This is a genomic window from Luteibacter sp., assembly GCF_009912395.1.
Lineage (GTDB): Bacteria > Pseudomonadota > Gammaproteobacteria > Xanthomonadales > Rhodanobacteraceae > Luteibacter.
Map to the genome: position 1 here is coordinate 1 of NZ_WNDO01000008.1, position 57,671 is coordinate 57,671.

General features: G+C 64.8%; 47 protein-coding genes (1 of these 47 running past the window's edge). 23 read left to right on the plus strand and 24 right to left on the minus strand.

Annotated features, from left to right (window positions below; all coding sequences use genetic code 11):
* Positions 1-137: IS3 family transposase (locus GAK28_RS09270; protein WP_291777916.1), on the plus strand; the 137-nt coding region annotated here is incomplete at its 5' end.
* Positions 138-164: 27 nt separating this feature from the next.
* Here the strand turns inward: GAK28_RS09270 and GAK28_RS09275 are convergent.
* A complete protein-coding gene (locus GAK28_RS09275; protein ID WP_291777553.1) occupies positions 165-1,067 on the minus strand; it encodes a hypothetical protein in 903 nt (300 codons plus the stop codon).
* A 204-nt stretch (positions 1,068-1,271) separates the two neighbouring features.
* On the opposite strand from GAK28_RS09275, the gene GAK28_RS09280 reads away from it, so the two are divergent.
* On the plus strand, positions 1,272-2,276 hold the full coding sequence (locus tag GAK28_RS09280) for a tetratricopeptide repeat protein (protein WP_291777556.1): 1,005 nt from the start codon (positions 1,272-1,274) through the stop codon (positions 2,274-2,276).
* Positions 2,277-2,429: 153 nt separating this feature from the next.
* Complete coding sequence (locus GAK28_RS09285) at positions 2,430-3,077, plus strand: hypothetical protein (RefSeq protein WP_291777559.1); 648 nt, start codon at positions 2,430-2,432, stop codon at positions 3,075-3,077.
* Positions 3,078-3,101: 24 nt separating this feature from the next.
* Here the strand turns inward: GAK28_RS09285 and GAK28_RS09290 are convergent, their stop codons facing one another.
* Together GAK28_RS09290 and GAK28_RS09295 are read right to left on the minus strand one after the other, a co-directional pair.
* Positions 3,102-3,944: a hypothetical protein gene (locus GAK28_RS09290; protein WP_291777562.1), complete on the minus strand. Its 843-nt coding sequence runs from the start codon at positions 3,942-3,944 to the stop codon at positions 3,102-3,104.
* Positions 3,945-4,014: 70 nt separating this feature from the next.
* On the minus strand, positions 4,015-4,896 hold the full coding sequence (locus GAK28_RS09295; protein ID WP_291777564.1) for a hypothetical protein: 882 nt from the start codon (positions 4,894-4,896) through the stop codon (positions 4,015-4,017).
* Between the two features lie 211 nt (positions 4,897-5,107).
* On the opposite strand from GAK28_RS09295, the gene GAK28_RS09300 reads away from it, so the two are divergent.
* From GAK28_RS09300 to GAK28_RS09315, 4 genes are all read left to right on the plus strand, one after another.
* Entirely contained in the window at positions 5,108-6,355 is a 1,248-nt protein-coding gene (locus GAK28_RS09300) for an MFS transporter (RefSeq protein WP_291777566.1), read from the plus strand.
* The gene (locus tag GAK28_RS09305; RefSeq protein ID WP_291777568.1) at positions 6,348-7,307 is read left to right on the plus strand and encodes a GlxA family transcriptional regulator; all 960 of its coding nucleotides are present in this window, start codon (positions 6,348-6,350) and stop codon (positions 7,305-7,307) included. The genes GAK28_RS09300 and GAK28_RS09305 overlap by 8 nt, the downstream gene beginning before the upstream one ends.
* A 23-nt stretch (positions 7,308-7,330) precedes the next feature.
* Positions 7,331-8,287, plus strand: coding sequence for a GlxA family transcriptional regulator (locus GAK28_RS09310; protein WP_291777571.1), 957 nt, complete (start codon positions 7,331-7,333; stop codon positions 8,285-8,287).
* Positions 8,288-8,394: 107 nt separating this feature from the next.
* The gene (locus GAK28_RS09315) at positions 8,395-9,147 is read left to right on the plus strand and encodes an SDR family oxidoreductase (RefSeq protein ID WP_291777573.1); all 753 of its coding nucleotides are present in this window, start codon (positions 8,395-8,397) and stop codon (positions 9,145-9,147) included.
* A 404-nt stretch (positions 9,148-9,551) separates the two neighbouring features.
* On the opposite strand, the gene GAK28_RS09320 is transcribed toward GAK28_RS09315, so the two are convergent.
* Positions 9,552-10,403, minus strand: a complete 852-nt coding sequence (locus tag GAK28_RS09320) for a DJ-1/PfpI family protein (protein WP_291777575.1) — start codon at positions 10,401-10,403, stop codon at positions 9,552-9,554.
* Positions 10,404-10,681: 278 nt separating this feature from the next.
* On the opposite strand from GAK28_RS09320, the gene GAK28_RS09325 reads away from it, so the two are divergent.
* The 3 genes from GAK28_RS09325 to GAK28_RS09335 are packed head-to-tail and all read left to right on the plus strand — an operon-like array spanning position 10,682 to position 16,604.
* On the plus strand, positions 10,682-11,926 hold the full coding sequence (locus GAK28_RS09325; RefSeq protein WP_291777578.1) for an efflux RND transporter periplasmic adaptor subunit: 1,245 nt from the start codon (positions 10,682-10,684) through the stop codon (positions 11,924-11,926).
* A gap of 34 nt (positions 11,927-11,960) precedes the next feature.
* Positions 11,961-15,128, plus strand: a complete 3,168-nt coding sequence (locus GAK28_RS09330; RefSeq protein ID WP_291777581.1) for a multidrug efflux RND transporter permease subunit — start codon at positions 11,961-11,963, stop codon at positions 15,126-15,128.
* 6 nt (positions 15,129-15,134) lie between these two features.
* The gene (locus GAK28_RS09335; protein ID WP_291777584.1) at positions 15,135-16,604 is read left to right on the plus strand and encodes a TolC family protein; all 1,470 of its coding nucleotides are present in this window, start codon (positions 15,135-15,137) and stop codon (positions 16,602-16,604) included.
* 42 nt (positions 16,605-16,646) lie between these two features.
* Here the strand turns inward: GAK28_RS09335 and GAK28_RS09340 are convergent, their stop codons facing one another.
* Entirely contained in the window at positions 16,647-17,060 is a 414-nt protein-coding gene (locus GAK28_RS09340; RefSeq protein ID WP_343161864.1) for a lipid-A-disaccharide synthase N-terminal domain-containing protein, read from the minus strand.
* Between the two features lie 106 nt (positions 17,061-17,166).
* On the opposite strand from GAK28_RS09340, the gene GAK28_RS09345 reads away from it, so the two are divergent.
* A complete protein-coding gene (locus GAK28_RS09345) occupies positions 17,167-17,607 on the plus strand; it encodes a hypothetical protein (RefSeq protein ID WP_291777587.1) in 441 nt (146 codons plus the stop codon).
* 21 nt (positions 17,608-17,628) lie between these two features.
* On the opposite strand, the gene GAK28_RS09350 is transcribed toward GAK28_RS09345, so the two are convergent.
* The 4 genes from GAK28_RS09350 to GAK28_RS09365 all read right to left on the minus strand — a co-directional run bounded on the left by GAK28_RS09350 (position 17,629) and on the right by GAK28_RS09365 (position 22,364).
* On the minus strand, positions 17,629-18,600 hold the full coding sequence (locus GAK28_RS09350) for an MASE1 domain-containing protein (RefSeq protein ID WP_291777589.1): 972 nt from the start codon (positions 18,598-18,600) through the stop codon (positions 17,629-17,631).
* A gap of 233 nt (positions 18,601-18,833) precedes the next feature.
* The gene (locus GAK28_RS09355; RefSeq protein WP_291777591.1) at positions 18,834-19,805 is read right to left on the minus strand and encodes a phytanoyl-CoA dioxygenase family protein; all 972 of its coding nucleotides are present in this window, start codon (positions 19,803-19,805) and stop codon (positions 18,834-18,836) included.
* 85 nt (positions 19,806-19,890) lie between these two features.
* On the minus strand, positions 19,891-21,507 hold the full coding sequence (locus GAK28_RS09360; RefSeq protein WP_291777621.1) for a 7TM diverse intracellular signaling domain-containing protein: 1,617 nt from the start codon (positions 21,505-21,507) through the stop codon (positions 19,891-19,893).
* 203 nt (positions 21,508-21,710) lie between these two features.
* Entirely contained in the window at positions 21,711-22,364 is a 654-nt protein-coding gene (locus GAK28_RS09365; RefSeq protein ID WP_291777625.1) for a response regulator transcription factor, read from the minus strand.
* A 269-nt stretch (positions 22,365-22,633) separates the two neighbouring features.
* Here GAK28_RS09365 and GAK28_RS09370 point away from each other — a divergent pair, with 269 nt between their 5' ends.
* The gene (locus GAK28_RS09370; RefSeq protein ID WP_291777628.1) at positions 22,634-23,077 is read left to right on the plus strand and encodes a nuclear transport factor 2 family protein; all 444 of its coding nucleotides are present in this window, start codon (positions 22,634-22,636) and stop codon (positions 23,075-23,077) included.
* A gap of 20 nt (positions 23,078-23,097) precedes the next feature.
* On the opposite strand, the gene pdeM is transcribed toward GAK28_RS09370, so the two are convergent.
* The 6 genes from pdeM to GAK28_RS09400 form a co-directional block, all read right to left on the minus strand.
* The gene (pdeM, locus tag GAK28_RS09375; protein WP_291777631.1) at positions 23,098-23,742 is read right to left on the minus strand and encodes a ligase-associated DNA damage response endonuclease PdeM; all 645 of its coding nucleotides are present in this window, start codon (positions 23,740-23,742) and stop codon (positions 23,098-23,100) included.
* A complete protein-coding gene (locus GAK28_RS09380) occupies positions 23,739-26,180 on the minus strand; it encodes a ligase-associated DNA damage response DEXH box helicase (protein WP_291777634.1) in 2,442 nt (813 codons plus the stop codon). The genes pdeM and GAK28_RS09380 overlap by 4 nt, the downstream gene beginning before the upstream one ends.
* Positions 26,137-27,729 (minus strand): ATP-dependent DNA ligase, encoded by a 1,593-nt coding sequence (locus tag GAK28_RS09385; RefSeq protein WP_291777637.1) that lies wholly within the window; start codon positions 27,727-27,729, stop codon positions 26,137-26,139. Before GAK28_RS09385 ends, GAK28_RS09380 begins: the two co-directional genes overlap by 44 nt.
* Positions 27,729-28,751, minus strand: coding sequence for a ligase-associated DNA damage response exonuclease (locus GAK28_RS09390; protein ID WP_291777640.1), 1,023 nt, complete (start codon positions 28,749-28,751; stop codon positions 27,729-27,731). Before GAK28_RS09390 ends, GAK28_RS09385 begins: the two co-directional genes overlap by 1 nt.
* Before the next feature lie 71 nt (positions 28,752-28,822).
* Positions 28,823-29,497, minus strand: coding sequence for a response regulator (locus GAK28_RS09395; RefSeq protein ID WP_291777643.1), 675 nt, complete (start codon positions 29,495-29,497; stop codon positions 28,823-28,825).
* On the minus strand, positions 29,494-30,876 hold the full coding sequence (locus GAK28_RS09400; RefSeq protein ID WP_291777646.1) for an ATP-binding protein: 1,383 nt from the start codon (positions 30,874-30,876) through the stop codon (positions 29,494-29,496). The genes GAK28_RS09395 and GAK28_RS09400 overlap by 4 nt, the downstream gene beginning before the upstream one ends.
* A gap of 227 nt (positions 30,877-31,103) precedes the next feature.
* Between GAK28_RS09400 and GAK28_RS09405 the strand changes: the two genes are divergently transcribed.
* From GAK28_RS09405 to GAK28_RS09415, 3 genes are read left to right on the plus strand one after another with little or no spacing between them, the layout of a single operon-like run.
* Positions 31,104-32,165, plus strand: a complete 1,062-nt coding sequence (locus GAK28_RS09405; RefSeq protein ID WP_291777649.1) for an efflux RND transporter periplasmic adaptor subunit — start codon at positions 31,104-31,106, stop codon at positions 32,163-32,165.
* A gap of 3 nt (positions 32,166-32,168) precedes the next feature.
* Positions 32,169-35,291 (plus strand): efflux RND transporter permease subunit, encoded by a 3,123-nt coding sequence (locus tag GAK28_RS09410; RefSeq protein ID WP_343161865.1) that lies wholly within the window; start codon positions 32,169-32,171, stop codon positions 35,289-35,291.
* A complete protein-coding gene (locus GAK28_RS09415; protein ID WP_291777652.1) occupies positions 35,288-36,685 on the plus strand; it encodes an efflux transporter outer membrane subunit in 1,398 nt (465 codons plus the stop codon). Before GAK28_RS09410 ends, GAK28_RS09415 begins: the two co-directional genes overlap by 4 nt.
* A gap of 7 nt (positions 36,686-36,692) precedes the next feature.
* Here the strand turns inward: GAK28_RS09415 and GAK28_RS09420 are convergent, their stop codons facing one another.
* Genes GAK28_RS09420 through GAK28_RS09455 form a run of 8 tightly spaced genes read right to left on the minus strand, consistent with a single transcriptional unit; the run spans position 36,693 to position 45,090 of the window.
* Positions 36,693-37,460 (minus strand): DUF1080 domain-containing protein, encoded by a 768-nt coding sequence (locus GAK28_RS09420; protein ID WP_291777654.1) that lies wholly within the window; start codon positions 37,458-37,460, stop codon positions 36,693-36,695.
* Positions 37,461-37,480: 20 nt separating this feature from the next.
* Positions 37,481-38,377, minus strand: a complete 897-nt coding sequence (locus tag GAK28_RS09425) for a TIM barrel protein (protein WP_291777655.1) — start codon at positions 38,375-38,377, stop codon at positions 37,481-37,483.
* Positions 38,374-39,435 carry a sugar phosphate isomerase/epimerase gene (locus tag GAK28_RS09430; protein ID WP_291777658.1) on the minus strand — a complete coding sequence of 354 codons (1,062 nt, stop codon included), beginning with the start codon at positions 39,433-39,435 and terminating at the stop codon, positions 38,374-38,376. Before GAK28_RS09430 ends, GAK28_RS09425 begins: the two co-directional genes overlap by 4 nt.
* A 16-nt stretch (positions 39,436-39,451) precedes the next feature.
* Positions 39,452-40,042 carry a gluconate 2-dehydrogenase subunit 3 family protein gene (locus GAK28_RS09435; protein ID WP_291777661.1) on the minus strand — a complete coding sequence of 197 codons (591 nt, stop codon included), beginning with the start codon at positions 40,040-40,042 and terminating at the stop codon, positions 39,452-39,454.
* Positions 40,043-40,052: 10 nt separating this feature from the next.
* Entirely contained in the window at positions 40,053-41,744 is a 1,692-nt protein-coding gene (locus tag GAK28_RS09440; RefSeq protein ID WP_291777664.1) for a GMC family oxidoreductase, read from the minus strand.
* Between the two features lie 43 nt (positions 41,745-41,787).
* Positions 41,788-42,663, minus strand: a complete 876-nt coding sequence (locus GAK28_RS09445) for a sugar phosphate isomerase/epimerase (RefSeq protein WP_291777667.1) — start codon at positions 42,661-42,663, stop codon at positions 41,788-41,790.
* 16 nt (positions 42,664-42,679) lie between these two features.
* On the minus strand, positions 42,680-43,897 hold the full coding sequence (locus GAK28_RS09450; protein ID WP_291777670.1) for a nucleoside permease: 1,218 nt from the start codon (positions 43,895-43,897) through the stop codon (positions 42,680-42,682).
* Entirely contained in the window at positions 43,894-45,090 is a 1,197-nt protein-coding gene (locus GAK28_RS09455; RefSeq protein ID WP_291777673.1) for a Gfo/Idh/MocA family oxidoreductase, read from the minus strand. The genes GAK28_RS09450 and GAK28_RS09455 overlap by 4 nt, the downstream gene beginning before the upstream one ends.
* Positions 45,091-45,428: 338 nt before the next feature.
* Here GAK28_RS09455 and GAK28_RS09460 point away from each other — a divergent pair, with 338 nt between their 5' ends.
* The 7 genes from GAK28_RS09460 to GAK28_RS09490 all read left to right on the plus strand — a co-directional run bounded on the left by GAK28_RS09460 (position 45,429) and on the right by GAK28_RS09490 (position 53,891).
* Positions 45,429-46,508: a LacI family DNA-binding transcriptional regulator gene (locus GAK28_RS09460; RefSeq protein WP_291777676.1), complete on the plus strand. Its 1,080-nt coding sequence runs from the start codon at positions 45,429-45,431 to the stop codon at positions 46,506-46,508.
* 169 nt (positions 46,509-46,677) lie between these two features.
* Positions 46,678-47,511, plus strand: coding sequence for a CheR family methyltransferase (locus GAK28_RS09465; RefSeq protein ID WP_291777680.1), 834 nt, complete (start codon positions 46,678-46,680; stop codon positions 47,509-47,511).
* On the plus strand, positions 47,511-48,095 hold the full coding sequence (locus GAK28_RS09470; RefSeq protein ID WP_291777682.1) for a chemotaxis protein CheB: 585 nt from the start codon (positions 47,511-47,513) through the stop codon (positions 48,093-48,095). The genes GAK28_RS09465 and GAK28_RS09470 overlap by 1 nt, the downstream gene beginning before the upstream one ends.
* Positions 48,096-48,133: 38 nt before the next feature.
* Positions 48,134-49,237, plus strand: coding sequence for a hybrid sensor histidine kinase/response regulator (locus GAK28_RS09475; protein ID WP_291777685.1), 1,104 nt, complete (start codon positions 48,134-48,136; stop codon positions 49,235-49,237).
* Positions 49,234-49,665, plus strand: coding sequence for a hypothetical protein (locus GAK28_RS09480; RefSeq protein ID WP_291777688.1), 432 nt, complete (start codon positions 49,234-49,236; stop codon positions 49,663-49,665). The genes GAK28_RS09475 and GAK28_RS09480 overlap by 4 nt, the downstream gene beginning before the upstream one ends.
* Positions 49,662-50,441 carry a response regulator gene (locus tag GAK28_RS09485; protein ID WP_291777691.1) on the plus strand — a complete coding sequence of 260 codons (780 nt, stop codon included), beginning with the start codon at positions 49,662-49,664 and terminating at the stop codon, positions 50,439-50,441. The genes GAK28_RS09480 and GAK28_RS09485 overlap by 4 nt, the downstream gene beginning before the upstream one ends.
* Before the next feature lie 24 nt (positions 50,442-50,465).
* Positions 50,466-53,891, plus strand: a complete 3,426-nt coding sequence (locus tag GAK28_RS09490; protein WP_291777694.1) for a response regulator — start codon at positions 50,466-50,468, stop codon at positions 53,889-53,891.
* Here the strand turns inward: GAK28_RS09490 and GAK28_RS09495 are convergent.
* Positions 53,878-55,008, minus strand: coding sequence for an endo-1,4-beta-xylanase (locus tag GAK28_RS09495; protein WP_291777697.1), 1,131 nt, complete (start codon positions 55,006-55,008; stop codon positions 53,878-53,880). The two genes, GAK28_RS09490 and GAK28_RS09495, sit on opposite strands and share 14 nt — an antisense overlap.
* A 645-nt stretch (positions 55,009-55,653) precedes the next feature.
* Here GAK28_RS09495 and GAK28_RS09500 point away from each other — a divergent pair.
* Positions 55,654-57,671: the 5' portion of a TonB-dependent receptor gene (locus GAK28_RS09500; RefSeq protein ID WP_291777700.1), read on the plus strand. The gene runs 805 nt beyond the window's last position; 2,018 of the gene's 2,823 nt are visible here — the first part of the coding sequence; the start codon lies at positions 55,654-55,656; the stop codon falls past the right edge of the window.

Below are 57,671 nucleotides of genomic sequence, written 5' to 3' on the forward strand. Positions count from 1 at the left end.
GTGAACACCTCGCCACACGGGAGCAGGCCAAGGCTCATGTGTTTGACTACATTGAGGTTGACTACAATCGGATCCGGCTGCACTCGACCCTGGGCTACCTCAGCCCAGAGCAGTACGAGCTGGCCAATGTCGCTTAGATAGGTGTCCGTAAATCAGGGGCAAGATCAGGATTTGAACGCCGCCGCCATGGGTGCGTCGGCAAGCAGCAGCACTGAACAGGTCTTGTGGGGCGTGGCCGAGGACAACAAGGCAAACGATGCGGCGCGTGCGCCGATGGGAGGCACCAGGCTCACCGCCGCCATGATGCCGATGGCTAGATATACCAGGTGTTTGAATAGATCGGGATACCACCCCCGCACTATGCGTTGCGCTACCAGCAGCTGAACGAGAGCAACCATCATCATGGCCGCTATTAGTTTTGCGATGCCATAGGTGATGTCAAAGACGGAAATCGTTGGGACGGTCTGCAACAGTACGTAGACGATAAAAAAGGCGATATAAGCTTGCAGCAAGTGGGCAAGCAGTAGTGCTGAGTAGAATCCGGTGCTGCACGGTTGCGGCTTAATAAGGGCCCTGCGAAGCACCCACGATCCCAAGGCTGTTTGTAGAAGCATCACCGCAAGGACGATCAGGAAGCTCACCGCGATAGGGCTGTCCTTGTAGATCGATGCCCATGCGATGATCGCTGCCCATGCGAATCCCGACACTACGGCCATCCCAATCCAATATCTTTCGATGATGCGCGACGGCCGGAGATTGGTCTGTTTTCCCGTCGCTGGGTCGATAGGCGTACGCATGAGTGCGGCCAAAGTGGGGCCGCCGGACCGAATCGGCATGGTCAGGACGTGGCCGGGCATGGCCAGGGCGACGGCCAGGCAGGCGACGGCACTGATCACGATGGCCACGATCGCAGGTAACGCCGACAGCACGCTGCTGCTGGCAAATCCGATAGGTAGTGAAAACTCGTGGCGAAAATCCGACCAAAGGACGGCGGCGATGGCGATCATCGCCGCCGTAAGTGGTGCCGCCCGCTTTGCCAGCCACGCAAGCGACTTGGACAACGACATGGACGACGTGGGATTTGGATGGAGAGGCTGCTGCGCAGACATGGTGACCCTAAGTCGCAGGTTGATTTACGTCAGCATCGCGGGCCTGCGTCTCAAAGGTCGAGATTCCGCAGGTCCGTTGGGCTCTGTTGACCGGCTGCTGGCGAAGTAGGGGCCATTCCGTGGCAATATCCCGGAACAGGCACCCAACGAAAGGATCTTGGTATGCGGCCCATCCGGAAGATGTTCCCTGGCCTGCTGCTCTCGGCAGCACTCGGCGTCACGACCCTGGCCCATGCGGCCGACACCGATCTGGCAGCTACGCAAAAGCGAGCGGAAGCGGGAGATGCACATGCCCAGGTGGCGTGGGGCAATCACCTGTTTAGCAGTAAAGACCGGAAACTTCGCGACAGCAGCACCGAGTGGTTCCGCAAGGCGGCGATGCAGGGCGATCATGACGCGGAGTGGATGCTTGGTTCCGCCTACATGGCTGGGTACGGGGTTCAGCGCGATGGTAAGGCCGGTCTCGACTGGATGCGCCGTAGCCTCGCCGATGGCACGCCGGATCACATGGCCATCTTTGGTATCACGCTACTCACTATGAACGCCATCGCCGGCGATCAGAACGATGGCGTGGAATGGCTCAACCGTTCGGTGACGGCGGGCTCGGCGCAGGGCATGAATATCATGGGCGTGTTCCACCTGTCGGGGGCGTTTGGCGTATCAAAAGACCCCACCGAAGGTGAGCGATTGATGTTGAAGGCGGCCGGGATGGGCAATGCGGATGCGCAGGCATCCCTTGGTGCGCTCTATCTATCGGACTTGCTGGGTGCGCCAAAACCCGCAGAGGGCGTCCGCTGGCTGGAGACCGCTGCCAACCAGGGCAACGCCGATTCCCAGGGCACGCTCGCCTACCTCCTCATCACGGGCGACAAAGGGGTCACTAAGGACCCCGCACGCGGCGTGACCTGGGCGGAGAAGGCTGCGGCCAAGAACAATGCCAGGGGCTACTACGCCCTGGGCCTTGCCTATCTCTCCGGCAATGGCGAGCAGAGGGATCCGGCGCAAGCCTGGTTCAATCTCGGCGTCGCCGAACGCCTGGACACAAAGCATCAGCTCACCAAGGTGGCCGACCACATGTCCGAAGCCGCGACGCAGTTGAATGCCGGTGACCTTGAACGCTTGCGCGCCCGCATCGAGAAGATCCCCAAGCCAGAGGGCGCGAGCTGACTCACCGTTTCGATGTCTTCTTGACAACGATGTTCCAGACCAGGACAGCCAGCCCTATACCTTAGCGACATCACCCTGCCGGAAGACAGGGTGGACAGTTCCCGATGGCAATCGCTAGCCTGCGGATACATGGCCTTTTCAGGGAAGGAATTCATGCTCGGCAATCGCTTCCTCGTGATCTACTCCGGCGTGCTTACCGCCGTTTTCGCGGTCTCCATGCTTTCTGGCTTCGCAAAGAGCCCGATCACCGCGTTCGACGAAATCAACGTCCAGCGCATCAATGTGCGCGAGCCGGACGGTACGTTGCGGATGGTCATTTCCAATAGCGCCAGGCTTCCCGGTGTCATCGTCAAGGGCAAGGAGCAGCCGAAGGAAGATCGGCCCCAGGCAGGGATGATCTTCTTCAACGACGAGGGCTCGGAAAACGGTGGCCTGATCTTTGGCGGCAAGCGCAACGACAAGGGTGACATCGTGGACGCGGGTGGTGCCCTGTCATTCGACCGCTATAACGCGAACCAGGTGGTGCAGCTGATTGGTGTCGATGACAAGGACAACCACTATGCCGGTCTGTCGGTCACCGACAGCAAGGAAAACGAGCACATCAAGCAGCGCATCTGGGTGGGGCGCAACGATGACGGTACCGCTACGCTGTCCATGAGGGATGGCGCGGGCAAGGAGCGTATTCAGATGAAGGTGCCGGCCGATGGTACGCCGGTGATCAATTTCCTGGACAAGGATGGGAAGGTCCAGAAGGTCATCACCGGCGCCGACACGGCCCCGCAGGGCGCTGCGCGCAGTTGATCTGCTGAAGAAGGGAAGCCTGGTTCAGGCGTCGGCAACGATGAGCCAGGCGGGTGCCCAGCTGTAGTCAAACAGATGGGTCGTCGACTTCACTCGGTAGCCGGCGTCATCGAGTTCCCTGTGCCAGGCAGAGATCGTCTGCTCGAAATTCGACGGTGCCGTGGCCCGAAGTTGTCCGAGCAACATGGGGGCCAGAAAACCGCCCGCGACGAGCGGGGCATCGTCACCGTATGACTGTGCCGCTCGTTCGTAGCGTTGGGCCATGGATAGCATGCGCTCGGCTTCGCTGGTGAACTCCGGGACATCGAATTCAACGATGGCAAGTCGCGACACATGTCCGCGCAACTGTCTGAGCGAATCGAGACGCTCCATAGGCGGGATCGACTGGAGTGCGAAGGTCGACTGGGCGAGATCCCAGGCGTGTCCTGGTGCCGCCTCCGACAGGAACGTTTGTAGCGTCATCGGCCATGCATGGTCGTGAGGCAGCTTTGGCCTCAGGCTGTCCAGCAGGCCTGCATGGGGTTCCACCACGTCGATGCGGGTCGGGCGGCTAGCTGCACGTGCGAGGGCGGGGAGCAGCGCCATGCCGTCGCCGGCCCCGATATCGAGAAGCGAGCGAACCTCATGCTGCCCGTAAAGCGACGCCAATGCCTGGCTGACCGCATCGTAGAGCGCAGGGTTGCCACCCCCACGGATAAACACCTCGAAGGCGTGTGGCGCATCATAGGCGTTGCGTTGGCCGGCCGAGAGGCTCTCGACAATGGCGGTCGCCATGAATGAGCCCTCATCCCGTGCGTCCAGAAGGTTCTGGTTGGCGTCTTCGCGATGGGCCAACTGGAGCAGGGCACGAGCAAGTGCGTTGTTCATGCATCCATGGTAGCCGAGGCATCCGCGTCTCGGGCAAGCATCGCGGCTTGCCGAGGATGGCGATCGCGGGTCAATCCAGTAAGGACAACAAATCCTCGTAACGCTGCTTGGCCGGCTGCGCATGGTTGGCGGCCATCTTGCGTTGCCACTTCAGGGACTTTTCGGTGGCGTCCCGCTTGGCTTTCGCCGAGAGATCGAAGGTCACCGAGTACTCCAGCTCGTGGAGAAACGTCCAGAACTGATGCGGGGCGACGCAACTGTTCAGGTGCTCGAGGATCTGGCTCTGGATATCGCTGATCTGGCTCTTGATCAACGTACTGGAGTCATGGGTTGCCATGTATTGCTTGGCCAGTTCCTTGTATTGCTTCACGCGATCGTTGATTTCGGCGGGGATCAGGCGACGGTCATTCTCGGGCAAGGGTGGGTAGGTGGCGGCGTCATCCCGGAACCCCTTGTCAGTGTGCAGCGCGTCCGCGTACTTGCGGAGATTCATGCGCACCTTCTCGATGGCCTGGTTGATGTCCGCCCGGTCGGGAACGAGATTGCCCGGTGCGCCGTTGATGATCTTGGCGACGAACAGCATGGTGTCATCCGCGTTCTGCGCCCTGTTGTCGAGGCTCCGGGCGCGGAGCGGTGCTTGCAGCTCGTTGTAGAGGTTGGTCTTGTAGGTTTGTTCCATGGCAGTGAAGACGCTGCCAAGGAGGGGCTTTAAGTGCTCATCCCAATGCAGCAGGTGCCGTCGGTCTTCAATGTGCCCCGGTGCGGCCCGGTTGACCTTGATCTTCTTGGCCACCTCAGGCCACGCGGGTCTTCCCGAGAGCGTGATCTGCCTGGTGGCCGGGTCCCGACGGAGACTCAGGGGCGGTTCCTTGTCGGTGCCTAACTGCTGCTTTTTCGCCGCGGGAGGCGCTGCCGATGGGGTGGCGGGAGCCTTTCGCTTCGCAGAGGGCATGGCTTGTCTCCTGGGGCGTCGTCACGGCAATGGCCGACTCTGGAGATTGAATCTTCACCGGGGCGTGAAATGTGACAGCAATCGCATTTTCCAGGCGGCCCCGGGGCGGGGTGCAGGCGTCGTCCGAAAACGAGGGATACGCGTCCTTTCCCCATGGCCTGGTCGATCCGACAATGCGAGCCAATAATCACCATCCAGGCGATGCCATTCGATGACGAGTAGCCAATCGCGCGAGATGTCCCCGGATTTGCCGGCACCTCATGCACCGCAGTCGCCCCGGGTCGTTGTCCTGGCGATCGCGCAGGCGTTCTTCACTGCCGCCTTGGCGGTCGACCTGACATTGACGGGTATCACGGGCTACCAGCTCGCGCCCGACAAGGCTCTCGCGACCCTGCCTTTCGCGATGATCACGGTGGCCGGTGCCGTGGCGACGTGGTTTGCCGCGCAGCTCATGCGACGCGTCGGGCGCCGCTACGCCTTTGTCATCGGCGCCGCGACCTGTGCAGTCGGTGGCTGCGTGAGCGTGTGGTCCGTCATTCACGGTAACTTCTGGGTCTTCTGCCTGGGCACTGCCGCCGTGGGTGTCTTCCAGGCCTTTGCGCAGTACTACCGGTTGGCGGCGGCCGACTCGGTGGACGCGAACGCCAAGGCGCGGGCGATTTCCATGGTGCTTGCCGGTGGTGTGGTGGCGGCCTTCCTGGGGCCGTTGCTCGCCGCGTGGAGCAGGCATTGGCTGTCGACGGTGTTTGCCGGCTCCTATCTGGCGGTCGACTTGCTGGGTGCCGCGTCCGCGTTGCTTTTCCTCTTGGCCTATCGCGACCAGCCGGACCATATCGCGCCCGTGGCAGGGGAGCCGGTCGCTGCGCGTGCCTTACCCGCCATTCTTTCCACACCCATCTCGCTGGCGGCGCTTGCCAATAATGCGGTCGGCGGCTTCGTCATGATGTTCATCATGACGGTGGCGCCGCTTGCGGCCATGGAGGCCCATTACTCCGTCGATGATGGCGCCTCCGTCATCCAGTGGCATCTGGTGGGCATGTATGCGCCGTCGTTGTTCGCGGGGCGCCTGATCGATCGCCTCGGTCTTCCGGTCGTGGTGTTCGCGGGTATCGGACTTAGTGCGCTCTGTCCACTGGTGGCGCTCGGGTCGGGTTCGCTCCTTGCCTATCACGCGGCGCTCCTGTGCCTCGGCGTCGGCTGGAACTTCATGTTCGTCGGCGGCACCACGTTGCTTGCGTCGTCGTACCAGCCGTCCGAGCGAACCAAGGTGCAGGGGGCGGCGGAACTGTTGCGGTATGCGACCACCGCGGTGGCGACCCTGGCCGCCGGGCCGGTGCTCGAACGCTTCGGCTGGGAGGCGTTGAACGTCGCCATGTTCCCCTTGCTTGCCCTGGCGACGGTGATGACGATTCGTTGGGTTCGTCGTGAAGGCGCGGCATGGAGTGGGCGGCGTGCATGACGTCGCCTTCGTCGTGTTTCCTGGTTTCCAGATCCAGGATCTCGGCGGACCGCTCGCCACCTTCGAAAGTGCAGGCCATCTGTCGACCAGCACGCCGTATCGATGCCATGTGGTGTCGCAGTCGGGTGGGCCGGTTGCGAGCAGTTCGGGTCTGGTCGTACTAACCACCCCGTTCGACAGCCAGCGGTTCGATACGGTGATCGTCACGGGCGGCGACGTGTCGGATGAACCGCAAGGGCATCCCCTCCTTGCGGCCCATCTTGCGCGGCTTGGCGCGGCCGGCGAGGCGCGCATCGCCAGCGTCTGCACGGGGGCATTCATCCTTGCCGAGTCGGGCCTGCTCGACGGGCATCGCGCGACCACGCATTGGCGCTACGCGCTCTTGCTTCAACGTCGTTTCCCGGCGTTGCGAGTGCATGGCGACGCGATGTACATCCATGACCGGGGTATCTGGACGTCAGCCGGCGTCGCGGCGGGTATCGACCTGTCGCTGGCGTTGATCGGCGAAGACCTCGGCGCGGACGTCGCCAGGGAGACGGCACGGCAGTTGGTGTTCTGGCATCACCGTCCGGGCGGCCAGTCGCAGTTCGCGTCGTCCAGCGAGGTCGAGCCAGCGACAGACCGGATGCGCGAGGTGATGGCCTATGTGGCGGCGCATCTTCCGGAAGACCTGTCGACCCCTCGCCTTGCACGGTTGGCCGACTTGAGTCCGCGTCAGTTCGCCCGGGCGTTCGTCGCGGAAACCGGATCCACGCCGGCCAAGGCGGTCGAGCGCCTGCGTGTGGAAGCGGCTACGCCGCGGGTTGAGGCCGGGAATGAGCCCATCGAGCGCATCGCCGCTGACGTGGGCTTTGTCGACCCGGAGCGCATGCGTCGCGCCTTTATCCGGGTCACGGGGCATCCACCGCAAAGCATCCGCCGGATGGGCAAAACGACGCATGGCCTAAAATGAGGAATACCATTATAATGGGACGCATGAATCGCATCGCGTTTTTCGTATCGCCCGGCTTCTGGCTGCTCGATCTGGCCGGCCCCATGGGCGCGTTCGAGGCCACCTCCTCGGTGGCTGGCGAGCCGCTATACGAGTTGGTCATCACCTCGGCGGATGGCGGGGCGGTGGTCAGTAGCGCCGGGCTGCCGCTGCCCACGCTGGCCCACGGCGATGTCCACGCCGATACGGTGGTCTTTATTGGTGGCGAGATCGCACCGATGCTGATGCCGGAGATCGTCGGGGCGGCGAAGGCGCACGCGGCCCATGCCGGGCGGGTCGCCAGTGTCTGTACGGGTGCGTTTCTTCTCGCGGAGACCGGCTTGCTGGATGGCCGGCGGGCGACCACGCATTGGCAGCGGGCCCGAGAGTTCCAGCAGCGCTATCCGCGGGTACGAACCGAGCCGGATGCGATCTTCGTGGCGGATGGTCATGTCTGGAGTTCGGCGGGCGTCACGGCAGGCATTGACCTTGCCCTCGCGCTGATCGAGGCGGACCAAGGGGCGGAGATCGCGCGCCTGGTCTCGCAAAGCCTCGTGGTCTATCACCGACGATCGGGCGGGCAGTCGCAGTTTTCCGAGATGTCCCAGATGGAGCCGGCGTCGGACCGGATTCGTCGTGCGCTGGCCTTCGCACGTGAACACCTCAACCAGCCGCTACCCATCGAGCGGCTCGCCGAGGCGGCGAATCTGAGCGTGCGACAGTTTGGTCGCGCGTTTCGTCACGAAACAGGCGAGACACCGGCCAAGGCGGTCGAGCGCTTGCGCGTGGAAGCGGCGCGCTCGCGATTGCGCGATGGAGCGGAGCCGGTGGAGCGAATTGCCGCAGCCGTCGGCTTCCACGACCCGGAGCGGATGCGCCGTGCGTTCGTGAAAATCCATGGGATGTCGCCGCAGGCCATGCGCCGCGTGGCCAAGGGCACCGCGGATGTCCTGCATGCCTGAACGCGGGCTCTGACGGGTGTCCTGAAAGGAGGTAACTGCGTCGTTTACGTCGTGCACACCTGCGACGCATTCTCATTCGTGAGAGCACGCCTTCACAGGATCACACCATGCCAAGCGACGCCAGCGATTCGAAGCGAACCATGTTATTGACCGGCGCAAGCCGGGGAATAGGGCACGCTACGGTCAAACTCTTCTACGAACACGGGTGGCGTGTGTTGACGGTCTCGCGCGCGCCTTTCGCGGAAGACTGTCCGTGGCCGGGCGGCCGGGAAAATCACGTCCAAGCGGATCTAGCCGATCCCGGGGCTTATCGCACGCTCACCGATGAGGTACGCGAAAGACTTGGTGGCTCCGGGCTTTCTGCGATAGTGAACAACGCGGCGGTGTCGCCCAAGCTCGATGGAGGACGCAGGGTCGGCGTCGCGGATACCGCGTATGCCGATTGGCTGAACGTCTTCAACGTGAATCTGTTCGCGGCCGCGATGCTTTCCAGTCACCTGTTGCCGGAGCTCAAGGCGACGCGCGGTGCCATCGTCAACGTCACGTCCATCGCCGGCTCGCGCGTGCATCCATTCGCGGGTACCGCCTATGCGTGTTCGAAGGCGGCGTTGGCCACGTTGACCAGGGAGCAGGCGTTCGACTTCGGTCGGTTCGGCATTCGCGTAAACGCGATTGCGCCCGGTGAAATCGATACGTCGATCCTGTCGCCCGGCACCGATCACATCGTGCGCGAGCAGATTCCGATGCATCGATTGGGCGACCCTGTCGAGGTGGCACAGGTGATCCTGTTCCTTTGCTCGGGAGATGCTCGTTACGTCAATGGTGCCGAGATTCATGTGAATGGCGGACAGCATGTCTGAGCGTGCTTGCAGTAAGCGGGATATCGCATCGGCTTTGACGTAGGAGGCCGCGACGCGATAACCGATCGCCCCGCGCTGGGTTCCAGCGTTCGCTGGAACGACGGATCGCGAGCTCGTCGTTCCTGTGAAAACAGGAACCCAGCGCCCCGGTTCACCAGCACGGCGAGGGCGTCGCATCGGCTTGTGCGTAGGAGGCCGCGAGGCGATAACCGATCGCCTCGCGCTGGGTTCCAGCGTGCGCTGGAACGACGGATCGCGAGCTCGTCGTTCCTGTGAAAACAGGAACCCAGCGTCTCGGTTCACCAGTAAGGCGAGGGCACCGCATCGGCTTTACGCAGGAGGCCGCGAGGCGACAACCGATTGCCCCGCACTGGGTTCCAGCGTTCGCTGGAACGACGGGTTCGTCATATCCGAAGGCGTGTACGTGCTGCTTCGACGCTCTTTGCCGCCATGGCATCCATGTAGACGCGCCTGGCCCGTGCCTCCTTCATCCGCTCGGGGCCGGCAAGTTCAGGGTTCCCCACATTGAACGGCGGTGCCGGTGCGTATTCCAGGATGAGTTCCGCGCGTTCGGCGACCTTACGGCCTTTCAGCTTGTCGGCGAGGACAAGCGCGAAATCGAGTCCCGCCGTCGCGCCACCTCCAGTCATCCGGTTACGGTCGATCACCACCCGCTCGTTGACGACGGTGGCCCCGAGCCGCGGAAGCAGATCCCGCACGCCCCAGTGTCCCGTGGCGCGATAACCGCGAAGCAACCCGGCCGCACCCAATAGCAGGCTACCCGTGCATACGCTGGTCACCCACTTCACCTGCTTGCCCTGATCGGCAAGAAAGTCGAGCGTTTCTTCGTCCGCCATCGCTGCGAGCGTGCCCATCAAGCCGCCCGGTACAAAAAGCACGTCGGGCGTCGCCTTGTAGTCGGCGAAGGCATGACCGGGCGTGACAGGCAGGCCGATGTCGGTCGTCATGGGCGACAGGCTCTTGCCGACAAGGTCGAGATCGAAACCGGCGATCTGCAGCAGAGTCATCGGACCCGACAGGTCCAGCATGATCATGTTCGAATGCACGACCATGGCGACGCGTGGCCGGGGACCATCGTCGGGCAGGTGTGGCATCGGATGGTCGAATTTTCCCGGCGATGCCGGTGCATTCTGAGCCAACAGATGCGGCGCCATGAGCATGCCGATGCCTGCCGTGCCCAGGCCGAAGAGTGCCTTTCGGCGATCCATGTCGATGACGGTGTCGCGGTCGTTCATGATGTTTCCTCGGAAGTTCGAAGCAGAAATCGACGCTGGGAAAACCACGCCATCATGCCGTCGTCGCATCGTCCCCATGCCGCGACACGTTGCCGCGCACCGCGATAATCATTCGTGCGCCACCACGCCACGGCAAAAAATGAGGGAAGTTCGTCCTTTCGTCATCGACAGGGCCTGACGACAATCCGTTCACCACGATGCAGGCCTCTGCCTCATCCACGAACGAGACGATTTCCTATGCACCGCGCGTTGTCCTACGACTTGTCGGGAGCGAACGCATGAGCGTGACGCCCGAAAATGCTTCCCATCATGTCGCCGTCCGAAAGCCTGGATGGCGACCCGTCGCCTCCCTGTTGTCGATAGCCGTCCTTGTGGCGATCGGTATCGCCGTCGTGCCGACAACGAAGACATCGGCAGCAACCGCATCGCCGTTACCAGTGGTCTCCGTGGCCAAGCCGCTACGCCGCGAAGTCACCCCATGGGACGATTACGTCGGTCGCTTCGAACCCAGTCGCGCCGTCGATATACGGCCTCGCGTATCGGGGCAGGTGGCCGCCGTCCACTTCGTCGACGGCGCCATCGTGCACAAGGGCGACCTGCTGTTCACCATCGACAAGAGGCCATTCGAAGCGGCGCTGGCCGAGGCGAAAGGCGGCCTGGCATCCGCGCAAAGCGATCTGGCGCTCGCCAGGGCCGACCTGGTTCGCGCCGAACACCTGGTCGGCGACGACGCTGTCTCACAGGGCGAACTCGACCGCCTGCGTGCGCGCGTCGGTGCCGCGACGGCAACGGAAACCGGTGCCGCTGCACGGGTACAAGCCCGCTCCCTCGATCTCGAGTTCACCGACGTGCGCTCGCCGATCGATGGTCGCGTATCGGATCGGCGTGTCGATCCCGGCAACCTCGTCGCCACCGGCGATGGGCGGAACGGTACGCTGCTGACGACGGTCAACGCCCTCGATCCGATCTACTTCGTGTTCGATGCGTCGGAGGCGATGTTCCTGAAATCCAAGCGCGCCGAAGATGCAGGGAAGGTCGCCGCGGTAGCGGACATCCGCTTGCAGGACGAATCCGACTACCACTGGCACGGTCGAGTCGACTTCACAGATAACGGACTCGATCCACGCGCCGGCACGGTTCGCATGCGAGCTGTCATCGACAACCCCAGGTACTTCCTCACCCCGGGCATGTTCGGAAACATGCGCCTGGCGGATCGGGGTACCACCTCGGCGTTGCTCATCCCCGATGGCGCCATCCAGACCGACCAGGCCGATAAGCTGGTGCTGGTGGTAGCCGGCGACGGCACGGTCACGACGAAGCGCGTGCAGCTCGGTTCGCTGGTCGACGGCTTGCGTGTCGTTGAAAAAGGACTCTCCGGTGACGAACGCGTAGTGGTCAGCGGCCTGCAATACGCCATGCCGGGCTCGAAGGTGGAGGGCCGGCTCGTGCCGATTGCGCCAGCTGCCACGGCCACCCGGTTCCCGGCACCTCCCGTGGGTGGCAAGGCGACCCCCGCCCCCTGATTGCTCGCGTCGCCCACGCACCAAGGATCCTGTCATGCGCCTATCGCGCTTCTTCATCACCCGGCCGATCTTCGCCGGGGTGCTCGCCGTCGTGATCACCATCATCGGCGCCATCTCGTACTTCCGGCTTCCCGTATCGCAATACCCCGACATCATCCCGCCGCAGGTCGTCGTATCGGTGCATTTTCCCGGTGCATCAGCGGAAACCGTGGCCGAAACCGTCGCCGCGCCCATCGAGCAGGAAATCAATGGCGTCGACAACATGCTGTACATGGCGAGTCAGTCGACAGGCGACGGCAAGGTCGCCATCACCGTCACCTTCAAGGTGGGAACGAACCTCGACGCGGCCCAGATGCTGGTGCAAAACCGCGTCGCGACGGCGACGCCACGCCTGCCCGAAGAAGTACAGCGCCTTGGTGTGACCACGAAGAAAACGGCACCGAGCGCGCTGATGGCGGTAAATCTCGTCTCGCCCGACGGCACCTTCGACCAGGGCTACATATCGAACTATGCCCTGACCCAGGTTCGCGACCGCTTGAGTCGTATTGACGGTGTGGGCGATGCCATCATCTTCGGCAGCCGTGAGTTCGCCATGCGTATCTGGATCGATCCCGGTCGCGCCGCGGCGTTGAACCTTACGGCGGGCCAGATCGTGGCGGCGCTTCGTGCGCAGAACGTCCAGGTGGCATCCGGTGCCATCGGCGAACCGCCGAGCGCCAACGACAATGCCTTCCAACTGAATGTGCGTACGCTGGGTCGCCTGAAGGATCCCGACCAGTTCGCCGACATCGTCATCCGTACGGATGAAAAGGGGCGTCAGGTCCGGATTCGGGATGTCGCCCGGGTCGAGCTCGGTGCCGCCGACTACAGCACCAACGCCTACCTATCGGGCAAGCCGTCCGTGATGATCGGTATCTTCCAGCGTCCGGGCTCCAATGCGCTGGAAACCGGCCAGGCGGTCGAGCGCGAAATGCAGGACGCGGTGAAGTCGTTCCCGCGTGGCCTCGAATACCAGAGCATGTGGAACTCCACGAAGTTCATCGAGCAGTCGACCGATGCGGTCATCCATACCCTGTTCGAAGCGGCGGCCCTGGTGGTGCTGGTCATCTTCGTGTTCCTCCAGAACTGGCGAGCGGCGATCATCCCCATCGTCGCCATTCCGGTCTCGCTGGTAGGCACCTTCGCACTGCTGGCCGTGACCGGCTATAGCCTCAACAGCCTGTCGCTTTTCGGCCTGGTGCTCGCCATTGGTATCGTGGTGGACGATGCCATCGTTGTGGTGGAGAACGTGGAACGTAACCTGGCGCTGGGCTTTTCTCCGGTGGATGCGGCGCGCCGATCCATGGACGAAGTATCCGCGGCGCTCGTCGCCATCGTGCTTGTCCTGTGCGCGGTCTTCATTCCCACCTTCTTCCTCGAAGGCCTTTCCGGTGCGTTCTACCGACAGTTCGCGTTGACGATTTCAGGCGCGACCGTTATCTCGCTGGTCCTCTCGCTCACGCTATCGCCTGCACTGGCGGCCCTCCTGCTGCGCGCGCATGGCACGCAGATGAGCACCCATCCCGTCGTGTCGCGCCTGCATCGTGCAGGCGAGGCATTCAATACGCGTTTCGACCGGTTCGCCGCCGCCTACGGCAGGCTCACGGCGCGCATGGTGGCACGGCCCCGGATGGTGATGTCATCGTATGTGGCACTTATCGTCGCCACGGTGGGCCTGTTCTACGTGACGCCGTCCGGCTTCATCCCGGCGCAGGACCAGAGCTACCTGATCACCATCATCCAGCTTCCGCCGGGCGCCTCGCTCTCAAGGACAGACGCAGTCGTGCAGGAAGTCTCCAAGCGGGTGCTGGGTATCGACGGCGTGCGTGGCACGATCATGCTGCCCGGCTGGGATGCCGCCTCCAACACCAATGCGCCCAATGCGGCCACGGCATTCATTCCGCTCAAGCCCTTCGCTGAGCGGTCGCGGCATGCCAGCGAGATTCTCGCCGAGGCCCGGCAGAAAACCGCCAGCATCACCGACGCCCGGGTGCTGGTCATCCCACCGCCGCTGATCGACGGCATCGGTTCGGCGGGCGGCTATCGCATGATGGTCCAGGACAGGAAGGGCAGCGACTACCACGCGCTGGGCCAGAAAGCGGATGCACTCATCCAGCAAGCCAACGCCACGAAGGGGTTGGCGCAGATCTATACCTTCTTCAACACGCTGACGCCCCGTCTTTTCGCGGACATCGACCGGCGCAAGGCCGACATGCTCGGCGTGCCACCGGAACGCGTCTTCGAGGCGTTGCAGGTGTACCTGGGCTCGGCCTATGTCAACGACTTCAATCTGCTGGGCCGCACCTTCCACGTCACCGCCCAGGCCGATCAGGCTTTCCGCCAGAGCCGTGCCGACATCGCCAACCTCAAGACGCGTTCGGACAGTGGCGCGATGGTGCCCATCGGCGCGGTGGCGACGCTGAAGGATGAAACAGGCCCGTACCGGGTGGTCCGGTACAACCTCTTTCCGGCCGTCGAAGTGGATGGCGATACGGCGCCGGGGTACTCCAGCGGCCAGGCCATGGCCGCGATGGAGAGACTCGCCAGCGGCCAGCTCGGCCCCGGCTATGGCTTCGAATGGACCGGCATCGCCTTCCAGCAGAAGATGGCCGGAAACACCGCAGGCCTCGTATTCCTGCTGGCCGTGGTCTTCGTCTTCCTCGTGCTCGCCGCGCAGTACGAGAGCCTGACACTGCCGCTGGCCATCCTCCTCATCGTTCCGATGTGTCTGCTCGCGGCGATGATCGGCGTCAACGTACGCGGGATGGACAACAACGTCCTGACGCAGATCGGTCTCGTGGTGCTCATCGCACTGGCGGCGAAGAACGCGATCCTCGTCATCGAGTTCGCGCGGCAGGCCGAGGAGCAGGAGGGGCTGAACCCCGTGGACGCCGCCATTCGCGCGGCCCAGATGCGCCTGCGACCGATCCTCATGACGAGCTTCGCGTTCATTCTTGGCGCCGTACCTCTGCTCGTCGCCACGGGTGCCGGCGCCGAACTTCGCCAGGCGCTCGGTACCGCGGTGTTCTTCGGCATGGTGGGCGTGACCGGCTTCGGCCTGCTTTATACCCCCACGTTCTATGTGGTTTGCCGTGCCCTGGCCGCGCGCCTGGCGCGCCGCCGTGCGCGGGCGGCAGCGCCCGCGCTCCTGACTTCGGACTAAAGACCCATGCGGATACGAATCCTTCCCCCGTCGCTGCTCGCGCTGGCCCTGGCGGCGTGTGCCAGTGGGCCGGACTACAAGCCACCCGCCGTCCCGCCATCGGCGACCGGTTCCTTCACGATGGCACAGGGCACCGTGATGACGGACAGGGCCCCGGCCGATCGCTGGTGGACGTTGTACAACGATCCTGTCCTCGACGGCCTGATCGGCGATGCGCTCAAGGCCAACACGGACATCCGCGTCGCCCTCGCACGGCTCGACCGTGCCCGAGCCGACCTGCGCGAGGCGAAGGCGGATCGTCTGCCCCGTACCGATATCGGTGTGAGCACCAATCGCCAGCGGATCCCGGCCGTCCAGGCCTTACCGGGCTACGCGCGGGACAACACCTATGTCGATGCGGGACTGAGCGTCGCCTACGAGGTCGATCTGTTCGGCCGGGTGCGTCGTGAAGTGCAGGCCGCGCGAGGTCACTACGAGGCCGCAGAGGCCGACGTGGACGCCATGCGGGTTGCGGTCGTGGCCGACACGACCAAGGCTTATGTGGACGCCGCCAGTGCGGCCCAGCGCCTGAAGGTGGCCGAGCGCATCGTGTCCTTGCTCGACCGTACCCTGGGTGTGACAAAGGCGCGCCAGAAGGCGGGGCTGGCTGGCATGCTCGACGTGGCCCGGATATCCGCGTTGCGGGAGCAGCGCGTTGCCGAGATGCCGGCCATCGCGGCCGAGCGACAGGCGGCATTATTCCGGCTGGCCATCCTGACGGGGCGCACGCCAGCCGAGTTGCCGGACGATGCCGGCGCACGGACGCAGGTTCCAGTCGTGGAGGAAGCCATCCCCATCGGCGACGGTATGCAGTTGCTCGCCCGGCGGCCGGACGTACGCGCGGCGGAGCGTCGCCTTGCCGCCGCGACAGCGCGCATCGGCGTGGCGACCGCCGACCTTTATCCGAAAGTTTCTATCGGCGCCTCGGTCGGTTCGACCGCCTATGGGTTCGGCGACTACTTTGGACAGGGGCCATTACGCTGGATGCTCGGCCCGCTGCTGTCCTGGTCGTTTCCCAACCAGGCCCATGTCCGCGCGGCCATCGACCGATCCCGGGCCGACACGCGCGAGGCCCTCGCGACCTTTGACGGCACCGTGCTCCAGGCCCTCGGCGAGACGGAAACGGCGTTGTCGAACTATGCGCGCGAACTGGATCGTCGCAAGGCCCTCGGCACCGCGCGCGACGAGGCCGAACGCGCGGTCACCATCGTTCGCGCCCAGCAGCGGGAAGGGCAGGTGGATAGCCTCTCGTTGCTCGATGTCGAGCGCACGTTCGCGGAGGCGGAGGCGGAGCTTGCCGGTGCCGAGGGACGTGTTGCGGACCGGCAGGTGGATCTCTTTCAGGCACTGGGTGGCGGGTGGGCGTCGTGGCAGAACGCATCTGCGACGAACGGTCATGCCGATACCATGACCATGGTGTCGGATATATCCCGCTGATGACTGGGCAATTCCGGTATTTCAGCTAAGACGAATTGCGAATCATAACGGTTTGGTTGGATGGAGTTTCAAGCTATACAAGGCGGAAATCATGGGGAAAATATTGGAAATAATTCCGACGGGATCGCTCTTTCCCAGGATGAAGTAGGTCAAGGTCAGGCTGCTCCCGCATAGTGATAGCCACCAGAACGACGTAGGAATATGCACCACGCTCTTTTTCCTTGTCGCCAGGGCTTGAACTATCCATCGGAGAGTGAAGAAAAAAGCACCGGCATATCCAATGAGGTTCCAAGGGCTGAAGGCGATACCGAAAGCCATCAGTAAAGGTTCGTCCACAGCCTTTTGTCCCGAAAGCGGGAAATTATGGGCTTCGTGAAGGCCGTCGTATGTCGGTGGATTCCTCTTGCTGGGACAGCAGCGAGCGCCTACGTGAAGGCTAATAGCGACGATCTTCACCGGCGGCACCATGCGTTCTGGGCAAGCCTGCCTCCGGCACGGGTCGCCAAGCCTGTCCCTAGGCTAATCTTGGCGTACCCAAACCATAGCGCCACGGAGTGTTCTTATGCGTTCGTCTTCGTTCTATCGTTCTGCCTTCGTGGCCCTGGCTCTGGCCTCCGCCAGCGGCATGGCCTGCGCCGATACTACGGTCGGCACTGGGCTGGGCCAGTCCTGGCCGAATGCACAGGACGTGAGCGCGAACCCGAACTTCCACGTGTACCGTTTCGAGCGGGGCGGGGTGCACTACGTGCAGGTCAACGACGCCGCGGGTACGGTCCGCGGGGCTATCGGCACCATCGGTGGAGAGATCTTCGAACTTCCCGTCGGCGTGGATGCATCACGTTGGTCGAAGTCGACCCAGGGGACTCATGCAGGTGACGTGGTCTACCGAGATACGGCGATAACGGTATCCATCGTGCCCCAGCCCGACGGTAGCGCTCGACTAATGGCGGACCAGGTTGAGTGCAAGAATGATCCGATCACTTGCGGGACGAAAGGTCCCTGAGTGGCTTGGTAAGCGTTTTAGTCAAGAACTCTGACGATGGACGAAAGGGTGCTTTAACGGCGCTCTGGCACCGACCAACAAGGCTCCAGTGAGCATCAGGGCAAGGATCGCCTCGATCTGGATGGTCGCGGGATCCGCCCGCAGAGAGGGATTTGCGATGGCGGCACTGATGGCGAGAGCGACACTCGCCGCCATGCCGCCGATAGCCGTGCCATGCCATCCGTGCCGCCACGTCATGGTGAGGACCGGACCAATCAGGGCCAGGCGAGCGACTTGGCGCATAAGGTCATCGTTGCTCATGGCTGCCATGGCGGTTATCGCGGCAAGCGATGGCAGCATCCACCAGAGCACGTCACGAAGAAGGAGGCTGTGCCAAACATGAGAGAAACGTAGCGTTTCGTCTTCAATCCTGAGGAATCGCTCCCGCAATGCAAGAATGGCCGGCGCCAAAGTTAACGAGCCGAGGTACGAGCCCAACGTATGTGCAAGGAGGTATCCGGGCCAACCGGTATTCGGATCGGGCCAGGTTCCGGTCGACGAATGGAGGATCGCAGGGATGATGGAGAGGACGCTTGCGATGGCGGTGATGATCGCGGTGCCTAGCGCAGCGAGGAAGATAAGCGGCATCCGGATACGGCCCTCTGAATCAAGGACGGACCAGTGTTGTCGCAGGGGCTTCATCACGATCATCCATAACACCACCATCGGAACGGCTTCGGCGATTGACCAATAGATGCCAAATTTATCCACGGACAGCAGGGCCACTTCTGCGAGCGGCACGAACTCGCCAAGCGCAAGCGCAGGCCAGTAGCGTATGGGTAGCAGCAGGAGGCAACTCAGGCGGAGGCCCGCCGTGAGCGCCCATTGAGGAAAGGATAGGTAGTGCGCCAGCTCGTAGCAGCCCGCATAAGCCGCTGCAATGGCGACATGCTGACCCCATTTGTCCCAGGGCGTGGCGCGTTGCGTCGTATCAATCCCCCCGAATCCTTTCACGCCCTCTCCCAAGTCGTGTTTTCAAGATTATCGCCTAAGCATGCCACGAATGGATTGGCGATTTGAACGAGTCGAGGAGAGGTGGGCCTCGGCCGGATCAGGTTTGCCGAAATTGCGTCGTGACGGGCCCGACTCTTGTAGGAGCGCGCTTGCGCGCGATGCCGGGTTGCCGCGAGCACCCATCGCGCGCAAGCGCGCTCCTACAGTGGGTGTGTCACTCATGGTGGATGCTCTCATCCCAGCCATTCGTCCGTGTACGCATAACGCGTCGGTCGCAACGACATGTATTGCGCGACACGCGGTCGCCGCGCGCGATTGGGGCTGCTTCCGTGCGGCAGCAGGTGATGCCAGATGATCATGTCACCGCGCTTTGCAGCGATGGGCGTCATGGTCAGGGTGCGTCGTGCGTGATCCTGTGGGCTCACGTCGCGGGGCACGGTGGTGAACCAGTCCTTGAGCGTGCGATGGAATCCCGGCACGCAACTGAACGCGCCTTGGTCTTCGTCGACATCCGCGAGGTAGATGATGCCCTGGACATCGAGCAGGTGCGGTTCGGCGAGCGTGGCATCCCAATGCAGGTGTGGGCCGGGGAAGGGCCAATGCTCGTGCTCTGGCGGATTGAGTCCGCCCTGGTCGATGGTGACCCAGAGATCGTCGCGTCCCCATAGCTGGGCGAAGGCCTTGTGGATGCGTGGCGCGAAGCGGTTGGCGACCAGCGCGGGATGCCGTAGCAGGGGTACCCAGATGGAATGCCCGAGCGATTCGCGGTACCAGGTGTCCGGATCGTCGCGGCGCATGCCCAGGTGATCGTAGATCGCCAGCTCGGCGGCTTCCGCGGCGTGCGGCGCGATGGCGTTGCGCAGGATGACGTAGCCGTGTTCGTCCCAATGGGCGAGATCGTCGGCACTCAGGCCGTCGACGTGATCGAGATCGCCGACTTCGGCACCGACGGCGTCGCCTGCCATGGCACGACGTAGTCGATCCAGCGAGGCCTCGGTCGGTTCGCCTTGGGCCCGCACCCAGGCTTCGAACGCGTCGAAGTCCGGTCGGTCGTGATGCAGGTAGCGCAGGGTTTCCAACACGTTGAGGCGCAGGCCGGCGAGCAGGGCCTTCTCGACATCCCGGGGTAGCGGCGCGACGGTGCCTGGTTCACGCTGGCAGGCCCAATAGGTACGCAGTTCCTTGATGTCGAGGCTCGTCGTCATGTCGATCATCGTGTCCCCCCGACACGTCGATAGCGGTTTGCGCCGGATCATGGAGCGTTTCGGGTAGGTAGGGAAGGGGCGGTCGCTACGCCGGCATGTCCAGCGACAGGGATACGCCCTGGCCGGGTGCGGTGGTGCGCTGGAAGGCGCCATTCAGTCGCGTCGCGCGTGCCCGGAGGCTCGCCAGGCCGGCGCCGGTCGTCTTGCGGCCCTCATCGAAGCCAACACCATCGTCGGATACCGCGATGCGCAGCCGTCCACGGTCGCAGACGATGGCCGTCGTGGCGTGTCGTGCGCGGCTGTGCTTGAGCACGTTGGTCAGGGCTTCCTGGAGAAAACGCATCAGGTCGAGGCTGCGTGCCGGGCCGAGGTAGAGGCCATCGAGCCCGTCCAGTTGCCATTGGCTGTCGATGTTCGCCAGCTCCAGGCGCTGGTCCCAGCGGTGGCGGAAGGTCGCCATGAAGCTGGCAAGGTCCGTGGCTTGTTCGTAGGTGGTGGTATCCACGATCAGGCGAAGGTCGTCGCGCAACTCCCGCAGCACGGCGATGGTGTGTTCGCCCACGGGCGAGGGAGGCGCGCGTTCCAGCGACGTGATCGCGCCAACCAGGCTTCCGCCGAAGCCATCGTGCAGGTCGCGGACAAGGTTCAGCCGCTCGCCGATGCGCAGGTTTTCGATGGCCAGCGAGTGTTCGCGCGTGAGGGTGTCGCCCAGTTGGCGAGTGGCCGCATCGACTTCCTGCTTCAGCTCCAGGTTGAACCCTTCCACGCGGCGCATCGCCACGGCGAAGCGATAGGCGAGGGCGAAGCCCATGCCGACGACGGTCAGTGGGGAGGTCACGGCCAGCAGGTAGCGGTCGCTGCGGATGACGCCGTAGTACAGGAGGAAATCGTGTATGGACACCAGCAACGGAATCATCAGGCAGGCGGACAGCACGAGATGATCCGTGCGTCGCTTGTGTACGGCATGCCAGGCGAAGCCGAACGTCGCCGCGTAGTAGATCAGGCCACCCACCGCGAACCACCAGCCTCGATGGATGCCCGAGGGCGTGGGCGCCACGATCACGGCGGCAAAGGACACGAGGTTGATCGCCAGCAGCCCCCACTCCACGCGCGGCCAGCGGCGATCGACATAGCGCAGCAGGAACACCGCGAAGCTGCTTCCCGCCGCAAGATAGGCGGCCGCATTGACGGCTTCCCAGGCATCGGTGCTCGGCAGGGGCCAGATGCTTTCGGCGGTATAGTTCAGGCCATAGACGAAGGAAAGTAGCGTACTCAGCGCATACCAGCCGTAGCTGCTGTCCTTGCGGCGCAGCAGCCAGATGATGCCGAACAGGCCGCCGAACACCAGGGTCACCATCTGGTCGAGCATCTGCAGGTCGTAGCGCCACCGCACCCCGTCCAGAAAGCGGGGATGCACCACCGCCGGATCGCCCACTTCCACGGTGCCGAAACCGGGCTGGTAGGCGGCCAGTCCCGACACCCGTACCAGCAAGGTGTTGCGTCCCTGCCGGAGCAAGGGCTTGTCGAGCAGGAAGTAGCGGGGCTTCGTCCAGCTTCGCGACAACGGCTCCACCAACTGCGGATCGCGATACACCAGGCTGCCGTTGACGTACATGGCGCTGGCCAGGCTCACGTAGTTCACCAGCAGGGCCGTGGGGCGGTCGGTGTTGTCTTGGTCCCAGTGCAGGCGATACCAGACCACGCCGCTGTGCGCGGGCCAGCGGGCATCCCAGAAGTCGATCAGGCTGACCGATGTCCAGCCATTGTCCGGCGGCGTGGTGGCGTTCCAGTCGGCCGGCGCCGCTTCGGCAGCCGTGATCTCGACGAAGGCCGCGCTATTTGCCGAGGCCGGTGTGCTGAATAGAGCCGCCAGCGCGACGAAAAGTCACGCGGCCAACCACTTCATCAGTTCAGCCATCCCATGGCCTTGGCTTCAAACACCGCGGCGGTGCGCGAGCCTACGGAGAGCTTGCGGTAGATCTTCTTGGTGTAGTCCTCGATGGTGAAACGGGACAGCGAAGTAAGTTTCGCGATCTCGCGATTGCTGTAGCCGCGCGCCACCAGGCGGAGGATTTCCGCTTCACGGTCGGACAACGCCGTTTTGCGGGGCGCTTCCGGTGCCGGTTCGTGTTCCTCGGGCAACAGCGCGAGAATGCGTTTGGCCACGAACGGGTCGATCAAGGCGCCGCCGCGCTTGATGCTCTGTAGCGACAGCAGTAACTCGCTATCGTCGCGCTCCTTGAGGAGATAACCCGCCGCGCCGGCTCGTAGTGCCGCCAGCACGGTGTCTTCGGCGCCGTAGGCGGAGACGACCACGGTGGTCACCTGCGGATGGTGGTGTTGCAGCCATGCGATCAGGTCCACGCCATTGCCGTCGGGAAGGCCGATGTCCACCAGCGCGAGCCCGTCCCTTGAGCCGTCGAACTGTGCCCTGGCGCTGGCGATGTCCTCCGCCAGGGTGAGGCTGGCGTCGCCGCCAAGCACCTCACGGAGCAGCCCTGACAGGCGCTCCCGTACGACGGGATCGTCGTCGACGACCCACGCCCGCTTCTCGTGCACGGACTCTTCCACGGGTTACCGCCCCCAGGCGTTCTGCCAAACCGGCGTTATTATGCGTCCTCCGGCTTTTCCATGCCTATGTTGCCGTGCCCGAGCCGCTGTGTCGCGGACCGTGCCCGTATTCGGATGAACCTGTCGCGTGCATGGTTGCCTGTTTCATTCATGGCGATGACAGTGGTCGTTCCATGCAAGCCGTCGAGGGAGGATGCGTTTCATCATCGCGCACCGACACGAGGCGCTCATCGAACATGAAATTGCGAAACGTTTTTTTGTCTGCCGCCGTTTTCCTTGGCTTCGCAGGCATGGCCCATGCCGCTACCGCGGAAGCGGATGCGCTGAAGACCGTGAATGATTTCCTCCAGGACATCACCCGGCGCGACAAGGCCGCCATGCTGGCCTCTGCCGTTCCGCACATGGAAATCCTCAGCGCGCGAAAGAGCGCCGAAGGTGGATTGCGCCGCCTGACGATCGAGCAACTCGTGGATCTGATCGCGGCACAGCCGCCGGGCAAGATGGTGCAGACGCTGCACAACCCCATCGTCCATGTCGATAACGACCTGGCGGTGGTCTGGTCGCCTTACACCTGGACACTCGACGGGCACTTCAGCCACTGTGCCTCGGAGTCGTTCAATCTGCTCAAGCTCAACGGCAAGTGGGTGATGGTCAGCGTGGTGGATACCGCGCGCGACGACGAGAAAACCTGCTCCGGCTGACGTGCCGCCAGTACTTCGCCTCATCCAAGCCGAATCAATCCAGCCGGTGTGACCGCGATTAGGGCCTGCCCCTCCGAGGGGGCCATGATCCTGAGCCCGGTCATGCTGCCGAAGGCCGGCAACATGCCGAGCGACGGGCCGAAGACGAAGGCGGGCAAACGGTGCTTGCGCCATCCATCGCGCACGACGACGCCGGGATGGACGTGGCCCGACAGCACGTAGCCACGCGGATCGGGCTCCGGATGATGGGACAGGACAAAGGGCGGCTCCATCACGGGCTCCGGCATCGTGGCCAGGTCGAGCGTACGCGCGTCGAAGTGGCGGTCGTGATTGCCTTCGACCAGCAGCATGTCGGTGTCCCCATGGCGATGGCGCCATGATCGGAAGGCGTCCACCCAGCCGCTTCGGTCCGTCGCTTCGCCATGGGCCAGGTCGCCGAGGATCACCAGCCGTCGTGGCGATAGCTCACGGATGAGCGTGTCGAGCCGCTCGATATCGGTATCGGAGTCCCCGCTGGGCACGGCGATGCCGGCGCGGCGGAAGACACCGCCCTTGCCAAGATGGACATCGGCCACCAAGAGGGTGCCCGTGTCCGGCCGGTAGAGCGCCCGTTGCGCATGGGCGACCAGGCGTACACCCGCGACCATGACATCCTGGGTCTTCATGTATCCGCCTTCGCTTCAAGGCTGGCCCGCATGCGCTCGACGCGCGAGGTCCAGTCGTCCGCCGAGATGCCGCTTCGCAATCGCTCCACCCACAGGGGAAACGATAGCGGGGTGAGTCGCGGCGGTTCCTTCCAGGCGATGGCCGATCGTGCCATGCGTACCAGCACGCGACGCAGCCGGCGTATCTCCAGGTGTAATTCGAGCACCTCGCGGTCGGCTTGCCAGAGTAGCGGGTGGTCTGGGTCGTGCCGACGCAGCACGTCGTACAGCAGCCCGCTGGATGCCTGGAGCTGGCGCAGCGTCTTCGAATGCGCGGGATAGCCGTTGAAAACCAGGCCGGCCACGCGGGCGATTTCCCGGAACTGGCGTCGTGACAGCTCCATCAGGTTGATGCTGGTGACGATATCGGTCGCGAGTCGGTAAGGATGCAGCAAGGTTCGCATCGTCGATGCATCGAGGGGTGGCAACGTCGCTGCGGTGATCGTCAGCCCGTAGTCGTTCACCGCATAGCCATAGTCCGCCGGATGGATGCGCGACATCCGATAGGCGAGCAGGGCGGCCATGCCTTCGTGGGCGAGGTGGCCGGCGAAGGGATACAGGAACAGGTACTCGCCTTCGCGGGTGCGGATTAGTTCGCATAGCGTCTCGCCCTCGTTGGGCACGGCGGACTGCTTGCGCTGTATCGCAAGCAAGGGGGCCAGTCGCTTCATTTCGGGCGATGTGGCAGTTGGCGTCGCCAGTACATGGCGCAGGTGATCGGACAGTTCCCCCGATAGCGGAAGCCTGCCGCCTTGCCAGCGCGGCACGCCGCCGCGGCGGCTGTTCGTGGCACGCACGTAGGCGGTCATGTCGCGTACGCGGACCAGCTCAAGGTTGCGTCCGGCAAAGAGGAAGCGGTCGCCCGGCCGCAGGCGGGCGATAAATGATTCCTCGACGCTGCCCAGGCGCGCGCCCTTGAGGTAGCGCACCTGGAGGCTGCCGTCGGAGGTGATCGTGCCGATGGACAGACGGTGCATGCGGACGACGCGCGGTGAGCTCACCACGTAGCGTCCGTCGTGGAGCACGAGTTTCCGGTACTCCGGATACGCTGCGAGCGCACTGCTGCCCGTTACCAGAAACCGCAGCGTGGCGTCGAAACGTTCCCTCGGCAACGAGGCGTAAGGCCACGCGGTGGTGATTTCCACATAGGCTTCGTCGGCGTCGAAGCCGCCGCCAACCGCCAGGGTCGTCAGGTGCTGGGCGAGCACATCGAGACAACCCTTGCGTGGATGGCGGGGCTCAAGGTGTCCCTGGCGAAGTGCATCGCGCGTGGCCGCGATATCGGCCAGTTCAAGCAGATGCGTGGGCACGCAAAGGATGCGCGACGGTGCACCTGGCTGGTGGCCGCTGCGTCCGGCGCGTTGCAGGAGGCGGGCCACGCTCTTGGGGCTACCGATCTGGATCACCTGCTCGACGCTGGAAAAATCCACGCCCAGATCGAGGCTGGATGTCGCGACCACGCAGCGGAGCCGGCCTTCGCGAAGCGCCTCCTCGGTGGCGAAGCGCAGCTTCGGGTCGATGGAGCCATGATGCAGGGCCAGCGTGGACGGATCGTCGGGCCAGACGGAGGCCAGGGCCTCGTGCCACAGCTCGGCCTGCGAGCGCGTATTGGCGAACACGAGGCTGCTGCGGGCCTTCATGAGGGTGTCGAGCACGCGCGGCAACTGCCGCAGGCCCAGGTGGCCCGCCCAGGGAAAATGCTCGCCGACGTCGGGCAGCGCCGTTTCGATGACGGTTTTCTTGGGAGACGAGGCGCCCACCAGCACACCGCGCGGCGTCAGCGCGGCCAGCGCTTCGTCGAGGTTGCCCAGCGTGGCGGACAGGCCCCAGACCCTGGCTTCGGGGCGATAGCGGCGCAGGCGCGCGAGGCCCAACGAGAGTAGGGTGCCGCGTTTGTTGCCGATGAGTTCGTGCCATTCGTCGACGACGATGCCTTGCAGGTTCGCGAAGCGTTCGGCGGCGTCCGGGTAGCTGAGCAGCAGGGCGAGGCTTTCCGGTGTGGTAACCAGCAACTCGCAGGCACCACGACGCAGCCGCGCGCGTTCGCCGCTGCCGCTGTCGCCCGTCCGGCGCAGTACGCGCCAGGGCAGGCCCATGGCGTCCACGGCGGCGCCAAGGTGTTGAGTCGTGTCCGTGGCGAGCGAGCGCAACGGCGTGATCCATAGCAGTTGCAGGCCGGTGGCGGGATGCAGCGCGCCGTGGATCAGCGGCCCGCCAGCGGCGGCCAGGGTCTTGCCGGTGCCAGTAGGCGCATGGATTAGGCCGTCCTCGCCGGCCGCCCAGTGGCGCCACGCCGCACGCTGGAACGGCGCGGGGCGTCGGCCCTGCGCCGTGAACCACGCGACGAGGCGCGACTCAGCCCGTCGCCAGCTGGCGGAGGTCGGTGAGATGTTCGGCATCGTCGATGGACAGGTCGGTACGCCAGCGCAGGATGCGCGGAAAGCGCAGGGCCACGCCGGACTTGTGCCGGCCGGAGAGCTGGATGGCCTCGAAGGCCAGTTCGAAAACGTGGGTGGGCGTGACCGAGCGCACGGGTCCGAAGCGCTCGACGGTGTTCGCGCGGATCCAGCGATCCAGCGTCGCTATCTCGGCTTCGTCGAGGCCCGAATAGGCTTTGGCGACGGGAACCAGTCGCCCGTCGTCCCAGGCGCCAAAGGTGTAGTCGGTGAACAGGCCGGAGCGACGCCCATGCCCCGGTTGGGCATAAAGCAGCACGCAATCGACGGTATAGGGGTCGATCTTCCACTTCCACCAGTCGCCGCGCTTGCGCCCCACCCGGTAGGGCGCATCCAGGCGCTTGAGCATCAGGCCTTCGGTCTGGCGTGCACGCGATTCCGTGCGGATCGCTTCGAGGTCGGCCCAGTCGGTGGCGGGTAGGATCTCGGAGAGGCCCAAGGTGGCGTCGGCGCCTTCCAGCATCACCTCCAGTCGGGCACGCCGCTGGTATAGCGGCTGCTGGCGAAGATCCTCGCCGTTTTCCTTCAGCAGGTCGTAGGCCACGAAGCGCACGGGAACCTCCGAGACGAGGCGAGCACTCGGGGTGCGCTTGTTGATGCGTTTTTGCAATGCCGTGAACGGCAATGGCGTCGCGGAGTCGGCCATCCAGGCCATCACTTCGCCATCCAAAGCGCAGCCGTCCGGCAGTGCCATGGCGGCCTGTTCGATTTCGGGAAAACGTCCTTCGAGTAGTTCGTTGCCCCGCGACCACAGGAAGCAACCGCCATGCCCGCGGATCAGCTGCGCGCGAATGCCATCCCACTTCCATTCGGCCTGCCAGGCGCCCGGTTCACCCAGTTCGGAGACATCGCGTTCCAGCGGTGAGGCGAGGAAGAACGGGTAGGGGCGTTCGCTGTCCTCGTCGACTCCTTCGGGGGCCGTGAGTGCTTCGAAGCCTTGCACGCTGGGCGCCCATTCGCCGCCGAGGCGGTGGGCCACGAGGTCGGCGGGAAGCGCATAGGCCTCGGCCACCGCCTGGATCACCAGGCGTTGCGAGACGCCTACGCGAAGCGAGCCCGTGAGCAGCTTGTTCACGAGGAAAAGCTCGTCCTTCGCCAGGTGGTCCCACCATTGGCGAAGGCGTGCGACACGCTCCGGCGACGCCAGCGCGCGCAGGGAAGGCAGGTGTGTCTCCATCCAGTCGCGCAACGGTGCGTTCTCGTCCGCATCGTCGCGATCGGGCAGCATGAGGGCGATCGTCTCGGCGAGATCACCCACCTGGGCATAGCAGTCGTCGATGAGCCACGCGGCGAAACCGGTTTCCTCGGCGAGCGCGGTGCGCATCTCGGTGGATGTCGCGGTGCGCTTGAGTTTCCCGCCACCAAGGATGTAGACGCTCCATGCCGCGTCGGCGGCTGAGGCATCCAGCAGGTAAGCGGCCATCGCGTCGCGCTTGGCGAGCGTCGAGGTCGTACGGTCCAACTGGACGAAGAGCTGGGCGAAGCGCCGCATCAGTCGCCCTCCTCGGACATCCGAGGGCGCGGCGCCGCATCGCCCAGCGACGACAGGGGGCGTGCATCGTGTCCCGCTTCGCGCAGATAGCGGATCAGGGCTTCGCCGTCGCCATGGGTGACGTAGATTCGGCTGGCGCCGCTATCCTGCGCGCTGCGCACGAGCCCGTTCCAGTCGGCATGGTCGGAGACGACGAAGCCGCGATCGTAACCACGACGGCGACGCGCGCCACGAACCTGCATCCAGCCGGAGGCGAACCCCATGGAGGCCTGCGCGAAGCGCTTCATCCACGGCGAGCCAGCGGCGGAGGGCGGGGCGAGGATCAGCTCACCGGCGAAGTCGCGCCCGCGCGGCGACTCGCCGACGGACACGGTGGGCACCATCGCGATGCCAGCCTGTCGATACACCTCGACCAGACGGAGCATGGCGCCATGCAAATGGACCGTGCGATCCGTGCGCAACGCAAGTTCGGCGAGCAGGCGCTGGGCCTTGCCGAGGGCGTAGCAGAACAGCACCGCCGGTACCTGGCGCGCGGCGCATTCGTCCCACCAGACGAGCAGGTCCGTGATGACCCGGTCCATGGGTGGCCAGCGATAGATGGGCAGGCCGAAGGTGGATTCGGTCACGAAGATATCGCAGGGCACCGGCGTGAACCGCGCGCAGGTGGGATCCAGGTCGCGCTTGTAGTCGCCGGAAACCACCGCGACCTTGCCCGGTATCTCGATGCGGATCTGTGCGGAGCCGAGCACATGGCCGGCCGGATGCAGGGAGACGGTGGTGTCGCCCACCTGGAATGGCTCGCCGTAGGCATGCTCGACGAGGTTCGCATCCGCCCCCAAGCGTTCACGGAACAGCGGGCGCCCGGCTTCGCTGACGTGGTAGAGCGCGCTGCCAGCGCGGGCGTGGTCGCCATGCGCGTGGGTGAGCACGGCCCGCGCCACGGGCCACATGGGGTCGATGAAGAAGTCTCCGGCCGGACAATAAAGTCCTTCCTGGCGGGGCTGGAGAAGATCGGTATCCATGAATCGAGGCTAGGGCCGCCCCTGTCAACGCCACGCCAAGGGATCGCCATCGCGGCGAGGGCGCATCCGTGCTAGATGACCAGCTTGTATCCGACCCCGTAGACCGACTCGATGATGTCGTCGGTGGCCGCCACCTGTTCGAACTTGCGGCGGAGTTTCTTGATGTGCGTGTCCACCGTGCGGTCGCTGACGATGCGGTGGTCGTTGTAGAGCTGGTCGAGGAGGCGATCGCGCGAGAGGACGCGCCCGGGCTTGTCGGCGAGCGTCTTCAGCAACCGGAATTCCACGGCGGTCAGTTCGAGGTCGACGCCGTGGTAGCTCGCGCTGTAGCCATCGGCGTCGATGACCAAGGCGGAGGACGGGTCTTCGGTGGCGCCTCGCGTTCGTTTCAATACCGTCCTGACCCGGGCGATCATCTCGCGAAGGCTGAAAGGCTTGCAGATGTAGTCGTCGGCGCCGAGGTCGAGGCCAAGCAGGCGGTCGATCTCTTCCACGCGTGCCGTCACCATGATGATGGGCACCTCGCTGTTGGTACGGATGTCCTTGCAGACCGCCATGCCGTCGCGACCGGGCAGCATGATGTCCAGGAGGATCAGGTCGGGTTGGCGCTGGCGCAGTGCATCGTCCACGGCAAGGCCGTCGCTGATCCAGCGCGTGCGATAGTCGCTGGCGTGCAGGTAATCCAGCATGAGCCCGGCGAGTTTTGGTTCGTCTTCTACGACCATCACTTCGGGAGCGGCCTTCATGGTGTCGTGACCATGAGCGGAAGGAACATCCTGATCCAGAGTCCGCCCTGCGGGGCGTTGCTGGCCGTGATGTGTCCTCCGTGCGCTTCGACGATGCTGCGACAGACAGGCAATCCGAGACCGGAGCCGCCCGTGGCGCGATTGCGCGAGCCTTCCACGCGATAGAAGCGTTCGAACAGCCGGGGCAGGGCGTCGTCGGGCACGCCCGATCCGCTGTCCTGAATGTCCAGCACGGCATCGTCGCCGACGATGTGCAGTCGAAGTACGATCGACTGCCCGGGGTCGACGTAGCGCACGGTGTTTTCCAGGAGATTCTGGAGCACCTGCTGGATGCGATCCTCGTCGGCATGGACGTGCACGCTGGAGAACAGCCCCGTCGCGCTGACGGCGACCTCCGCGCTGGCGAACCTCGCCTGGTACAGCCCGAGCGCGTGACGGATGCTTGCCGCGAAGTCGACGTCGTCCCACTGGTAGCGCAGGGTGTCCAGCTCGCTGAGTGAGAGCGTGTGCAGGTCGTCCACGAGCTTGTTCAGTCGCCGTACTTCGACCTGCAGCGAGGCCACCGCGCAGGCGTCGATGGGGCGGACGCCGTCGTTCACTGCCTCGATCTCGCCTTGCATGATGGCCAGCGGCGTCCGCAATTCGTGCGACACGTCGGCGACGAAATGCCGGCGTGTGCGTTCGTTGTCCGCCAGGGTCGCGGCGAGCTGGTTGAAGTCTGTCTCGAGCTGGCCGATGTCTCCACCGGAGACGACGGGCACACGTGCGACATAGTCGCCGCGAGCCAGGCGATGGGTCGCACCGGCCAGGCGGCGAAGCGGCGCGGCGAGGGCGCGGGCGAGCCACAAGGCGATGGCGGCGGCCAGCAGGGAGGTGACGCCCGCGATGATCCAGCTTGTCTGGGTCCGTTTTTCCTGGAAGCGAATGTCGCCCACACGCACGAGGTCGCGCATGCAGACCATCGTGAGCCATCCTGCGAGTTGACCGTTGACCGTGATCGGGCGACGCAACGACCTGTCGGTAGGCTCGGAATTGCCGACCACGTAGTTGTCGCGCGCATCGATCAGGGCGAAACGCATGTTGGTGGCGGCGGGATCGGAATCATTCTCCGCACCCGCAGGCACCGAGTCCTGGGTCGAGTGCAGGATCCGCAACCAGGCCGTCCAGTTCTTCGCAAGGAAATTCCAGCCGTGGTGCGCCTGGTACTCGGCGGCGAGTGTGGGAACCGCGCGCTCCGCGCGCTGCATTTCCTGTTCGTCGAGGTAGCGGATGAAGTCGCGGTCGAAACTGACGCGCGTGGCCATGGCCGTGGCGATGACGACAGCCATGTTCACGGCGAGTACGGCGCAGAAAAGCTTGGCAGTCAGACCGAAGCGCATGGCGGGCCCCTTGGAGGTAGGCGGATCATAACGCCGCCGATTCCCCGAAAGCGCTGCCTTGGGCACGCCGGGTCGATTGTTCTCATTTGCTCCACATTGCCCTTCCAGACTCGCTCCCGCCGGGGTCGCCCGGCGTGTCCCCCGATGCTGGTCCCATGCCTATGTCCCTTCTGGTCCGAACGTTTTTGGCTTTCCTTGCTGGAAGTCTCGTTTCCTGCGGTTCAACGATGCATGAGACGGCATCGCTACCACCGACCGTGGGGGTGGTGACGCTCGCCGTGCGCCCGTACCGGCACAGCGTCGATCTACCCGGCCGTACGGCCGCCTTTCTGGTGGCACCGGTGGTGCCGCAGGTCACCGGCGTCGTCCAGGAGCGACGATTCACCGAGGGGGCCCAGATCAAGGCTGGCGATGTCCTCTACCAGATCGATCCCGCCCCGTACCGGGCGGCGCTGGAGAGTGCCCAGGGGGCCTTGGCCAAGGCGAGCGCCGCGGTCCTGTCGGCGCGTCCGCTGGCGAGACGGGATGCCGAACTGGCCCGGATCGACGCGGTCAGCCAGGAGGAACTGGAGGCGGCGCAGGCGACGCTCCGACAGGACGAAGCCGCCGTACTGGCTGCCCGCGCCGATGTCGACACCGCCCGTATCCGCCTGGGATATACGCAGGTGAAGGCGCCCATTTCCGGGACTGCCGGGCTATCCGCCTTCACCGTGGGGGCGCTGGTCACCGAGAACCAGGCGAACGCCCTGGTCACGCTCTACGCGTACGACCCCATCTACGTGGACGTGACGCAATCGAGCGCGGACGTGCTGGCACTGCGTGCGCAACTGGCCGCCGGCACGCTTCGGACCGACTCCGAGGGGGGCGCGCGGATACGTCTCACCCTGGAGGATGGCCGTGCCTATCCGCACGAGGGGCGCCTGGCATTTTCCGGCATCGATGTGAATCCGGGAACGGGCGCCATCACGCTGCGGGCGGTCGTTCCCAATCCGGAGCGGCTGCTGATGCCCGGCATGTACGTGCACGCGACGGTCGAGCAGGGGGTGAAACAGGAGGCGCTTCTGGTCCCGCAGCAAGCCATCACATACGACGCCGCGGGCAACGCCTCGGCCTGGGTGGTCGATGCGGCCGATCGACCGCATCGGCAGACAGTGGTTCTTGGTGACATGACCGACGGATCGTGGGTTGTGGAGCGGGGCCTGAAGGCGGGCGACCGCGTGGTTGTCGAGGGAAGCCAGAACATCGTCGACGGCGACCGTGTGACGCCGCACGTAGCGAAGCAGGCATAGACGATGCGCATCGCACGTTTCTTCATCGATCGGCCGATCATGGCCTGGGTGATGGCGCTCGTCATCGCGCTTGCCGGTGCACGTTCGATGGTGCACCTGCCCGTCGAACGCTATCCGATGATCGCGCCACCGACGGTGAATATCGAGGCGGACTATCCGGGTGCGTCGGCGGAAACGCTGGAAAGCAGCGTCGTCCAGGTCATCGAACAGCAAATGAGCGGTATCGACCACCTGCGATACATGTCCTCCGCCAGCACGGCGAGCACGGCCACTGTGACGCTGACGTTTGCGGCCGGAACCGATCCCGACATCGCCCAGGTACAGGTGCAGGACAAGCTGCAAGGCGCCGTGTCCCGGCTGCCTGCGAAAGTGCAGCAGCTTGGCCTCAGTGTCACCAAGTCGAGCAGTGCCCGCTTCCTGCTGATGGCACTGGTCTCGGAGGATGGCCGTTACGACAGGTCACAGATCGGCGATTTCATCAGCAGCACCCTGAGGGATCCCTTGTCGCGCCTGGATGGCGTGGGCTCCGTCGAGGAGTGGGGCGAGCCGTATGCCATGCACCTTTGGCTCGACCCCGGCAAGCTCCAGTCGTATGGGTTGATGCCTTCGGACGTGAGCAAGGCGGTCGAGGAGCAGAATGTCGATATCGCCGCGGGCGAACTGGGCGACTTGCCGGCCGTGTCAGGTCAGCGGATCGATGCGACGATCACCGCGCGTAGTCGCCTGAGCACGCCGGAGCAGTTTCGCCAGATCGTGCTGAAGTCCGGCATCGATGGATCGAGAGTGCGCCTGGGCGATGTGGCTCGCGTCGAGAAGGCCAGGGAAGGGTATGCAATCGACCTGAGGTACAACGGTAAGCCCACCGCCGCCGTGGGCCTTTATCTGGCCAGTGGCGCGAACGCGTTGAAGGCGGCGCGCGAGGCCCATGCGTTCATGGACAAGCGCTCGGCATCCTTTCCGAAGGGGCTGAAAGTCGTCTATCCGATGGACATGTCGCCGTTCATCGTCGCCTCCGTCGAAGAGGTGGCGATCACGCTGGGCGTGGCGATCGTGTTGGTCGTGCTGATCATCTACGTTTTCCTGCAGAACCTGCGTGCGACCCTGATTCCTGCCGTGGCTGTTCCCGTCGTGGTAGCCGGCACCTTCGTCGTGCTCGATATCTTCGGGTATTCGATCAATACCCTGACCTTGTTCGGGCTGGTGCTGGCGATCGGCCTGCTGGTCGACGACGCCATCGTGGTGGTGGAGAACGTGGAGCGCGTCATGCGCGCCGAAGGCCTGTCGCCCATCGAGGCCACGCGCCGGTCCATGGACGAGATCGGGGGTGCATTGATCGGTATCGGTGCCGTGCTTTCGGCGGTGCTCGTGCCCATGGCCTTCTTCGATGGTTCTACCGGCGTGATCTATCGCCAGTTCTCGGTGACCGTCGTGTCTGCCATGGTGCTTTCGGTCATCGTCGCGCTCACGCTCACCCCGGCCTTGTGCGCCACCGTACTCAAGGCGGGGCACGTCGAGGCGCCGCATCGATGCTTCATCGCCTTCGACCGTCACGTCGATGGCGTCATGCAGCGTTGCCGCCGGGGTATCCACGTTCTATTGCGTCGCCGTCGTGTCGCTACGGCGGTTTATGCGGTCGCCGTCCTGCTGGCCATTGGTTTGTTGGCGACTTTGCCCTCATCCTTTCTTCCGGTCGAAGACCAGGGCCTGATACAGATCTCGGCGACGCTCCCGACCGGGGCGACGCAGGAGCGCATCCAAAGAGTCATGCGACAGGTGCAGGACTACCTGTTGAAACAGCCGGAAGTGGCTTCCGTGCTAGCGGTCGCCGGGTACAGTTTCGGTGGCGCGGGGCAGAACGGAGGCATGTTTTTCGTACGTCTTAAGGATTGGCGCGATCGACCCGGCGCGATGAACAGCGCGCAGGCGATCATCGCCAGGGCGACGCGCGCCGTGGCCGATATCACGGACGCCACCATCAATATCGTCCAGCCCTCGTCGATGCCTGGCCTGGGCCGAAGGTCGGGCTTCGACATGCAGCTACTGGATCTGGGGAGTGTCGGCCACGCAGGGCTTGTCGAGGCGCGTGAGCGGTTGCTGGCGCTGGCGGCGAAGGATCCCTTGCTCAGCCAGGTACGTTACGACGGCCTGAGGGAATCGCCGCGGCTGGTGGTCGATATCGACGACCAGCGAGCCGGTGCGATGGGTATTGCGCCGGGGGATGTCAACGCGACACTGGAAAGCGCCATGGGCGGTGTCTACATCAACGACTTCATCGATCGCGGTCGCATCAAAAGAGTAGTCATGCAAGCCGACGCACCCTTTCGCATGACGCCCGACAACATAGGCCAGTGGTACGTGCGCAATGAAAAAGGGGGTATGGTGCCGTTTTCCGCGTTCAGTCGTTCCCGATGGAGTTACGGTCCCACGGAGCTGGATCGCTACGAGGGTTCGGCGACGTATGAAATTGTCGGCTCGCCCGCGCAAGGGGTGAGTTCCGGTACCGCCATGACGGAAATGGCGAAGCTCGTGTCTCGCCTGCCGCCGGGCGTGGGCTATGAATGGACGGGCGAGTCGTATCAACAGCGGCAGTCCGATCACCAGGCGCCATGGCTGTATGCCGCGTCGATCGGGTTTGTCTTTCTCTGCCTTGCAGCCCTTTACGAGAGCTGGGTCATTCCCTTCGCCGTGTTGCTGGTGGTGCCGTTCGGGTTGCTTGGCGCCGCGCTGGCTACCGCGTGGCGCGGGTTGAGCATGGACGTGTATTTTCAGGTCGGGCTGCTGACGACGATCGGCCTGTCGGCGAAGAACGCCATCCTCATCGTCGAGTTCGCTTCGCTGCGCGAAGGCATGGGCGATACGACGATCGATGCGGTCTTGCAAGCGGTCGCCATGCGCTTCCGGCCTATCGTCATGACCTCGCTCGCCTTCGTGCTGGGGGTCGCCCCCCTGGCGTTTGGTACCGGTGCGGGTGCGGCCGCCCGGCATTCGATCGGCACCGGCGTGGTGGGCGGCACGCTGATGGAGACGGCATTCGGCATCTTCTACGGCGCCTTCTTCTACGTGGTGATGCGCCGCTTCGGTCATACGCGGCACACGAAACAGGGGCTGGTCGGGGTGCCGTCATGAAGGCCCTGTGCATGGTGTTGATCGCCAGCGTGTGCCTGGGCGGATGCGTCAGCCTGGCGCCGTCGTATCGGCAACCTGTGCCACCCGTCGCGTCGGCCTGGCACGACGCGGGAGATACGGGTCCGCAAACGGCGCTGGTGGGGTGGCGAAGCTTCTTCCTCGACCCCCGCTTGCGGCGTGTCATCGAGCGGGCGCTGACCGACAACCGCGATTTGCGTATCGCCATCCTCGGCGTCGAGAAATCCCGCGCGGCATATCGTGTGCAACGTGCGGCACAGTTTCCGTCGATCGCCACCATCGCCAGCGAGGTCGCCACGCGTACGCCGGCCTCGCTCGCCGGCACGACAGCGGGAACGGCCAGCACGTCCCATGCGGACACGTTCGACGTGGGGTTCAGTGCCTTCGAACTGGATATGTTCGGGCGAGTGCGGAGCCTCAAGGACGAAGCGCTGGAGAGATACCTCGGTTCGGAGGAAACCCGGCGAGCGGCTCAGCTCAGCCTCGTGGCGGATGTGGCCCAGGACTGGCTGGCGGTTGCCGCGAACTCACGCCTACTTGCCCTCGCGCAGGCGATGGAGCGCAGCGAGGAGGACACCATGTCGCTGGTGATGCGCAAGCAGGCGCTGGGCGCGGCGTCGGGCCTGGATGTCGCACAGGCACAGGCCAGCTTCCAGGCCATGCGCGCGGAGGTCGCGACCTATACCGCGCAGGTCGCCCAGGCGTGCGACGCGCTGGATCTTGTCGTTGGCGCTCCGGTCGCCGACGCCGACCTTCCCGACGCCTCGGTCGATGCGGTCTCCGCACTCGACCGGTTGTCGGCTGGCGTGCCCTCGACCGTGCTCGTGCGCCGTCCCGACGTGCTGGCCGCGGAACATGTGCTCAAGGCATCCCATGCGGACATCGGCGCCGCACGGGCCAGCTTCTTTCCTCGTATCACCCTGACCGCATCGGCGGGTAGCGGAAGCGACCAGTTATCGGGCTTGTTCAAGGGCGGAAGCGGCGCCTGGAATCTTGCGTCCGGCATCAGCCTGCCGATATTCGACGCGGGAACGAATCGCGCCAACCTGGACGCGGCGAAAGTCCAGGCGAAGATCGACCTGGCGAGCTACGAGCGGACGATCCAGGTCGCTTTCCGCGAGGTCGCCGACGCACTCGCGACGCGGGCAACCATCACCCAGCGGCTGGATGCGCAGCAGGCGCGGGTGGTCGCCGGTCGCCGGAGCTACGACCTGGCGCTGGCGCTGTATCGGCAGGGCCGGTACAGCTTCCTTGATACGCTGACCACGCGCCGGACGCTTTACGCGGCCGAGCAGGACCAGATCGCGACGCAACTGGCGGCGCAGGCCAGCCTCGTGACGCTGTACAAGGCGCTGGGCGGCGGATGGACAGAGTGAAGGCCGCTCAGTCGAGCGGCCGCACCCAGATATTGCGGAAGCTGATCGGTGCCGACGGATCGCCGTGGGCCTGGAGCTTGATCGGCGCATCCTTGTACGCGTTGTACTTCGGCTTGCCGATGTAGAAGGTCTCGCCGGTCAGTTCCGTGTGGTTCTGCACCAGTACGCCGTTGTGGAACAGGGTGACGTAGGCGGGCGTCTTCGCCTTGCCGTTGGCGGTGAACACGGGGGCCGTCCATACGATGTCGTAGCTCTGCCATTCACCCGGCGGGTGCATGGCGTTGACCAGCGGGGCGGCCTGTTTGTAGACGCTGGCCGCCTGGCCGTTGACGTAGGTGGGGTTCTTCCACGAATCCATGATCTGGATTTCGTAGCCTTCGTCGCCGGGGCCGGTGGAGGCGAGGAACACGCCGCTGTTACCGCGTGCCTGGCCTTCGCCGGTGATGTTCGCGGGCACCTGCCATTCCAGGTGCAGTTGGTAGCTGCCGAAGCGTTGCTTGGTCTGGATGTTGCCGGTGGCCTTGTCGACCGTCAGCACGCCGTCGTGGACCTTCCAGTGGGCGGGGGAGTGATCCTTGGAGGCTTCCCACTTGTCGATGTCATGGCCGTCGAACAGCACGACGGCATCGGAGGGCGGCGCGCTGTCCTGCTTGCCCGGGGCGACGACCTTGGGAACCGGCGCCCATTGCTCGGTCGCCTTGGGATCGGTCTGCGCGATAGCGGTGGTCGCGGCAAGGGCGATCAGGGCGGGGACGATGACGACGCGTGGCTTCATGGATTTCCTTCCGGACAAGGTCATACGGTGCATATCTTGAATGCCTCGGCGAAGGACGCGAACGGGTCGGTTCGTTCCGGCATGAATTCGTGGGCGATGTAGCCCTGGAAGCCCAGGTCGGCGATGGCCTTGGCGATGGCGTGGTAATTCAGCTCCTGGCTGCCGTTGATCTCGTGCCTGCCCGGTACGCCACCGGTGTGGAAGTGTCCGATCCACGCGAGGTTGTCACGGATGGTGCGGATCACGTCGCCTTCCATGATCTGCATATGGTAGATGTCGTAGAGCAGCTTCACATGGGGCGAGTTCACGCCCTTCATCACCGCCACGCCGAACGCCGTGCTATCGCCCTGGTAACCGTGGTGGTCGACCTTGCTGTTGAGCAGTTCCACGCACAGGGTGATGCCGTTCTCGGCGGCGAGGGGGGCGATCTTCGATAGTCCCGCCACGCAGTTGTCCAGCGCCTGGCGTTCGTCGATGCCGTCCTTGCGGTTGCCGAACATGGTGATCATGTTGGTCAGGCCCGCCTTCTTCGCGAGGGGGATGGTCGTTTCCAGCTCCTTCAGCAAGGTGGCGTGGTTGGCTGGATCGTTGAAGCCCATGGCGATGAAGTCGTCGCGGCGCGAGGGGTATCCCATCGTCACGGCCAGGCCATGGTCGGTCACCACGGACCATTCATCGGCGTAGAGCAGGTCGACGCCAGCGAAGCCGATTGCCTTGAGGCGCTTGCATAGCTCGGGCAGTGGCGCCTTGGACGTCCAGCGGCTCAGTGACTGCTTGAGGCGTCCGGGAGAGGCCTTTGCCGGAGCAGGTCGAGATTCCGCCGAGGCGAGCAGTGGAAGGGCGCCGAACGCCGCCGCCGTGCTGGCGAGGCGGCCGATGGCGTGGCGGCGGCCGATATCGGTGGACTTGGTGGTCATGCAGGATCGAGCCCCAGGATGGCGCGGTTGAACGCACGGTCGCTGCCGGTCGAGACGAAGTCGTCGAAGGCGCGTTCGGTGACCTTGATGATGTGGTCGCGGATGAAGATCGCGCCTTCCTTCGCGCCTTGCTGGGCATCCTTGATGCAGCATTCCCATTCGAGCACGGCCCAGCCGGGGTAGTCGTACTGGGCCATCTTGCTGAAGATCGCGCCGAAGTCGATCTGGCCGTCGCCCAGCGAGCGGAAACGTCCCGGACGGTCGATCCAGTTCTGGTAGCCGCCATATACGCCCGAGCGTCCATTGGGGCGGAATTCGGCGTCCTTCACGTGGAAGGCGCGAATGCGTTCGTGGTAGTTGTCGATGAACTGCAGGTAGTCCATCTGCTGCAGGATCATGTGGCTGGGGTCGTAGAGGATGTTCGCACGCGGGTGATGGTCCACCGCGTCGAGGAATCGTTCGAAGGTGGCGCCGTCGTGCAGGTCCTCGCCTGGATGCAGCTCGTAGCAGACGTCGACGCCCGCGTCGTCGAAGGCATCCAGGATGGGACGCCAGCGGCGGCCTAGCTCGGCGAAGGCTTCGTCGACCAGCCCAGCCGGGCGCTGCGGCCACGGATAGAACAGGTGCCAAGCCAGCGCGCCGGAGAACGTGGCGTGCGCGGTCAGGCCGAAGTGCCGGCTCGCGGTGGCGGCCAGCTTGAGTTGGTCCACGGCCCAGGCCTGGCGTGCCTTGACGTCGCCACGCTGCGCCGCGGGCGCGAAGCCGTCGAACAGGCAGTCGAAGGCAGGATGCGAGGCCACCAACTGGCCTTGCAGGTGGGTCGACAGTTCGGTGACTTCCAGCCCGTGGTCGGCCAGCATCCCGGCGATGTCGTCGCAATAGCCCTTGCTCGCCGCCGCCTGCTCCAGGTCGAACAGGCGCCTGTCGTTGGTGGGGATCTGCACGCCCACGAAGCCGAGCGAGGCGGCCCAGCGGGCGATGTCGGGCAAGGTGTTGAACGGCGCCGTGTCGCCCGCGTACTGGGCGAGGAAGATGCCCGGGCCCTTGAGTGTTTTCATGCGCGTGCGCTCCGCATCAGATCCTCAGCTCGGTCTCGACGGCCCACGCCCGGCCGTTGCCGGCCTCGGAAAGCGGGATGTCGGCCTTGTAGCCACCAGGCACCGCGGCGTACTGGAGCACTTGGGTGCAACCCGGCTGGGACATGAAGAAACCGGTCATCGTCAGCTTCTTGGTCATCAAGACGAAGTTGGCGGCCGGTGAGGCGGCGTGGCCCGAGGCGCTGGCCAGCGCCTCGGTGTGCAGCTTCTCCACCAGCGCCTTGCGCTGGGCTTCGTCGAGTTGCAGGAAGGGCTTGCCGCCCGCCTTGTCGAACGCGGCCAGGGCGGCGAGGTAACGCTTCTGGTCGGCCTTGGTGTAGACGTCCTTGAACATCTGGTCGATGAAGAGCGGCACACCCGCGTCGATCGCGCCCGGCGTATCCGTCCGGGGGATCACGATATCGGCCACGGCAGCGATGATCCCGGTTTGCGAGGCGTTGAAGAATCGCGGCGCGGCATCGGGTTTCTGCGAGGCGGCATGGGCTTCCACCACGGCCAGCAGTGAGGGTGCGACGAAGGCGCCCACCGCCAGCGCGGACATGCTTTTCAACCATTCACGACGGTTCATGGCGAGATCCTTAGAGATTGCCGCGCTTGAGTTCTTCGACGGCGTGACTGGCCGCGCGTGCGGTCAGCGCCATATAGGTCAGCGACGGGTTCTGGCAGGCCGACGAGGCCATGCACGAGCCGTCGGTGATGAATACGTTCTTCACCGCGTGCATCTGGTTCCAGCCGTTGAGCACCGAGGTCTTCGGATCGCGACCCATGCGTGCGGTACCCATCTCGTGGATGCCTGCGCCCACGTTGGCCTTGGTCTTGAAGGACTCCACGTTGCGGTAGCCGGCGGCGGTGAGCATTTCCAGCGCGTCGTCGATGATCTCCTTGCCCATCAGGATTTCGTTTTCGCGATGGGCTGCGTCGAAATTCAGCGCGGGCAGGCCGTACTTGTCCTTGACGTGCGGATCCAGTGTGACCAGGTTCTGGTGCGAGGGCAGCATTTCGCCGAAGCCCATCATCGAGATATGCCACGGGCCGGGTTTCTCGGCGGCATGCTTGAGCGCATCGCCGAGCACGGGCTGGTCGGCCAGACGCGTCCAGTCCTCGCGGCTCGCGCCGCCCTGGAAGCCGAAGCCACGCAGGTAGTTACGCTTGTCGTTGCCGATGTTGCGATAGCGCGGAATGTAGAAGCCGTTCGGGCGGCGTCCGGAGTAGTAGCGATCCTCATGGCCTTCGACCAGCGCCCTCGCGCCCGTGCCGAACAGGTGGTCCATGATGTTGTGGCCCACTTCGCCGCTGTCGTTGCCGAAGCCGTTGGGGAAGCGGCTGGACTTGGAGTTCAGCAGGATCTGGGTGGTGCCGAACGTGGAGGCGCACAGGAAGATCACGCGGGCGAAGTACTCGGTCTGGTGACCGGTTTCGGCGTCGAGCACACGCACGCCGGTCGCCTTGCCCTTGTCGTTGTCGTAGATCATCTCGTAGACAATGGCGTTGGGCACGATCGTCATGTTGCCGGTCTTCTCGGCGGCGGGCAGCGTGGACGAATTACTGCTGAAGTAGGCGCCGAACGGACAGCCGCGCATGCACAGGTTGCGGTACTGGCAAGGTGCGCGCTGCGGGCTCTTGTCGTGCTTGAGCGGTGCGGACAGGTTCGCGGTGCGGCCGATGATGAGCTTACGGCCGAGGCTGCCTTGCAGCTTGCCCTGGAAATCCTTCTCGACGCAGTTCAGCTCCATTGGCGGCAGGAAATCGCCGTCCGGCAGTTGCGCGAGATGATCGGTGTTGCCACTGACGCCGATGAAATGCTCGACATAGTCGTACCAGGGCGCGATATCGTCGTAGCGGATCGGCCAGTCCACGCCGACGCCTTCCTTGCCGTTCGCCTCGAAGTCCATGGGGCTGAAACGGTAGCTCTGTCGCCCCCACATCAGCGAGCGGCCGCCGACGTGGTAGCCGCGGAACCAGTCGAAGGGCTTGGTCTCTTCGTAGGGATTGTCGATGTCGTCGGCGAACCAGTGCTTGGTGGACTGGGTGATGCCGTAGAACGAGGGGCGCGTGTGCTTGGGGTAGCGCGCGATGTCTTCGCGCGTGGGCGCGTCGGCATAGGGCAGTTCCCAGGGCGCCTTCATCGCGGTGGGGTACTGGCCGTGCTTGACCATAGGGCCACGTTCGAGGACCAGGGTCTTGAGTCCTTTTTCCGTGAGTTCCTTGGCGGCCCAGCCGCCACTGATACCGGTACCGACGACGATGGCGTCGAACGTGTTCTTTTCCATGCGTGTGCCTTCAGACGAGGTTGCGATCAGGAAAGGGGAGGGGTCAGCGCAACGGGCGCAGGTAGTCGTAGTCGACCCGCGCGGCATCGAGCTGGCTCATGCGGGCGTAGGGACCCTCCTGCTCGACGAAACAATGCTTCAGCCCGGAGGCATCGGCGGCGGCCATGATCGGCTTGTAGTCGATCGTGCCGCGACCCAGCTCGGCACCGGGGTAGTCCTTGGCGCCGCCGGGCAGGAAATCCTTGGCGTGCATGAGGGGAATGCGGCCCGGATTCGCCTTGAAGTAATCGGCGGGATTCTTGCCGCCTACGTGGACCCAGCCGCAGTCCATCTCGAACTGGACGAGCTGGTGGTCGGTTTCCTTCAGCAGCACGTCATAGAAGGTCTGGCCGCCGCCCACGTCGGTGAATTCGAGGTGGTGGTTGTGATACGCATATTGCAGGCCGGCCTTCTTCGCCTTTTCGCCAAGCTGGTTGGCGTAGGCGGCGGTGCGCTTGGCATCGTCGAGCGTGTAGGTGGGGTCGGCCTTGGAGCCCTTTTCCTTCTGCATGATTGACGGCAGCATGCTGCTGACGATGAAGCGCGAGCCCAGCGTATGTGCCGCCTCGATGCCGGCATCGAAGCCCAGGCTGTCGTAGTGCAGGCTGGGCGAGCGCAGCCCGGTTTCGTTGAGCTGGTCGCGCAGCGTCTTCGCCGTGCTGGTGACGATGGCCTCGATTTCCGCGTAGCCGATCTTCTTCAGCGTCTTGAGCGTGCCGATGGGGTCATCCTGGTAGGCATTGAGCACCATGTAGAGCTGGATGCCGAGCGTCTTGCCCTGTGCGGCGGCGGCCAGCAGCCTGCCGGGCGAGCCAAGGGTGAGCCATGCCGCCGTGCCGCATAGGGCGGAGCGGGTCAGGAACTGCCTGCGAGTCATCATGAACGGATCTCCCGGATCAGGTGGGGCGGGGGACGGCCTCGGTGGCCGTTGCCTTGCGGTCCTTGAACAGCAGGACGAACAGCACGAGGACGACGGCGGCGCATGCGCCGGCGATCATCCAGATGGCGTGCCAGTCGTGCGTGGTGACGCCCTGCGCGTTCGTGCTCGAATAGGTGTCGACCACCACGCCCGACAGCCACGAGCCGACGAACATGCCCAGGCCGTAGGTGAGGAAGGTGATCAAGCCCTGGGTCGCGGCACGCAGTGCAAAAGGCGCCTCGCGATCGATGTAGATCTGGCCGACGACGAAGAAGAAGTCGAAGCAGATACCGTGCAGGATGATGCCGAGCCAGAGCATCCACATGAGGTCACCGGTGCCGCCGAAGGCGAACATGGCGTAGCGGATCACCCAGGCCAGCATGCCCACGGCCAGCATGTACTTCACGCCAAGGCGGCGGAAGAACCAGGGGATGAGCAGCATGCAGAGCAGTTCCGACATCTGTCCGCCGGTCATCTTGCCGGCCGCGTTGACCACGCCCACCTCGTTGAGGAACAGGTTGGTGAACGCGTAGTAGAACTGCAGCGGGATGCAGATCAGGAACGAGGCCAGCGCGAACACGGCCATCGAGCGGTCGCGCAGCAGGTGCAGGGATTCCAGCGGAAGCGCATGGCGCATCGTGAAACGCTGCTGGTTGGCCAGGGGTGGCGTGGAGGGCAGGGTGAAGCAGTAGACAGCCATCACGATCGACAAGCCGGCCGCGAGATGCAGTGGCGACGACGTGGCTTCCACGCCCAGCGCGCCGACGATCAGGCCGACCACGATCCAGCCGATGGTGCCGAACACGCGGATCGCGCTGAACTCTTCCTGCGGATCGTGGATGTGGCGCATCGCCAGGGAGGTGGTGAGTGCCAGCGTCGGCATGTAGCAGAGGCTATAGGCCAGCAGGGTGGTGTAGAGGATCCCGAAGGAGCTTTGCTGCGCGGCAACCACCAGCAGGACGGCACCGATGACATGCAGGATCGCGAGCACCCGCCGGGTGTCGAAGAGTCGGTCGGCGAGCAGGCCGACGAACAAGGGGGAAATCATCGCGCCGATGGCGGTGGTGCCCGCGACCGCGCCGATTTCCGTGCCGCTGAAATGCAGCGTCTTGCCGAGCCAGGTGCCTACCGTGACGTACCAGGCGCCCCAGATGGCGTATTCGAACAGCATCATCATTCTAAGGCGCCATTTCATCCCCGTTTCCCCTTTGCGCGTCGTGGTTCGAGAAAGTCGTCGACCGGTTGCCACGCGCCGCCGGCGGCATGGCTTTTCAGCATCGCGTCGATCACCAGGCTGTTGCGGTACCCGTCGGCGAAGGTGGGCAGTGCGGTGGGCCGGGTATCGGGTGTGCCACCTCGTCCGATCCATGCGTAGGCATCGGCGATGAGGTTGCGAAAGGCGTCCGCCCAGGCTTCCGGATGGCCGGCGGGCAGGTGGGCGTAACCACGCGCGGCGGGATCGAGCAGCGCGGGATCGCGCGTGAGCACCGTGTTCGCTTTCGCGTGGTGGCCGATCCACAAATCGTTGGGCTGTTCCTGGCGCCATGCCAGGGAGGCGAGTCGCCCGCTGACCTCCAGGCGCAAATCGTTCTTGTGGCCGGGCAGCACCTGGCCGACGGTGACGCAGCCACGTGCACCGTTGTCGAAGCGCAACAGCACGCTGGCAAGGTCTTCGCTGGTGATCTTCACCTTGCGTCGCGCGGTCTTGTCGCCGGTACCGGCGAATGCCTTGGCCGAGGCGGCCGGCGCCTCGCGGGTCGGCACCGCCGTGTGCAGGTCGGCCAGCACGGCGACGATGCGCGCGCCCGTGACGTGTTCGGCCAGGTCGCACCAGTGCGAGCCGATATCGCCCAGCGCGGAGCTGGCACCGCCACGCTTCGGATCGAGTCGCCACGAATAGGCGCGCTCGTCGGTGAGCCAGTCCTGGAGGTAGCAGCCGTGTACGAAGACGGTCGGGCCGAGCTTGCCCTTGGCGATCATCGCGCGCGCCTGCTGCACGAGCGGGTAGCCGCGGTAATTGAAGGTGACGACGTGCGCGACCCCGGCATCGCGCGCGGCCTCGTACAGTTCGCGCGCTTCCTGCGTGGTGCTGGCCAGCGGCTTGTCGGAGATGACGTGTTTGCCGGCACGCAGCGCCGCCAAAGACACCTCGCGATGCAAGTGATTGGGCGTGGTGTTGTGCACGACCTGGATGGCCGGGTCGGCGAGCAGTTCACGGTAGCCGGGATAGGCGTGGGCCACACCCAGCTCGCGCGCTCGCTTGCGGGCGGATTCGAGGCTGGAGCCCGCGATGCCGACGACCTCGACATGACCGAGTCGACGTACGGCATCGAGATGGTGGGCAGCGATGAAGCCGGGGCCGACAAGACCCATGCCGAGCTTCTTCATCGGATCGTCGCCGTGGCGCTGGTCGTCGTGGACTGGCGTGCCATCTCCCCTCCGCTATCCCGGACTGAAATGTATTCGATTACATTTCTCGGGACGCTCGCATTGGCTGTATCGGTAGTGTGCGGTTTGCTTCGACACGCCCGAATCCCCATCGATGCGCGTCGCTAAATGTGGCAGTGTATGTAGCAGATGTCGAAACGCGTTTGCAACGATTTAATGTAATCCATTACATTGCACTGCACAAAAAACGACGGGCCGTTCGAGGCCCTCACGATGATCGCGGATGCCGCCGGCTGGTATCGTCCGCGACACCACGGCGATCACGGAGATAAAAGCGGGTGAACGAGGAGGGATCCAGGCGCAAGAAGCGGGACGGTAACGGCGTGCGGGCGAATGCTGCGCCGCAAACCGGACGCGTCCGTACGGTGAAGGAGATCGCTGCCGCCGCCGAGGTGTCGGTGGCGACCGTGTCGCGTGCGCTGCAACGTCCCGAACTGGTCAGCGAGGGCACCCGCCAGCGCATCCAGGAGGTCGTGAAGCGCCTGGGCTACACGCCCAACGCGCTGGCCCGCAACCTGCGTACGTCGCGCACGCGCCTGATCGTGGCCTTGCTGCCCGACATCGCCAACCCGTTCTTCTCGGAGGTGATCCGCGGCATCGAGCAGGTGGCGCACGAGAATGGCTACTCGGTGTTGCTGGGCGAGACGCAGAGCAGCCTCGTGCGCGAACAGGCCTATGCCGACATGGTCGCGGCCCGCCAGGCCGACGGCATCATCACCATGGCCCATCGCGTCCCCGCGATCCCCATCGACGGCCGTCTGCCCGTGGTCAACGCGTGCGAGTACGTCAAGGACAAGGCGATCTCCAGCGTCTATATCGATAACGTCGCGGCGGCCGGGGCCGCCGTGGATTACCTCGTGGCGCTGGGGCACCGGGACATCGCCTTCATCGCGGGCCCGGCGACAAGCCCGATCTGCGTGGATCGCGAGCAGGGCTATCGCCTGGCGCTGCAGAAGGCGGATATCGCGATGAATCCGGCCCTGACTGTGGTCGGCGACTTCTCGATCGAGGCGGGCGAACGCGCCATCGACCTGCTGTTGTCGCAGGAACCGACCTTCAGCGCGGTGTTCTGCTCCAACGACGAGATGGCGATCGGTGCGATGCGCGCGCTGGCCGCGCGAGGCCTGCGCGTTCCCGAGGACGTCTCCGTGGTCGGCTTCGACGATATCCGCTACTCGCGCTACACCACGCCGGCGCTGACCACCATCGCCCAGCCGAAGAACGCGCTGGGCAGGGAGGCGATGAGCATGATGATCGAGCTGCTGAACGACCCCGAAGTGCCCGCACGCAAGCGGGTGCTCTCTGCCGACCTGGTGGTGCGCGGCTCCACCGCGCCGCGGGCCGGCGTTCGGCGCTGACCGGCCGAGGGTTCGGACTCCACAATTCCTTCACATGGCAATTCGGTTAAATTCACGGCTGCCATTTCTGCGTCATTTCCATGGAATCCATCCCCAGGGCTTGCTCCCACGCCGTCCCCTGTGACGCCCTTCGGGCGTCGTTCGCCCGTGGGCCGAGAGCGGCCGTACGGTGACCGACGAGTCGACGCATCTTTTTGACCTGGAACTGAAGCTTCTGCTCGAGGCCGTGTACCTGCGCTACCACTACGACTTCCGGGGGTACGCGATCAGCTCGCTCCGGCGTCGCGTGCGCCACGCCATGACCCGGTTCGACTGCGCCCGGGTGAGCGACCTGCAACACCGGATCATCCATGAGCCGACGTTCTTCGCCGAGGCCATCCAGTACTTCACCGTGCAGGTCTCGGAGATGTTCCGCGACCCGGACTATTTCCGCGCCCTGCGGGAAGAGGTGGTGCCGGTGCTGACCACGTACCCGTCGATCAAGATCTGGGTGGCCGGGTGCAGCAGTGGCGAAGAGGTCTGGTCGCTGGCGATCCTGCTCGCCGAGGAAGGCCTGCTGGAGCGTTCGGTGATCTACGCCACCGACATCAACCCGGATGCGCTCGTGAAGGCGGAGCAGGGCACGTACCGCGTGGAGCGGATGGCCCAGTTCAGCCGCAACTACGTGGCGGCCGGCGGGCGCGGCTCGCTGTCGGATTACTACACCTCGGCCTATGGCAACGCGGTGTTCAACCGCCGGCTGACCCGCCAGGTGGTGTTTGCCGACCACAGCCTCGCCACCGACTCGGTGTTCTCCGAGGTGCACTTGGTGTCGTGCCGCAACGTGCTCATCTATTTCAACCGCGAGCTCCAGGACCGGGCCGTGGGCCTGTTCTCCGACGCCTTGATCCGCAAGGGATTCCTGGGGCTCGGCAGCAAGGAGTCCTTGCAGTTCGGCGCGCACGCGTCGATGTTCGACACCTTCGTGCCCGCGCAGCGCATCTACCAGCGTAAGGCCTCCTGATGTCGGGCCACGACCTTCCCGCGGCACTGGACGCCATCGTCATCGGCGCCTCGGCGGGAGGCGTGCAGGCGCTGCGGGTGCTGCTCGCCAGCCTGCCGGTCGGGTTCGCGCCCGCCGTGTTCGTGGTCCAGCACATTCCCCGGGATCGGCCGAGCCTGCTGGTCGAGCTATTCGGCCACGTCTGTGCGTTGCCGGTGGTGGAGGCCGAGGACAAGCAGCCCATCCAGGGCGGCCGGATCGTGTTCGCGCCGCCGGACTACCATCTGTTGATCGAGGACCGCACGGCCGTGGCGCTGTCGCTGGACGAAGTGGTGCGATACTCCCGGCCCTCGATCGACGTGCTGTTCGAATCGGCCGCCGCGGCGTTCGACGCGAACCTGCTGGCGATTCTGCTGACCGGTGCGAACGAGGACGGCGCGGAAGGCGTTGCCGCCGTGCGCCGGGCCGGCGGGAAGGCCTGGGTGCAGTGCCCGAGCGAGGCGGAATCGCCCACGATGCCCGAATCGGCCCTGGCCCTGGGCGGGGCGGATGCGATATTGCGCCTGGATGCGATGTGCCAACGGCTTCAGGGGAGGCCACAGTGAGCTTTATCATAGGCAGTCCTGCTACCGTTGCCCGGCCCATGCGCACCACCCACATCCTGATCGTCGACGACATCCCCCAGAACCTCACGGCGATGGAGGCGTTGCTGGCGCAGGACGGGGTGACCCTGCTCACCGCGTCTTCGGGCGCGCAGGCGCTGGAGTTGCTGCTTCAGTACGACGTGGCCCTGGCGCTGCTCGACGTGCAGATGCCGGAGATGGATGGCTTCACGCTGGCCGAACTGATGCGCGGATCCTCGCGCACGCGGCACGTGCCCATCATGTTCCTGACCGCCTCGCCGGACGATCCGGCACGTTCGTTCAAGGGCTACGAGACCGGCGCGGTGGATTTTCTCCATAAGCCCATCGAGCCCCGCGTGATCCTGGGCAAAGTCAGCGTTTTCATCCAGCTGCATCGGCAGCGCCTGGAACTGGAACGCCGCAACGAGCAACTGGAGCGCGCGCTGGAACTCAACCAGACCATGATGGCCGTGCTGACGCACGACCTGCGCACGCCGTTGTCCGCAATCACGCTGTGCGCAGACCGGTTGATCGACGAGACGGAGGGCTCGCCGCTGAAGCGCACCGCGTCCTTCGTCCAGACCAGCGCCGCGCGCATGTCGCGCATGATCGAGCAGATGCTCGATTTCTCGCGTATTCGTTCTGCGACGTTGGTGGTGGACCCGCAGGCCGCCGACCTTGGCGAGGTTTGCGACGAGGTGGTGGCCGAGACCCGCCGGGCCCATCCGGGCCGGACGATCTCCCTGTCGACGGCGGGCGACCTGCGCGGCAGCTTCGACGTGGTGCGCATGGGCCAGGTGGTGGGCAACCTGCTGGGCAATGCCGTGCAGCATGGCGAAGGTGCGGAAATCTCGGTCCACGCGGACGGTACGCGCGCCGACGTGCTGGCGTTCTCGGTGCGCAACGCGGGGCGCATTCCCGATGCATTGCTGCCCCGGTTGTTCGAACCGTTCAAGGGCGCGTTCAACCCCAGCACCGGCCTCGGGCTGGGTTTGTATATCGTCGACCAGTTCGTGCGCGCCCATGATGGCGGCGTGCATGCGGAGAACAGCGAATCCGGCGTCCGCTTCGAGGTGCAACTGCCTCGCCGTCGGAAGACAGCCCTCGACCGGGAAGTCTCGTGAGCCAGGGAGTGTCGTTGCAGGGGCGGACGATCCTGATCGCCGAGGACGATCCGCTTATCGGCGTCCTGCTCAAGGAAATGCTGGAAGAGGCCGGTGCGTCGGTGGCCGGGCCGTTTCCTTCCACTGCTGCGGCCCGACAGGCCATGGCGGGCGACATGCGGTTGGACGCCGCGCTGCTCGACGTGAACCTGGCGGACGGCGACGTCTATCCCTTCGCCGCCGACCTGCAACAGGCCGGTGTTCCCTACGCGCTGTTCTCGGCGGCAGGACCCGAACACATGCCGCCGGTGCTGAGGCCCCGCATGTTCATCCAGAAGCCGGCCCCGTTCCGCGAGATCCTCGCCGCGTTGAACGAGATGCTGGACGCCGTGCCCTGCACGACCTCGTGCCACGAGGTGCCGATGGGCATGGAGCGACGGACATCGTGAACACGTTCGGTGGCTTCTTCAACGGCGACGTTACGGGCACGACGCCCACGCGCTATCCCCGCATCGTCGGCTTCGAGGTGCCCCCGCTCAAGACCAAGGTCGACGTGATCCGCGACGCGCCGATCGTCGCATTGCTCGACGAGGCGCCTTCGATCGATTGGATCCACGCCTTCAACCTCCAGGTCGCAGGGTTGAAGGGCGAGCTTGGTCTGGCCGAGGTGTCGATCGAAGGGCATCGCATCTTTTTCTTCGGCTCCACCGCGAACGGACGCCGCCTGGCGGAGGCGGTGCGCACGCTCGTGGCCCAGGTGTCCCAGCTCATCATGGACAGCCGCCTGGACAGTCGTGCCGCAAGCCCCCGCGGCGATATGCCCCCTGTACGCCACGACGCGGCGCCTGCCGCCTCGCTGGGCACCGTGCTCGTGGTGGAGGACGACGAGATCCTTCGTACTCTCGCGTGCGAAGCTTTGAACGGCGCGGGCTGGCGCACCCGGGAAGCCGCGGACGCGAACGCCGCGCTGGCGCTGCTCGCGACGGAAGCGGTGGACGCGGTGTTCACCGACGTGGACATGCCCGGCGGCATGGACGGCCTGGCGCTTGCCGACGACATCTTCCATCGCTGGCCCTCAATCGGGCTCGTGGTGACCTCGGGCCGTTACTCGGTCGATGCCAGTCGCGTGCCGCGTGGTGGTGTCTTCCTCTCCAAACCGTATCAACGTCGACAACTGCTCGCTGTCGTCGATCTCGTCACCCATGCGGATTCATCCCGTTCCTGATCGCTTTACCGACCCTGGCCTCCCATGACCTCCAACCCGAAGCCCCGCCCGCCACGCCGCACCCGTGCCGATCTGCGCACCCTGGTCGCGCTGGGCATCGTCATCGTGTTCTTCATTTGCAGCGGCTTGCTGGCCGCCGCGAATATCCGGACCATCCGTGACGACAACAGCCTGGTCATCCGCTCGCAGGAGACGGTAGGCGCGCTGGGCGACATCCTGTCGAGCGTGCAGGACGCGGAAACCGGGCAGCGCGGCTTCCTGCTGACCGGCAATGATCGCTATCTGGAGCCTTACCGCAACGCGCTGGGCATCATTCCCGCACGATTGGATGCCATCGGAAGCGCGGTGGCCGGCGACGCGGCGCAGTCGATGCGCCTGCGCGAGATGCGCGCGCGCATCCAGGACAAGCTGGAAGAGCTGCGCGAAACGATCGAGCTTCGGCGCAGCCGCGGGTTGGACGCGGCGCTGGGCATCGTGAACTCGGATCGCGGCAAGGCGGCCATGGACGATATCCGTGCCCGCCTGACGTCGATGCGCGCTGCCGAGTACGACCAGCGCGCGAAGCGCCTGGCGGAAATGGAGACCGCGTACAGCACGGCCTGGACCTCGGGTGGTGCGAGCGCGTTGCTGGGTATCGGCCTGACGTTCTTCGTCGGCGTCATGATCCGGCGCAACTCGGCGGCCCGTGAACGTGACGCCTGGCTTCAGGCCGGGCGTCTTGAACTCGGCGCCGCGATGGCCGGCGACAAGGACATGGGTGAGCTGTCGGGACTCATCCTGTCGTTCCTCGCACGCTTCCTGCGCGCCGAGGCGGGTGTGCTGTTCACGCCGACCACGACAGGATTCGATCGCTCGGGTGCCGTCGGTGTCGCACCGGACGATGCCGACGGCGAAAGTCGTCCGCAGGGCAGCCTGCTGAGCCGCGCGGTCGAGGAGCGACGCGTGGTGGTGGTCTCCGATGTGCCCGAGACGTATTTCCAGGTGGGTTCGGGGCTGGGCAAGGCACCGCCGCGCCACCTCGTGATCGCTCCGGCGGTCAGCGACGGCCAGGTGCAGGGCGTGCTGGAGCTGGGATTCTTCCATGCGGTCGATGCCGAAGTCGTCGAACTGCTGGAACAGGCCTCGCCAGCCATCGCCATCGCCCTGCGCTCGGCGGCCTATCGCGCCGAGCTGTCGCGCCTGCTGGAAGAAACCCTTCGTCAATCCGAGACGCTGCAAACGCAAGGCGAGGAGCTGCGCGTCTCGAACGAGGAACTGGAAGAACAGAGCAGGGCGCTGCGCGAATCGCAGCAGGAGCTGGAATCGCAACAGGCCGAACTCGAACAGACCAACGCCCACTTGGCGGGTCAATCGCAGCAGCTCGAAGCGCAGCGCGACGAACTGGCCCTGGCGAACGAGGCCATCGAGGCGAAGGCACGCGAGGTGCAGCGCTCCAGCCAGTACAAGTCCGAGTTCCTGGCCAACATGAGCCACGAGCTGCGTACGCCGCTGAATTCGGCGCTCATCCTTTCCAAGCTGCTTGCGGACAACACGCCCGGCAACCTGACGGACGAGCAGGTGAAGTTCGCCCGCACGATCCACACCTCGGGCAACGACCTGCTGACACTCATCAACGACATCCTCGACCTGTCCAAGATCGAGGCCGGCCATATCGAGGTGCGTGGCGAGCCGTTCGAAACGAAGGGCCTGCTCGACGACCTGTCCGCCCTGTTCGCGCCGGTCGCCAACGAAAAGGGCCTGGCGCTGAACATCGCTCCCTCGTCGGATTGCCCGGCCTTCCTGGAAAGTGATCGCCTGCGCATCGAGCAGGTGCTCAAGAACCTGTTGTCCAACGCGCTGAAGTTCACCGAGGCCGGCAGCGTGACGCTCGCCGCACGCGCCGGCGAACGCGGCACCGTGGTCTTCTCGGTCACCGACACGGGCATCGGCATCGCGACGGAGCAGCAGTCGCGCATCTTCGACGCCTTCCAGCAGGCGGATGGCTCGATCAGTCGTCGCTACGGCGGCACGGGCCTCGGCCTGTCCATCTCGCTGGAGCTGGCGCGTCTGCTCGGCGGCGATATCTCGGTCGCCAGCGACCCGGGCCACGGCAGTACGTTCTCCCTCGAGGTGCCCGTGCGCCTCGTGCCGGGTGTGCCGGTGGTCGCGAAGGCGCCTGCGCCAGCGGTGCGTCCAATGTCGCGCCCGATCGCTGCGCCGATGCCGGTCCTGCCGGTGCCGGCCGCGCCCGTCCTGCCGGCGGCCGCGCCGGGCGATACGCGACACCTCATCCTTGTCATCGAGGACGACCGTACGTTCGCGGAGATCGTGAGTAACCTTGCGGTCGAGATGGGTTTCCGCACGGTCACGGTCTCGACCGGTGCCGAAGCCCTCGCCGCGGCCCGTGAGCACCTGCCGCATGCCATCGTGCTGGACATCGGCCTGCCGGACCAATCCGGTCTTTCCGTGCTCGATATCCTCAAGCACGACGTGCGTACCCGTCATATCCCGATCCACGTCGTGTCGGGCGAGGATCATGCGCGCACGGCGCTGTCGCTCGGCGCCGTCGGCTACCTCGTGAAGCCGACCACGCGCGAGGAACTGGCCCGCGTGCTCGACTCGCTGGAAGCACGGCTTTCCCAGACCCCACGTCGCGTGCTGGTGGTGGAGGACGACGCGGTGCAGCTCGACGCGATCCGTCACCTGCTGGCCTCGGCGGACGTCGAGACGGTGGGTGCGGCGACGGCGGCCGACTGCCTGTCGTTGCTGCAGCACCAGACCTTCGACTGCATGGTGCTCGACCTCTCGCTGCCGGATACCTCCGGTTTCGCGTTGCTCGAAACCTTGAGCAACCAGGAGACGTATGCGTTCCCGCCGGCCATCGTCTACACCGGTCGCGTGCTGTCCACCGCCGAGGAGGAGCGCCTGAGGCGCTATTCCAGCTCCATCATCATCAAGGGCGCGCGTTCGCCCGAGCGCCTGCTCGACGAGGTGACGCTGTTCCTGCACCGGGTCATCGCCGAGCTGCCAGAGGCGCAGCAGGACATGATCCGCGCCGCCCTCAACCGCGATGGGACGCTTGAAGGGCGGCGCATCCTGCTGGTCGAGGACGATGTGCGCAACGTGTACGCGTTGATGAGCGTGCTGGAACCGCATGGCTGCGAGGTCACCATCGCCCGCAATGGCCAGGAGGCCATCGACGCCCTCAACGCCACGCTGGGCGATACGGGCCCGGGGATCGACCTGGTGCTGATGGACATCATGATGCCGGTCAAGGATGGCCTGACGGCGACCCGCGAGATCCGCGAAAACCCGCGCTTCGCCAACCTGCCGATCATCGCGCTCACCGCCAAGGCGATGCCCGACGACCAGCAGCAGTGCCTCCAGGCCGGTGCGAACGACTACGTCGCCAAGCCGCTGGATGTGGACAAGCTGCTTTCGCTGATCCGCGTGTGGCTTACCGCGCCGTAAGGCGCGGCAGGCCGGGGTAGTGTGGTGCGCGCTCGAGGCAGTGCGCCACCGCCCAACTGGCGGGCTTCAATGCCCCTTGGCGACCGAAGGCGAGGGGCGCCCGAGCCAGCGCGCCCTCCGGCGTCGCGCCGATCCGGCGCGGGTTCTCGGGGTCCCACACGCCCCAGGTGAGGACGGCGGATGCCGCCTTGGTGTCCAGCACGAGATCGAGGTAGCGTTTGTAGGTCGCGGCCACGGCAGCATCGCCATCCGCGTGCGCGTCGATCTGGCTGTCGTCGACGTCCAGCTCGGTGACGTACACCGCCATGTCGAGGTCGCGGATGGCCTGGATGAATCGGGACAAGCCAGCCCCGAGACGGTTCGCATCGCCGGCCCGCAGATGGGACTGCAACCCCACCGCATGGATGGGCACGCCGCGATGGCGCAAATCGCGCAGCATAGCCAGCACCGCGCCGCGCTTGCGTTCGGACGAGGGTGAGTCGGTTTCCAGGCCGTAATCGTTGTAGCAGAGGATGGCCTGAGGATCGGCGTCGTGCGCGGCGCGATAGGCGATCTCCACGTAACGGGCTCCCAGCATCCGGTACCAGAATCCGTTGCGCAGGTCGCCGGGTTGCCCATCCCCGGGTTCGATGGCCTCGTTGACGACGTCCCAGGACACCATCTGGCCACGGTAATGTCCCATGACCGATCGGATGTGAGCGATGAGCGTGGCCTCGGCGTCGTCGCGTGGAACGTTCTTCAGCCAGTCGGGCAGCGCCCGGTGCCAGCAGAGCGTATGTCCCCGCACGCGCTGGCCATGGCTGCGCGCGAACGCGACCAGTTCGTCCACCGGACCGAAGTTGAAGCGGTCGGGGGCAGGGTGGACCTGTGCCCATTTCAGCGCGTTCTCAGGCACCAGCAGGTTGGCCTGCCGAGCGACGAAGTTGCGGTAGGCCTCATCTGCGCCGATACGGGCGGGGTCGACCGCGAAACCGAACGACATGTCCTTGTCCGCGGCCAGTTGGCGCAGCGGTGTGAAGTCGTCGGCTGCGTTTGCCAGCGTGATGCGCCCCAATGACGCCAGAGCGAGGCCTTGCAGGGTGCCCTTGAGGAAGTGGCGGCGGGGGTGTGATGTCATCGGGTCAGGCCAGGGGCAGGGTCTGGACGTCACCATAATGCTATCGCTGTCGCACAGGTTTACTGGATCGTGACCGCCGGAACTTGCGACCCTTTTGCTCGCGGAGCGATGGGCATGACAGCATTTTTGTCTCGAAGTGCCTGCCGCCGGCGATGGAAATAAGCGGGATGCTTATGATTATTTCGTATAAGCATAGTTCGTTTGGCTATGGGGTTTTCCCTTTGTCCGGGACCTCCGTTACGCGATTTTCCCGCTATGTGCCGGCCAGGTAAGGCAAAACATGCGGAAGCCGCGTTCGATGACGTCGGCATCGAACGCGGCGGGAAATGGGTGATATACGCAGGCAAGCGTTGCCTGCCCCGAATCGCGCTTTCACGAATCGTTATCATCGGTTATATGTTTAACGGAATTCATCATGGGCGTATGGACGTCCAAATGCATTCCTTGGCAACCTTTGATTCGATCCAATAACCCATGATTTCAGTGACTGTCCAGGACACCTACTGTCGCGCTGCCATCGGCTGCACCCGGTCCTGTTGACGCTTTACCTGCGCCCCACGCCCTCCCCGTAACACCCCACTTCCCACGATCGCACCCCGGACGCCCGTCGCCCGGCCGATCTGCCGCACCCAGGAAAAGCCATTCATGCCACGCCACACCCCGAGCGCATCCATGCATGCGTTGCGTCTCCATCGATCCGCCATCGCGCTGGCCATCGGCCTCGCGTTTTCATTTTCCGCCTGGGCGCAGACGAGCCCTTCCGTTGCCAGTACACAGCAGGATGATGCCGCGAAGACGGACAAGGACAAGCCAGCTGCCAAACAACTGGAGCAGGTGGTCGTCACGGGATCGCGCATTCCGCGATCCGAACTGGAAGGGCCGTCGCCTGTCACTGTTATCTCGTCGTCGGACATCGATGCGAGAGGCTATCGCAACGCCTACGACGCCATCTCGCAGTCGACGCAGAACACCGGCATCACCACCGGCCAGGATTTCGGTAGCACGTTTACACCGGCGGGTAACTTCGTCAGCCTCCGGGGACTGGGGCCGAACCATACGTTGATCCTCGTCAACGGCCATCGCCTCGCGGATTATCCGATTGCCTATGATGGCTCGGTAAATGCGGTGAACCTGGCGAACATCCCGTCGGAGTCGATCGAGCGTATCGAGATCACGAACGCGGGTGCCTCGGCGATTTACGGCTCCGATGCGATTGCCGGCGTGATCAATATCATCCTCAAGCAGCATTACGACGGTACGGATATCAATGTCCGGGCTGGCGGCACGCAAGGCGGTGGCGGTGCCAATCAACGCGTGCAGCTAACCCAGGGCATCAACGCAGGCAAGCTGACCGGCGTCGCGGGCCTGGAACTCAACCACGTGCAACCGCTGCTGTTCGGCGACCGCCATCTGAGCTCCTCATACATACGCGGTACCACCGACCCCACTACGTCCGTGCCGGCGGTGGTGTCCGTTCGTGACCCGGTGTCCGGTCGATACATCGCGCCTCCCGTAGGTGCGTGCTCGGGCCTATCCGATCTCATGGGTGGCAGCGTGGGTCTGGAGACCAGCAACAATCCCAAGCGTCGCGGCACCTACTGCGGCAGCGATCGCTACTACGATGCCGGAACACTCGGTGCAGGCAAGCGACAGGCGTCCGCCTTCTCGTCGCTTCAGTATGCGATCGACGACCATACGTCCCTCTATGGCGACTTCATCGCCGACGACTCGAAGGTGACCAGCACCCTGATCGGGCCACCCAGCTGGGTGTCGTCGACGGTGGCCGGACCGTTCTGGAATGCGAACCGAGGGCAGCTCGAAAGCTGGCAGCGGATGATCGCGCCGGATGAAGGCATCGGCGGGGCCGCGTATGACCGTACCTACCTGGAACGGTCATGGACGGCATCGCTTGGCGCGAAGGGCCGCTTCGGCGCGAGCGACTGGCAGTACGACGCCAATGTCACCTCATCGCACTACAGCAGCGACCAGACGCGGAATCGCCTGCTGAGCAACGTCGACGCCTTCTTCCTCGGGCCACAGATCGGGACGAGGACGGTAAGCGGCACCTCGTTCCCGGTCTACGCCCCGAACCTTTCGAGGCTATACGACCCGCTGTCCGCGCAGGATTATTCGTCGATCTCCGCGTCCAGCACGAGCAAGAACACCTCGTGGACGCAGTCGGCCAACTTCACGGTGAACGGTCCGCTGATCGCGTTGCCCCATGGTGATCTGAACATCGCGGCCGTGGCTGAGCTGGGGGACCAGGGCTACCGGAACACGCCGGATGCGCGGATCAACGACGGGTACTTCTTTGGCACGTCCAGCGCCGACGGTTCGCGAGGCACGCGCCGCAACCAGGCCGTCGGCATTGAATTCAACGCGCCGATCCTGGCGTCGCTGAACGTGTCCGGTGCCGCCCGTTACGATCGTTTCCACTTTGGCGGCAACGCGATCGGAAAGGCGACCTATAACCTGGGCCTGGAATATCGCCCGATCGATGGGCTGCTGTTGCGCGGCAACTACGCCACGAGCTTCCGCGCACCGGACATGAACTACATCTTCTCGACGCAGACGCTCGGGTACAGTCCGGGCCTGACGGATTACTACCTGTGCCGACAGACCGGCCAAGCCTACGGTCGCTGCGACCAGACGTTCAACATCAA

Excerpts from the sequence above, each read along its gene's own strand:
- GAK28_RS09400 (WP_291777646.1), bottom strand. The coding sequence starts at position 30,876 with ATGCGCTTCGGTCTGACTGCCAAGCTTTTCTGCGCCGTACTCGCCGTG.
- GAK28_RS09415 (WP_291777652.1), top strand. The coding sequence starts at position 35,288 with ATGAAGGCCCTGTGCATGGTGTTGATCGCCAGCGTGTGCCTGGGCGGA.
- GAK28_RS09490 (WP_291777694.1), top strand. The coding sequence starts at position 50,466 with ATGACCTCCAACCCGAAGCCCCGCCCGCCACGCCGCACCCGTGCCGAT.
- GAK28_RS09280 (WP_291777556.1), top strand. The coding sequence starts at position 1,272 with ATGCGGCCCATCCGGAAGATGTTCCCTGGCCTGCTGCTCTCGGCAGCA.
- GAK28_RS09300 (WP_291777566.1), top strand. The coding sequence starts at position 5,108 with ATGACGAGTAGCCAATCGCGCGAGATGTCCCCGGATTTGCCGGCACCT.
- pdeM (WP_291777631.1), bottom strand. The coding sequence starts at position 23,742 with ATGAAGACCCAGGATGTCATGGTCGCGGGTGTACGCCTGGTCGCCCAT.
- GAK28_RS09410 (WP_343161865.1), top strand. The coding sequence starts at position 32,169 with ATGCGCATCGCACGTTTCTTCATCGATCGGCCGATCATGGCCTGGGTG.
- GAK28_RS09275 (WP_291777553.1), bottom strand. The coding sequence starts at position 1,067 with ATGTCGTTGTCCAAGTCGCTTGCGTGGCTGGCAAAGCGGGCGGCACCA.
- GAK28_RS09295 (WP_291777564.1), bottom strand. The coding sequence starts at position 4,896 with ATGCCCTCTGCGAAGCGAAAGGCTCCCGCCACCCCATCGGCAGCGCCT.
- GAK28_RS09320 (WP_291777575.1), bottom strand. The coding sequence starts at position 10,403 with ATGAACGACCGCGACACCGTCATCGACATGGATCGCCGAAAGGCACTC.
- GAK28_RS09495 (WP_291777697.1), bottom strand. The coding sequence starts at position 55,008 with ATGACATCACACCCCCGCCGCCACTTCCTCAAGGGCACCCTGCAAGGC.
- GAK28_RS09475 (WP_291777685.1), top strand. The coding sequence starts at position 48,134 with ATGCGCACCACCCACATCCTGATCGTCGACGACATCCCCCAGAACCTC.
- GAK28_RS09420 (WP_291777654.1), bottom strand. The coding sequence starts at position 37,460 with ATGAAGCCACGCGTCGTCATCGTCCCCGCCCTGATCGCCCTTGCCGCG.
- GAK28_RS09445 (WP_291777667.1), bottom strand. The coding sequence starts at position 42,663 with ATGATGACTCGCAGGCAGTTCCTGACCCGCTCCGCCCTATGCGGCACG.
- GAK28_RS09425 (WP_291777655.1), bottom strand. The coding sequence starts at position 38,377 with ATGACCACCAAGTCCACCGATATCGGCCGCCGCCACGCCATCGGCCGC.
- GAK28_RS09450 (WP_291777670.1), bottom strand. The coding sequence starts at position 43,897 with ATGAAATGGCGCCTTAGAATGATGATGCTGTTCGAATACGCCATCTGG.
- GAK28_RS09435 (WP_291777661.1), bottom strand. The coding sequence starts at position 40,042 with ATGAACCGTCGTGAATGGTTGAAAAGCATGTCCGCGCTGGCGGTGGGC.
- GAK28_RS09390 (WP_291777640.1), bottom strand. The coding sequence starts at position 28,751 with ATGGATACCGATCTTCTCCAGCCCCGCCAGGAAGGACTTTATTGTCCG.
- GAK28_RS09405 (WP_291777649.1), top strand. The coding sequence starts at position 31,104 with ATGCATGAGACGGCATCGCTACCACCGACCGTGGGGGTGGTGACGCTC.
- GAK28_RS09470 (WP_291777682.1), top strand. The coding sequence starts at position 47,511 with ATGTCGGGCCACGACCTTCCCGCGGCACTGGACGCCATCGTCATCGGC.
- GAK28_RS09385 (WP_291777637.1), bottom strand. The coding sequence starts at position 27,729 with ATGCGGCGCTTCGCCCAGCTCTTCGTCCAGTTGGACCGTACGACCTCG.
- GAK28_RS09430 (WP_291777658.1), bottom strand. The coding sequence starts at position 39,435 with ATGAAAACACTCAAGGGCCCGGGCATCTTCCTCGCCCAGTACGCGGGC.
- GAK28_RS09345 (WP_291777587.1), top strand. The coding sequence starts at position 17,167 with ATGCGTTCGTCTTCGTTCTATCGTTCTGCCTTCGTGGCCCTGGCTCTG.
- GAK28_RS09335 (WP_291777584.1), top strand. The coding sequence starts at position 15,135 with ATGCGGATACGAATCCTTCCCCCGTCGCTGCTCGCGCTGGCCCTGGCG.
- GAK28_RS09330 (WP_291777581.1), top strand. The coding sequence starts at position 11,961 with ATGCGCCTATCGCGCTTCTTCATCACCCGGCCGATCTTCGCCGGGGTG.
- GAK28_RS09310 (WP_291777571.1), top strand. The coding sequence starts at position 7,331 with ATGAATCGCATCGCGTTTTTCGTATCGCCCGGCTTCTGGCTGCTCGAT.
- GAK28_RS09440 (WP_291777664.1), bottom strand. The coding sequence starts at position 41,744 with ATGGAAAAGAACACGTTCGACGCCATCGTCGTCGGTACCGGTATCAGT.
- GAK28_RS09355 (WP_291777591.1), bottom strand. The coding sequence starts at position 19,805 with ATGACGACGAGCCTCGACATCAAGGAACTGCGTACCTATTGGGCCTGC.
- GAK28_RS09315 (WP_291777573.1), top strand. The coding sequence starts at position 8,395 with ATGCCAAGCGACGCCAGCGATTCGAAGCGAACCATGTTATTGACCGGC.
- GAK28_RS09380 (WP_291777634.1), bottom strand. The coding sequence starts at position 26,180 with ATGCCGAACATCTCACCGACCTCCGCCAGCTGGCGACGGGCTGAGTCG.
- GAK28_RS09325 (WP_291777578.1), top strand. The coding sequence starts at position 10,682 with ATGAGCGTGACGCCCGAAAATGCTTCCCATCATGTCGCCGTCCGAAAG.
- GAK28_RS09455 (WP_291777673.1), bottom strand. The coding sequence starts at position 45,090 with ATGAAGAAGCTCGGCATGGGTCTTGTCGGCCCCGGCTTCATCGCTGCC.
- GAK28_RS09285 (WP_291777559.1), top strand. The coding sequence starts at position 2,430 with ATGCTCGGCAATCGCTTCCTCGTGATCTACTCCGGCGTGCTTACCGCC.
- GAK28_RS09395 (WP_291777643.1), bottom strand. The coding sequence starts at position 29,497 with ATGAAGGCCGCTCCCGAAGTGATGGTCGTAGAAGACGAACCAAAACTC.
- GAK28_RS09290 (WP_291777562.1), bottom strand. The coding sequence starts at position 3,944 with ATGAACAACGCACTTGCTCGTGCCCTGCTCCAGTTGGCCCATCGCGAA.